The organism is Saccharopolyspora thermophila (assembly GCF_014646075.1).
Lineage (GTDB): Bacteria > Actinomycetota > Actinomycetes > Mycobacteriales > Pseudonocardiaceae > Saccharopolyspora > Saccharopolyspora thermophila.
Map to the genome: position 1 here is coordinate 109,703 of NZ_BMMT01000011.1, position 55,802 is coordinate 165,504.

General features: G+C 70.8%; 56 protein-coding genes and 4 tRNA genes (2 of these 60 running past the window's edge). 48 read left to right on the forward strand and 12 right to left on the reverse strand.

Features of this window, described 5'->3' with window-relative positions:
• A protein-coding gene (locus IEY17_RS16355) for a 1,4-dihydroxy-2-naphthoyl-CoA synthase (RefSeq protein ID WP_188988619.1) crosses the window boundary here: on the reverse strand, positions 1–612 show its 5' portion. The gene continues 312 nt to the left of window position 1, outside the view; only the first 612 of its 924 coding nucleotides appear in the window; its start codon is at positions 610–612; the stop codon falls past the left edge of the window.
• A 135-nt stretch (positions 613–747) separates the two neighbouring features.
• On the opposite strand from IEY17_RS16355, the gene menD reads away from it, so the two are divergent.
• Together menD and IEY17_RS16365 are read left to right on the forward strand one after the other, a co-directional pair.
• Positions 748–2,418 carry a 2-succinyl-5-enolpyruvyl-6-hydroxy-3-cyclohexene-1-carboxylic-acid synthase gene (gene menD, locus IEY17_RS16360; RefSeq protein ID WP_188988620.1) on the forward strand — a complete coding sequence of 557 codons (1,671 nt, stop codon included), beginning with the start codon at positions 748–750 and terminating at the stop codon, positions 2,416–2,418.
• Between the two features lie 162 nt (positions 2,419–2,580).
• On the forward strand, positions 2,581–4,083 hold the full coding sequence (locus IEY17_RS16365) for a M1 family metallopeptidase (RefSeq protein ID WP_188988622.1): 1,503 nt from the start codon (positions 2,581–2,583) through the stop codon (positions 4,081–4,083).
• 24 nt (positions 4,084–4,107) lie between these two features.
• On the opposite strand, the gene IEY17_RS16370 is transcribed toward IEY17_RS16365, so the two are convergent.
• A complete protein-coding gene (locus IEY17_RS16370; protein WP_188988765.1) occupies positions 4,108–5,397 on the reverse strand; it encodes an isochorismate synthase in 1,290 nt (429 codons plus the stop codon).
• Positions 5,398–5,491: 94 nt separating this feature from the next.
• Here IEY17_RS16370 and IEY17_RS16375 point away from each other — a divergent pair, with 94 nt between their 5' ends.
• The 3 genes from IEY17_RS16375 to IEY17_RS16385 all read left to right on the forward strand — a co-directional run bounded on the left by IEY17_RS16375 (position 5,492) and on the right by IEY17_RS16385 (position 7,714).
• A complete protein-coding gene (locus tag IEY17_RS16375; protein WP_229680224.1) occupies positions 5,492–5,983 on the forward strand; it encodes a DUF3592 domain-containing protein in 492 nt (163 codons plus the stop codon).
• A 122-nt stretch (positions 5,984–6,105) separates the two neighbouring features.
• Positions 6,106–6,975: a 1,2-phenylacetyl-CoA epoxidase subunit PaaC gene (gene paaC / locus IEY17_RS16380; protein WP_188988624.1), complete on the forward strand. Its 870-nt coding sequence runs from the start codon at positions 6,106–6,108 to the stop codon at positions 6,973–6,975.
• 166 nt (positions 6,976–7,141) lie between these two features.
• Positions 7,142–7,714: a hypothetical protein gene (locus IEY17_RS16385; RefSeq protein ID WP_188988626.1), complete on the forward strand. Its 573-nt coding sequence runs from the start codon at positions 7,142–7,144 to the stop codon at positions 7,712–7,714.
• On the opposite strand, the gene IEY17_RS16390 is transcribed toward IEY17_RS16385, so the two are convergent.
• Positions 7,711–8,568, reverse strand: coding sequence for an inositol monophosphatase family protein (locus IEY17_RS16390; protein ID WP_188988628.1), 858 nt, complete (start codon positions 8,566–8,568; stop codon positions 7,711–7,713). The two genes, IEY17_RS16385 and IEY17_RS16390, sit on opposite strands and share 4 nt — an antisense overlap.
• A 177-nt stretch (positions 8,569–8,745) precedes the next feature.
• Between IEY17_RS16390 and IEY17_RS16395 the strand changes: the two genes are divergently transcribed.
• From IEY17_RS16395 to IEY17_RS16485, 19 genes are all read left to right on the forward strand, one after another.
• Positions 8,746–9,867 carry a glycosyltransferase family 4 protein gene (locus IEY17_RS16395; RefSeq protein WP_229680225.1) on the forward strand — a complete coding sequence of 374 codons (1,122 nt, stop codon included), beginning with the start codon at positions 8,746–8,748 and terminating at the stop codon, positions 9,865–9,867.
• A gap of 80 nt (positions 9,868–9,947) precedes the next feature.
• Positions 9,948–10,637: a demethylmenaquinone methyltransferase gene (locus tag IEY17_RS16400; protein WP_188988632.1), complete on the forward strand. Its 690-nt coding sequence runs from the start codon at positions 9,948–9,950 to the stop codon at positions 10,635–10,637.
• A 454-nt stretch (positions 10,638–11,091) separates the two neighbouring features.
• Complete coding sequence (locus IEY17_RS16405) at positions 11,092–12,390, forward strand: geranylgeranyl reductase family protein (RefSeq protein ID WP_188988634.1); 1,299 nt, start codon at positions 11,092–11,094, stop codon at positions 12,388–12,390.
• A 158-nt stretch (positions 12,391–12,548) separates the two neighbouring features.
• On the forward strand, positions 12,549–12,914 hold the full coding sequence (locus tag IEY17_RS16410; protein ID WP_188988636.1) for an NADH-quinone oxidoreductase subunit A: 366 nt from the start codon (positions 12,549–12,551) through the stop codon (positions 12,912–12,914).
• Positions 12,915–12,954: 40 nt separating this feature from the next.
• Positions 12,955–13,629: a NuoB/complex I 20 kDa subunit family protein gene (locus IEY17_RS16415; protein WP_188988637.1), complete on the forward strand. Its 675-nt coding sequence runs from the start codon at positions 12,955–12,957 to the stop codon at positions 13,627–13,629.
• Between the two features lie 7 nt (positions 13,630–13,636).
• Positions 13,637–14,407 carry an NADH-quinone oxidoreductase subunit C gene (locus IEY17_RS16420; RefSeq protein ID WP_188988639.1) on the forward strand — a complete coding sequence of 257 codons (771 nt, stop codon included), beginning with the start codon at positions 13,637–13,639 and terminating at the stop codon, positions 14,405–14,407.
• Between the two features lie 22 nt (positions 14,408–14,429).
• On the forward strand, positions 14,430–15,764 hold the full coding sequence (locus IEY17_RS16425) for an NADH-quinone oxidoreductase subunit D (RefSeq protein WP_188988641.1): 1,335 nt from the start codon (positions 14,430–14,432) through the stop codon (positions 15,762–15,764).
• Positions 15,761–16,519 (forward strand): NADH-quinone oxidoreductase subunit NuoE, encoded by a 759-nt coding sequence (gene nuoE, locus IEY17_RS16430; RefSeq protein ID WP_188988643.1) that lies wholly within the window; start codon positions 15,761–15,763, stop codon positions 16,517–16,519. Before IEY17_RS16425 ends, nuoE begins: the two co-directional genes overlap by 4 nt.
• An 8-nt stretch (positions 16,520–16,527) precedes the next feature.
• Positions 16,528–17,850: an NADH-quinone oxidoreductase subunit NuoF gene (nuoF, locus tag IEY17_RS16435; RefSeq protein WP_188988644.1), complete on the forward strand. Its 1,323-nt coding sequence runs from the start codon at positions 16,528–16,530 to the stop codon at positions 17,848–17,850.
• Positions 17,847–20,384 carry an NADH-quinone oxidoreductase subunit G gene (locus IEY17_RS16440; RefSeq protein ID WP_188988646.1) on the forward strand — a complete coding sequence of 846 codons (2,538 nt, stop codon included), beginning with the start codon at positions 17,847–17,849 and terminating at the stop codon, positions 20,382–20,384. Before nuoF ends, IEY17_RS16440 begins: the two co-directional genes overlap by 4 nt.
• Complete coding sequence (gene nuoH / locus IEY17_RS16445) at positions 20,381–21,685, forward strand: NADH-quinone oxidoreductase subunit NuoH (protein ID WP_188988649.1); 1,305 nt, start codon at positions 20,381–20,383, stop codon at positions 21,683–21,685. The genes IEY17_RS16440 and nuoH overlap by 4 nt, the downstream gene beginning before the upstream one ends.
• Entirely contained in the window at positions 21,672–22,238 is a 567-nt protein-coding gene (gene nuoI / locus IEY17_RS16450; RefSeq protein ID WP_188988651.1) for an NADH-quinone oxidoreductase subunit NuoI, read from the forward strand. The genes nuoH and nuoI overlap by 14 nt, the downstream gene beginning before the upstream one ends.
• Positions 22,235–23,179, forward strand: a complete 945-nt coding sequence (locus IEY17_RS16455) for an NADH-quinone oxidoreductase subunit J (protein ID WP_188988653.1) — start codon at positions 22,235–22,237, stop codon at positions 23,177–23,179. The genes nuoI and IEY17_RS16455 overlap by 4 nt, the downstream gene beginning before the upstream one ends.
• The gene (gene nuoK, locus IEY17_RS16460; protein WP_093155324.1) at positions 23,176–23,475 is read left to right on the forward strand and encodes an NADH-quinone oxidoreductase subunit NuoK; all 300 of its coding nucleotides are present in this window, start codon (positions 23,176–23,178) and stop codon (positions 23,473–23,475) included. Before IEY17_RS16455 ends, nuoK begins: the two co-directional genes overlap by 4 nt.
• 20 nt (positions 23,476–23,495) lie before the next feature.
• Positions 23,496–25,499 carry an NADH-quinone oxidoreductase subunit L gene (gene nuoL, locus IEY17_RS16465; protein WP_229680226.1) on the forward strand — a complete coding sequence of 668 codons (2,004 nt, stop codon included), beginning with the start codon at positions 23,496–23,498 and terminating at the stop codon, positions 25,497–25,499.
• 85 nt (positions 25,500–25,584) lie between these two features.
• The gene (locus tag IEY17_RS16470) at positions 25,585–27,162 is read left to right on the forward strand and encodes an NADH-quinone oxidoreductase subunit M (RefSeq protein ID WP_188988655.1); all 1,578 of its coding nucleotides are present in this window, start codon (positions 25,585–25,587) and stop codon (positions 27,160–27,162) included.
• Between the two features lie 38 nt (positions 27,163–27,200).
• Complete coding sequence (gene nuoN, locus IEY17_RS16475; protein WP_188988771.1) at positions 27,201–28,742, forward strand: NADH-quinone oxidoreductase subunit NuoN; 1,542 nt, start codon at positions 27,201–27,203, stop codon at positions 28,740–28,742.
• Between the two features lie 46 nt (positions 28,743–28,788).
• On the forward strand, positions 28,789–29,817 hold the full coding sequence (locus tag IEY17_RS16480; RefSeq protein WP_308424001.1) for a polyprenyl synthetase family protein: 1,029 nt from the start codon (positions 28,789–28,791) through the stop codon (positions 29,815–29,817).
• Positions 29,818–30,055: 238 nt separating this feature from the next.
• Entirely contained in the window at positions 30,056–31,210 is a 1,155-nt protein-coding gene (locus IEY17_RS16485) for a sunset domain-containing protein (protein WP_188988660.1), read from the forward strand.
• Between the two features lie 70 nt (positions 31,211–31,280).
• Here IEY17_RS16485 and IEY17_RS16490 read toward each other — a convergent pair whose 3' ends face one another.
• Positions 31,281–31,721: an Lrp/AsnC family transcriptional regulator gene (locus tag IEY17_RS16490; RefSeq protein ID WP_188988662.1), complete on the reverse strand. Its 441-nt coding sequence runs from the start codon at positions 31,719–31,721 to the stop codon at positions 31,281–31,283.
• Positions 31,722–31,795: 74 nt separating this feature from the next.
• Here IEY17_RS16490 and ddaH point away from each other — a divergent pair, with 74 nt between their 5' ends.
• The gene (ddaH, locus tag IEY17_RS16495) at positions 31,796–32,650 is read left to right on the forward strand and encodes a dimethylargininase (RefSeq protein ID WP_346071923.1); all 855 of its coding nucleotides are present in this window, start codon (positions 31,796–31,798) and stop codon (positions 32,648–32,650) included.
• 220 nt (positions 32,651–32,870) lie between these two features.
• Positions 32,871–33,746, forward strand: a complete 876-nt coding sequence (gene htpX / locus IEY17_RS16500; protein WP_188988664.1) for a zinc metalloprotease HtpX — start codon at positions 32,871–32,873, stop codon at positions 33,744–33,746.
• A 4-nt stretch (positions 33,747–33,750) separates the two neighbouring features.
• Here htpX and rfbA read toward each other — a convergent pair whose 3' ends face one another.
• From rfbA to IEY17_RS16525, 5 genes are all read right to left on the reverse strand, one after another.
• A complete protein-coding gene (rfbA, locus tag IEY17_RS16505) occupies positions 33,751–34,632 on the reverse strand; it encodes a glucose-1-phosphate thymidylyltransferase RfbA (protein WP_188988666.1) in 882 nt (293 codons plus the stop codon).
• Positions 34,633–34,761: 129 nt separating this feature from the next.
• Positions 34,762–35,253: a YajQ family cyclic di-GMP-binding protein gene (locus IEY17_RS16510; protein WP_188988668.1), complete on the reverse strand. Its 492-nt coding sequence runs from the start codon at positions 35,251–35,253 to the stop codon at positions 34,762–34,764.
• A 47-nt stretch (positions 35,254–35,300) separates the two neighbouring features.
• Positions 35,301–35,468 carry a hypothetical protein gene (locus IEY17_RS16515; RefSeq protein WP_188988670.1) on the reverse strand — a complete coding sequence of 56 codons (168 nt, stop codon included), beginning with the start codon at positions 35,466–35,468 and terminating at the stop codon, positions 35,301–35,303.
• 67 nt (positions 35,469–35,535) lie between these two features.
• A tRNA-Tyr gene (locus tag IEY17_RS16520) sits at positions 35,536–35,617 on the reverse strand.
• 83 nt (positions 35,618–35,700) lie between these two features.
• Complete coding sequence (locus IEY17_RS16525) at positions 35,701–36,009, reverse strand: hypothetical protein (protein WP_229680227.1); 309 nt, start codon at positions 36,007–36,009, stop codon at positions 35,701–35,703.
• Positions 36,010–36,091: 82 nt separating this feature from the next.
• Here IEY17_RS16525 and IEY17_RS16530 point away from each other — a divergent pair, with 82 nt between their 5' ends.
• On the forward strand, positions 36,092–36,343 hold the full coding sequence (locus IEY17_RS16530; protein ID WP_188988672.1) for a hypothetical protein: 252 nt from the start codon (positions 36,092–36,094) through the stop codon (positions 36,341–36,343).
• 7 nt (positions 36,344–36,350) lie between these two features.
• Here the strand turns inward: IEY17_RS16530 and IEY17_RS16535 are convergent, their stop codons facing one another.
• Positions 36,351–36,767, reverse strand: a complete 417-nt coding sequence (locus tag IEY17_RS16535; protein WP_188988674.1) for a TIGR03668 family PPOX class F420-dependent oxidoreductase — start codon at positions 36,765–36,767, stop codon at positions 36,351–36,353.
• Positions 36,768–36,795: 28 nt separating this feature from the next.
• On the opposite strand from IEY17_RS16535, the gene IEY17_RS16540 reads away from it, so the two are divergent.
• From IEY17_RS16540 to IEY17_RS16570, 7 genes are all read left to right on the forward strand, one after another.
• Complete coding sequence (locus IEY17_RS16540; protein WP_229680228.1) at positions 36,796–37,779, forward strand: alpha/beta hydrolase; 984 nt, start codon at positions 36,796–36,798, stop codon at positions 37,777–37,779.
• 312 nt (positions 37,780–38,091) lie between these two features.
• The gene (locus IEY17_RS16545) at positions 38,092–40,722 is read left to right on the forward strand and encodes a putative bifunctional diguanylate cyclase/phosphodiesterase (RefSeq protein WP_188988678.1); all 2,631 of its coding nucleotides are present in this window, start codon (positions 38,092–38,094) and stop codon (positions 40,720–40,722) included.
• Between the two features lie 115 nt (positions 40,723–40,837).
• Positions 40,838–40,910, forward strand: a tRNA-Thr gene (locus IEY17_RS16550).
• A 105-nt stretch (positions 40,911–41,015) separates the two neighbouring features.
• Positions 41,016–41,091 (forward strand) — tRNA-Met (locus IEY17_RS16555).
• 67 nt (positions 41,092–41,158) lie between these two features.
• Positions 41,159–41,323 carry a 50S ribosomal protein L33 gene (gene rpmG / locus IEY17_RS16560; RefSeq protein WP_188988680.1) on the forward strand — a complete coding sequence of 55 codons (165 nt, stop codon included), beginning with the start codon at positions 41,159–41,161 and terminating at the stop codon, positions 41,321–41,323.
• A gap of 129 nt (positions 41,324–41,452) precedes the next feature.
• Positions 41,453–41,911: a MaoC family dehydratase N-terminal domain-containing protein gene (locus tag IEY17_RS16565; RefSeq protein WP_188988682.1), complete on the forward strand. Its 459-nt coding sequence runs from the start codon at positions 41,453–41,455 to the stop codon at positions 41,909–41,911.
• Between the two features lie 35 nt (positions 41,912–41,946).
• Positions 41,947–42,360: a MaoC family dehydratase gene (locus IEY17_RS16570; protein WP_188988778.1), complete on the forward strand. Its 414-nt coding sequence runs from the start codon at positions 41,947–41,949 to the stop codon at positions 42,358–42,360.
• Between the two features lie 97 nt (positions 42,361–42,457).
• Here the strand turns inward: IEY17_RS16570 and IEY17_RS16575 are convergent, their stop codons facing one another.
• Positions 42,458–43,687 (reverse strand): pyridoxal phosphate-dependent aminotransferase, encoded by a 1,230-nt coding sequence (locus tag IEY17_RS16575; RefSeq protein WP_188988684.1) that lies wholly within the window; start codon positions 43,685–43,687, stop codon positions 42,458–42,460.
• Positions 43,688–43,897: 210 nt separating this feature from the next.
• On the opposite strand from IEY17_RS16575, the gene IEY17_RS16580 reads away from it, so the two are divergent.
• The 5 genes from IEY17_RS16580 to rplA all read left to right on the forward strand — a co-directional run bounded on the left by IEY17_RS16580 (position 43,898) and on the right by rplA (position 46,697).
• Positions 43,898–43,970: transfer RNA gene (locus IEY17_RS16580), tRNA-Trp, on the forward strand.
• Between the two features lie 30 nt (positions 43,971–44,000).
• Positions 44,001–44,402 carry a preprotein translocase subunit SecE gene (gene secE, locus IEY17_RS16585; protein ID WP_188988686.1) on the forward strand — a complete coding sequence of 134 codons (402 nt, stop codon included), beginning with the start codon at positions 44,001–44,003 and terminating at the stop codon, positions 44,400–44,402.
• Between the two features lie 80 nt (positions 44,403–44,482).
• Positions 44,483–45,304 carry a transcription termination/antitermination protein NusG gene (gene nusG / locus IEY17_RS16590; RefSeq protein WP_188988688.1) on the forward strand — a complete coding sequence of 274 codons (822 nt, stop codon included), beginning with the start codon at positions 44,483–44,485 and terminating at the stop codon, positions 45,302–45,304.
• Positions 45,305–45,461: 157 nt separating this feature from the next.
• The gene (gene rplK, locus IEY17_RS16595; protein ID WP_188988690.1) at positions 45,462–45,896 is read left to right on the forward strand and encodes a 50S ribosomal protein L11; all 435 of its coding nucleotides are present in this window, start codon (positions 45,462–45,464) and stop codon (positions 45,894–45,896) included.
• 90 nt (positions 45,897–45,986) lie between these two features.
• A complete protein-coding gene (rplA, locus tag IEY17_RS16600) occupies positions 45,987–46,697 on the forward strand; it encodes a 50S ribosomal protein L1 (protein WP_188988692.1) in 711 nt (236 codons plus the stop codon).
• A gap of 154 nt (positions 46,698–46,851) precedes the next feature.
• Here the strand turns inward: rplA and IEY17_RS16605 are convergent, their stop codons facing one another.
• Positions 46,852–47,688 (reverse strand): hypothetical protein, encoded by an 837-nt coding sequence (locus tag IEY17_RS16605; protein WP_188988694.1) that lies wholly within the window; start codon positions 47,686–47,688, stop codon positions 46,852–46,854.
• 320 nt (positions 47,689–48,008) lie between these two features.
• Between IEY17_RS16605 and rplJ the strand changes: the two genes are divergently transcribed.
• From rplJ to IEY17_RS16650, 9 genes are all read left to right on the forward strand, one after another.
• Positions 48,009–48,536, forward strand: a complete 528-nt coding sequence (gene rplJ / locus IEY17_RS16610) for a 50S ribosomal protein L10 (RefSeq protein ID WP_188988696.1) — start codon at positions 48,009–48,011, stop codon at positions 48,534–48,536.
• A gap of 86 nt (positions 48,537–48,622) precedes the next feature.
• Positions 48,623–49,009, forward strand: a complete 387-nt coding sequence (gene rplL, locus IEY17_RS16615) for a 50S ribosomal protein L7/L12 (protein WP_188988698.1) — start codon at positions 48,623–48,625, stop codon at positions 49,007–49,009.
• A 257-nt stretch (positions 49,010–49,266) separates the two neighbouring features.
• Positions 49,267–50,427, forward strand: a complete 1,161-nt coding sequence (locus IEY17_RS16620; RefSeq protein ID WP_188988700.1) for an ABC transporter ATP-binding protein — start codon at positions 49,267–49,269, stop codon at positions 50,425–50,427.
• A complete protein-coding gene (locus IEY17_RS16625; RefSeq protein ID WP_188988703.1) occupies positions 50,424–51,215 on the forward strand; it encodes an MlaE family ABC transporter permease in 792 nt (263 codons plus the stop codon). Before IEY17_RS16620 ends, IEY17_RS16625 begins: the two co-directional genes overlap by 4 nt.
• 4 nt (positions 51,216–51,219) lie before the next feature.
• A complete protein-coding gene (locus IEY17_RS16630) occupies positions 51,220–52,062 on the forward strand; it encodes an MlaE family ABC transporter permease (protein ID WP_188988705.1) in 843 nt (280 codons plus the stop codon).
• Positions 52,063–52,174: 112 nt separating this feature from the next.
• Complete coding sequence (locus tag IEY17_RS16635) at positions 52,175–53,491, forward strand: MCE family protein (RefSeq protein ID WP_188988707.1); 1,317 nt, start codon at positions 52,175–52,177, stop codon at positions 53,489–53,491.
• Positions 53,488–54,513: an MCE family protein gene (locus IEY17_RS16640; protein ID WP_188988709.1), complete on the forward strand. Its 1,026-nt coding sequence runs from the start codon at positions 53,488–53,490 to the stop codon at positions 54,511–54,513. The genes IEY17_RS16635 and IEY17_RS16640 overlap by 4 nt, the downstream gene beginning before the upstream one ends.
• Positions 54,510–55,490, forward strand: coding sequence for an MCE family protein (locus tag IEY17_RS16645; protein ID WP_188988711.1), 981 nt, complete (start codon positions 54,510–54,512; stop codon positions 55,488–55,490). The genes IEY17_RS16640 and IEY17_RS16645 overlap by 4 nt, the downstream gene beginning before the upstream one ends.
• Positions 55,487–55,802: the beginning of an MCE family protein gene (locus IEY17_RS16650; RefSeq protein WP_188988713.1), read on the forward strand. 863 nt of this gene lie beyond the right edge of the window; only the first 316 of its 1,179 coding nucleotides appear in the window; it begins with the start codon at positions 55,487–55,489; its stop codon lies beyond the right edge, outside the window. The genes IEY17_RS16645 and IEY17_RS16650 overlap by 4 nt, the downstream gene beginning before the upstream one ends.

The following is a 55,802-nucleotide window of genomic DNA, read 5'->3' on the forward strand; positions in this document are numbered from 1 at the left end:
CTCGCGGGCGAACTTCTGGCCGACCTGACGGGCGAGGTAGGCCGAGCCGAACCCGCCGTCGAAGCTGCCCACGTCCGCGTCGGTCTGCTTGAAGCGCGCGTGCTCGGCGCTGGCCAGCGTGAGATCGCACACCACGTGCAGGCTGTGCCCGCCCCCGGCGGCCCAGCCCGGCACCACCGCGATGACGATCTTGGGCATGAACCGGATCAGCCGCTGGACCTCCAGGATGTGCAGGCGCCCGGCGCGCGCCGGGTCGACGGTCTCGGCGGTCTCGCCCTCGGCGTACCGGTAGCCGTCGCGACCGCGGATGCGCTGGTCACCGCCGGAGCAGAAGGCCCAGCCGCCGTCCTTGGGGGACGGGCCGTTGCCGGTGATCAGTACGCAGCCGACGTCGCTGCTCATCCGCGCGTGGTCCAGGGCGCGGTACAGCTCGTCGACGGTGTGCGGGCGGAACGCGTTGCGGACTTCCGGGCGGTCGAACGCGATGCGCACGGTGCCTTTCCCGGGGCCGTCCTCCACGCAGCGGTGGTAGGTGATGTCGGTGAACTCGAAGCCCGCCACGGGCTCCCACAAAGCAGGATCGAACAGCTCAGAGACACGGGGATTCTGCACACCTGGGACAATAGGCGCAGCAAGCGCTCGGTGCGGGGGCCTCCCCGCGGTCGCCGGGCGCCTGCGCGGCCGGCGGCACGGGGGACGATGCTCCCGGTGACCGGTGGTCGCCAAGCGATGTGCAGAGGTGATCGGTTGAATCCGTCCACGGCCCAGGCTGAGGTCATCGTCGACGAACTCGTCCGCAACGGGGTGCGGCAGGTGGTGCTCTCCCCGGGGTCGCGCAACGCACCTCTGTCTTACGCGCTGCACAGGGCCGCGCACGCAGAGCGTCTGCGGCTGCACGTCCGCATCGACGAGCGCAGCGCGGGGTTCCTCGCGCTGGGCCTGGCGGCGCGGTCGCGGACGCCGGTACCGGTGGTCTGCACGTCGGGCACCGCTGCGGCGAACCTGCACCCGGCGGTCAGTGAAGCCTTTCACTCCGGAGTGCCGTTGATCGTGCTGACCGCGGACCGGCCGCCGGAACTGCGCGCAGCCGGCGCGAACCAGACGATCGACCAGCAGCGGCTGTTCGGCACCGAGGTGCGGTTGTTCGACGAGCTGGCCGTCGCCGAGAACCGGCCCGGGCAGAACGCCTACTGGCGCAGCCAGGTCTGCCGAGCCTGGCATGCGGCGCTCGGCGGTTCCCGCGGTGGGCCGGTGCACCTCAACCTGCCGTTCCGCGAACCCCTGGTGCCGACCGGCGGCGGAGAGTGGTGCGAACCGCTGGACGGCCGTGCGGCCGGTGCGCGGTGGACGGAGGTGTCCGCGCGCGGGTGGGCACCCAGCGCACTGTCCCAAGTGCACGCTCGGCGGGGCCTCGTCCTGGTGGCCGACTGGGGTGCGGCGCGCGCCAGCGACTGGGGTGAGCGCTACGGCTGGCCGGTGCTGTCGGAATCCGGGGGTGTGGGCCTGTCCGGTTCGGCGGTCATCAGCACCGGGATGTGGCTGCTGAACCTGCCCGAGTTCATGCAGCGACACCGCCCTGAGCAGGTGCTGTGCGTGGGACGGCCGACGGTTTTCCGGCAGGTGCAGAAGCTCCTGGCGGACAGCCGGGTGGAGGTGCTGCTCGCGCACGGCGGTGTGCCGTGGCCCGCGCCGGCGCACAACCTGCGGGAGGTGGCCGAGACCTTCGGCGGCGAGCCGGGACCGGTGGACCCGGACTGGCTCACCGGCTGGCAGCAGGCCGACCAGAAGGCGTCCGCCGCGCTGCACGCGGCGCTGGACCTGGAGCGCTGGCCCAGCGGTCCCGCGGTGGCGCGCGAACTGGTGGACGCCCTGCCGGAACGGTCGCTGCTGGTGCTGGGGGCGTCGAATCCGACGCGGGACGTCGCACTGGCCGCCCGGCAGCGGTCCGATGTGGTCGTACACCGCAACCGCGGTGTCGCGGGCATCGACGGCATGGTGTCCACCGCGATCGGCGGGGCCCTGGCCCACGGCAGACCCGCCTACGCGCTGCTGGGCGACCTGACCTTCCTGCACGACAGCAACGGTTTGTTGCTGGGACCGCAGGAGCAGCGCCCGGACCTGACGATCGTCGTGCTCAACGACGACGGCGGCGGCATCTTCTCCCTGCTGGAGCAAGGCAGTCCCGAATACCGGGACTCGTTCGAGCGGGTCTTCGGCACGCCGCATGGGACCGACATCGGCAAGCTGTGCGCGGCGCACGGCGTTGAGCACGTGCTCGTCGAGCAGCGTTCGGACCTCACCGCGGCGCTGCGGTGGCAACCGGGACTGCGTGTCATCGAGGTGCGGACCGACCGCGACCAGCTGCGAGCGGTGCACCAGCGGCTCCAGACCGCCGTGCGCTCCGCTCTGCTCGGCTGACCGGGCGCGGACCGGCGCGCCCGGGCGCGGGCGTGCCCCGTCCGGGTGGCTTCGCGGTTTTTCCGCGCATACTGGGAAAATTCTCTTCGCCGAAAACATGCCCGGTGGAGTTGACTTTCCTTACCCTCCTACCGGACCACGAGTTCGAGGAGGGGTGGCTAGGTGTTTCGACGACACGGCCTGCGGGCGACAGCGGCGGCATGCTGCGCGGCGGCGCTGTTCGCCACACCGGCGATGGCCGGGAGCGACGGACCGGGGGCGCCGGGTGCGGGCGACGACTACTTCCCGGGGTATGGCAACGGCGGTTACGACGTCTCGCACTACGACATCCAGGTCCGCTACCAGCCGGCGGACGACCACCTGCAGGGCACCACGACGATCGTGGCCAGGCCCACGCAGAACCTGACGGCGTTCAACCTGGACTTCGCGCTGACGGCCAAGTCGGTGCGGGTCAACGGGGTCCCGGCGCAGTTCTCGCAGGACGGCACCGAGCTGACGGTGACACCGGCGCAGACGCTGCCCGAGGGCAGCCTGGCGACGTTCGTCGTGGAGTACGAGGGCGTTCCGTCCACCGTGGAGGTCGACGGTCTGAAGCCGTGGATCCGCACCTCGGACGGGGCGTTGGCGGTGGGCCAGCCGGAGATCTCCGCGTGGTGGTTCCCGGGCAACGACCACCCACGGGACAAGGCGACCTACGACATCGCCGTGACCGTGCCGGATGGCACCGAGGTGCTGTCGAACGGGGTGAACACCCGGAACTCCAGCCTGGCCGGGTGGACGACGTGGAAGTGGCGGACCACCAAGCCGGCCGCCACCTACCTGGCGTTCATTGGTGTCGGGCAGTACGAGATCAACAGCAGGACCGGCGCGTTCGGGCAGCCGTTCGTGACCGCCTACTCCGAGAAGCTCGGTGAGTACGAGGGCGCGGCGAAGGCCAGCGTCGAACGCACTCCGGAGATCGTGGAGTTCCTCACCGGCCTGCTCGGCGAGTACCCGTTCGAGGCGCAGGGCGGCCTGGTGTCCTCGGAGGGCATGAACTTCGCGCTGGAGAACCAGACCCGGCCCACCTACAGCCACCTGTTCTTCCGGGACGGGGCGAACACCTCGGTGGTGGTGCACGAGAACGCCCACCAGTGGTTTGGCGACTCGGTCTCGGTGGACACCTGGCGCAACATCTGGCTCAACGAGGGCTTCGCGTCGTACGCCGAGTGGCTGTGGTCGGAGCACCAGGGCACCGGCACCGCGCAGGAGCTGTTCGACCACTACTACGCGCAGCACCCGGCGGACGACCCGTTCTGGCAGGTGCTGCCGGGCGACCCGGGTGCGCAGAACGTCTTCCACGACGCGGTCTACGACCGGGGGGCGATGACGCTGCACGCGCTGCGCAACGTCGTCGGTGACGAGACGCTGCTGGACATCGTGCGGACCTGGGTGTCGGAGAAGCGCTACTCCACCGGCACAATCGAGGAGTTCATCGCCCTGGCCGAGCAGAAGTCGGGCAAGCAGCTCGACGAGCTGTTCAACGCGTGGCTGTTCACCAAGGGACGGCCGCCGGTCGGCGAGGCGACCGGGGTCAAGGAGAGCGCCCTGCGCGTCGCGGCAGCCCCGCCGAAGGCGGTCGCGGAAATCGACCGGACACACGCACTCCTGCACAACCACGACTGAGCATGACCGGTCGCGGGGGCGGGTTCAGCGGACGCCTTCGAGGGCTTCGCGAACAGCAAGCAGCTTCGCTTCCGCCTCCGCGACCTCCAGGTCGGGGTCCGAATCGGCGACCACCCCGCACCCGGCGAACAGCCGGACCCGACTGCCGCCGCGCTCGTGTGCGCCCTCGAGCGCGGCGGCCTCGACCTGCGCGCACCGCAGCGCCACGCCGAACTCGCCGTTGCCGCTGCCGTCCAGCCAGCCGACCGGGCCCGCGTAGCGGCCCCGGTCCATGCCTTCCAGCTGCCCGATCATGCGCACCGCGTCGTCCGTGGGGGTCCCGCCGACCGCCGCGGTGGGGTGCACGGCGTCGACCATGCGCAGCAGCGAAGTGGCGCCGGTGGCGGCGTCGTCCTCGCGCAGCTTGCCCTCCACGTTGGTGGCCAGGTGTAACACGTTGCGCAACCGGATGATCTCGGGCTCGTTCGGCACCACCAGGTCGCTGCAGAACGGCTGGAGTTGCACGGCCAGCGACTCCGTGGCGTAGGCGTGTTCGCTGCGGTTCTTCGCCGACGCCATCAGCTCGGCCGCCAACTGGTCCGGGGTGTGCCCGTCACGCGGCCAGATCGTGCCGGCGAGCACCCGGGAGCGCACCTCGTACCCCACGCGTTCCAGCAGCAGCTCCGGGGTGGCACCGATCAGCCCGTCCACCGCGAACGTCCAGCAGGTCGGGTAGCGGGCGGCCAGGTTGTGCAGCAGGAACCGGGTGTCCAGCGGCTCCGAGGTGGTGGCGAGCAGGTCGTGGGCGAGCACGATCTTGTGCAGGTCGTCGGACTGCTGCATCAGGCGCACGGCCTCGGCGACGGCCTGGCGGTAGCCGGTGGTGGACAGCTGCCCGTCGCTGTAGGACACGGTGCCGGGCGGGCGCACGGGCTGCGGCTGCGGTGGCTCGGCTGAGGCGTCGCCGATCGTGGTGATCCAGCGCACCCCGTCGCGCTCACCGATGACCACCTCCGGCACCACCAGCACCGACTGCCCGGGATCGTCGGCGAACGCCATGCTGGCGAAGGCAACCGGGCCGCAGCCGGGCAACCCGACCGCGTCGACCACCTCGAACCGCTGGCACTGGTGCTGCCACCAGGCGTCGGCGTGGGTGAAGCGGTCCGGGCCGGACACGTCGAGGCGGGCCGCGGTGCCCCAGCCGACCAGCCCGGCGCCGTCGCGAACCCAGCTCAGCACCCCCTCCGCGGGCAGCAGGTCGAGGAGAGGGAGGTCACATCGGGGGTCGCCTGGTTCGAGCCTGCGGGTACGCGCAGTCAGCAGCCGGGGTGTCATCGCCACTCCTGGAGGGTATGCGGCTTTCGCCGAGCGGTGGACGGCACCGAAGGGCTGCGGGGTCGCGATGGCCCGATGCCTACAATCGGTCACCGTGGCGAGCGACGCGGTTCGGGACGACGCGGCCGACTCGGTGACCAAATCCGACACGGAAGGTGACCGGCCGGTTGCCCTACCGTCCCGTGGTCGAGTGCGCGCCGCCCGCGCGGTGCTGGCGCTGGGCGTGCTGGTGACCGTGATGGGCCTGTCCATCGTGCTGGCCTGCTTCATCGACGACCGGACGATCGAGGAGTCCCGGGGTCGGGCGGTGGCCGAGGTGGTCGACACCTCGCTGATCCGCACGGTGGTGCGCTTCAACACCGACGAGGGCCGCGTGTACATCCCGCCGAACGGCATCCTGTACCCGGCCGACCTGCAGCCCGGCCAGCTGGTTCGGGTGGAGTACGACTCGCGGAACCCGGACCTGGTGCGGGTGGCCGGACGCACCGCGGTGCTCTCGCTACTGCCGGTGGCCAGCCTGCTGGCCGTGGTGTGGGCCGTGCTGCTGCCGGTGTACTACTTTCTGCGCCGGCCTCGCGCCCACTGAAGTCCGACTTCCCTTCCGCTGCCGGATGGTGTGACACTGGAAACCCCGCCGAGGGGCGGCGGTCCCAGTCGCACGGCTGACGTGGCCGACCCTGGCCGCCCGCCCCGGTCTGCGAGGTCGCCATGAACCTCCCGGAAGCGCGCTCCAGCGCAGCGGATGCGCAGCAGTGGGTGCTCGGCGCCCCCTTGGCGTCTACTGTGGATCGCTCGGTGCCGGCCGGGGTGACCACTTCGGACCTCGCGCAGTACTGCCTGATGCTGGGCGACGACGCGCTGCTCCTCGCGCACCGGCTGACCGAGTGGGGTCTGCGGACGCCGGAGCTGGAGGAGTCCGCCGCGCTCGGCGGCATCGCACTGGACCTGCTGGCGCAGGCGCGGACCCTGCTGCACCGGGCCGGTGAGGTCGAGGGCGCGGGCCGCGACGAGGACCGGCTGGCCTACTTCCGCAACGCCGAGGAGTTCCGCAACGTGCGGCTCGTGGAGATCGACTGCGGGCCGGGGCCAGGCGGTGACTTCCCGGCCACCATCGCGCGCCTGCTGCTGTTCAGCACCTGGCGCCGGGCGGTGTTCGAGCGCCTGGTCCACAGCCGGGATGCGGTGCTGGCGACGCTGGCGGCGCGGTCGCTGCCGTCCCTGGCTGCGCACCGTGACCACGCCGCCCAGTGGGTCATCCGTTTCGGCGACCCGGCCGGCGGCACGGCTCCCCGGATGACCGCCGGACTGCAGCGGGTGTGGCCGTTGACCGGCGAGCTGTTCGTGCCGCACCCGGTCGAGGCCAGGCTGGCCGACGCGGGCTGCGGGGTGGATCCCGCGGTGGTGCGCGACGAGGTCAGCGCCGCGCTGGACGAGGTGTTCTCGGTGGCGCGGTTGCCGCGCCCGAACCCCGCGGAGTTCGCCGACTTCGCCCGGCCGGGCGGCCGCGACGGTGCGCACACCGGCGGGCTGGTCTTCGTCCTCGCCGACCTGCAGCACCTGGTCCGGGCCGGTGCCTGATCGCAAATAAGTACTTTCCCCCAAGACCTGCGCCCGTCGGCAGGCGCAGAGTGATCTGGAGGACGCGCGGAACTCCGGTCCGGCCGAGGTCGTCGGATCGGTGCCCACCGGCGCTGCAGCGGGCTCGGGCGGCCACCTCGGCCGAGTTGGAAGGACACAACCGGACATGGACGGAATCTGGGTGCACGTGCTGGTGGCCTTCGTGGCGGGCGCCAGCGGAGCGGGGGTCATGTCGGCCGTCATCAGCACCAGGAGTCGACGAACCGCACCCCCATCGCCGGCTGCCCAGCCCGTTCCGGCGCAGGTGCCCGACCAGTGGTGGCACGACGTCCAGCGCTGCGAGCAGGCCGTGTACCGGGCGGCGCGGGCGGTCGAGGCGGTGTCCTCCGAGCAGGCCAGGCACGGGTTGCAGACGGTCGTGCGGCGCATGGACGCGGAGTTGCCGAACGTTCGGGCGCTGGCCGAGGTGGGCCGGGGCGTGGCCGTCGGGAGTTCCCGGGACGAGGCCGTCCTGCGGCGGCTACAGGGCCAGTTGGACGACGCCGCTGCCCGGTTCGGCATGGTGACCGACCACGTGCTCGAGGTGGTCGTGCAGTTGGTCGCCGACCCGGACCTGAGCAGGGTGCACGAGCAGGTGACCGTGCTGCGGGAGCAGTTCCCGCTGTTGCGCCCGATGTCGGCGGTCTTCGGCCCGGAACCGGGCTCGGCACCGGCCCGCGCCCTGCAACGCGCGGCCTAGCACCCGGTGGTGGCCTGACGCCACCAGTCGTGCACCTCGGTGGCGGCGCCGGGGGCGGCGACCAGCAGTCCGTCCGGCGGCAGGGCGGCGGGCCGACCGCAGCGGTCCAACACGGTCGCCCCCGACTCGGTCGCCAGCAACAGCGCCCCGGCCACGTCCCACTCCTGGTAGGAGTCCAGCACCGCGGCCACCGCGTGCCCGAGCGCGACCTGCGTGATGGCCAGCGCGGGCGACCCGAGCAGCCGGACACCCACCTGGGCGCTCGCCGCGTTGCTGATGAACCGGTCCATGCCCCGCCACGGGCCGTTCTTGGTCAGCTCGGTGCACACGATCCCCGCTCGGGTCTCGCGCTGCTCGGACAGCCGCACGGGCCGCCCGTTGGCGCGCATGCCGCGGCCGCGCGCGGCGGCGTGGATCTGCGCGCGGTACGGGTCGGCCACCACGCCGACGACCGGCCCGTGCTCGTCGAGCATGGCCAGGCTGTAGGCGCACCACGGCAGTCCGGCGGCGTAGTTGGCGGTGCCGTCCACCGGGTCGACCGACCAGCGGAACCGCGCCGAGCCCGGCGTGGCCGCCCGGTGCTCGGCGCCCGTGGCCGGCGCGGCGTCGAACTCCTCGCCGAACACCGGGATCCCCGGGAACTCGTCGGCGAGCACCCGCCGGGTGTGGCGTTCCAGGGTGCGGCCGGTGTCGGTGACCCAGTCGAAGGGCGATTCGGTGGGCTCGGGGTGCGCCCCTCTGCCCGCGGTCGCGATGATCACGTCGGCGGCGTCGTTGGCAAGTCGACCGGCGACCTCGAACGCCCGCGACACCAGGGCGGGGTCGAAGGCGGGCGGGGAAGGCAGGATCGTCATGCCGCCCCAGTGTCCGTGCGCAGGGTGACCGGTGCGCAACGGTGAGGTGACCGCCGGTGGAGGGCTGGACCACGAATTCGCGCCGCCGGGTGAATTGGCGCGGTTGTCGGCCGTCGTTGGCGGGGGCGTCATTTCCCGGACGGTTGTTCGCCGGTCCGGGCCGCCACGGTGTTGCGCGTGCGCATCGCGATCGTGACCGAGAGCTTCCTGCCGCAGATCAACGGGGTCACCAATTCGGTGCTGCGGGTGCTGGAGCACCTGCGTCGCCGCGGGGACCAGGCACTGGTGATCGCCCCGGGCGCGGGGCCCGGAGTGTGCGAGGGCTTCCCGGTGGTGCGGCTGCCCGCGGTGGAGCTTCCGGTGGTGTCGTCGCTGCCGATCGGGTTCCCGACGCGCCGCCTGCTGCGCAGCCTGCAGGAGTTCCGCCCGGACGTGGTGCACCTGGCGTCTCCGTTCGTCGTGGGTGCGCGCGGCCTGGCCGCAGCGCGGCGGCTCGGCGTGCCGACGGTCGCCGTGTACCAGACCGATGTCGCCGGTTTCGCCGCGTCGTACGGGCTGGGCCTGACCGCGCGGGCGGCGTGGCGGTGGATCCGCCGCCTGCACGGTGCCGCGGACCGGACGCTGGCGCCGTCGACGTGGGCGGTGGAGACGCTGCGTGAGCACGGGATTCCGCGGGTGCACCGGTGGGGCCGCGGGGTGGACACGGCGCGGTTCTCGCCCCGCCACCGTGACCGGGAGCTGCGCCGCGCGCTCGCGCCGAACGGCGAGTTGCTGGTGGGGTACGTGGGGCGGCTGGCCCCGGAGAAGCGCATCGAGCGGTTGGCCGCGCTGGCGGCCGCGCCGGACGTGCGCCTGATCGTCGTCGGCGACGGCCCGGAACGGGCGAGCCTGGAGCAGGCGTTGCCCGGTGCGGTGTTCCTCGGGCAGCGCACGGGCGGCGAGCTGGCGCGGATCTACGCAAGCCTGGACGTGTTCGTGCACACGGGCCCGCACGAGACGTTCTGTCAGGCGGTGCAGGAGGCGATGGCCTCGGGTCTCCCGGTGATCGCCCCGGACGCGGGCGGTCCCCGCGACCTCGTCGCCCACGGCCTTACGGGCTTTCTCCTCCCGGCACAGGACGACGATGAGCACGCGAGCGCCTTGCGGGAGGCGGTGGACCAGCTGCGCGACCCGCACGCCCGGGCCCGCTTCGGCGCCGCAGCGCGCACCTCGGTGGCGCGCAGGACCTGGCCGGCCCTCTGCGAACAGCTCATGGCCCACTACGCAGCAGTCACCACCCCCGAGACGCTGGCGGCCTGAGCGTCCGTGCGCCGGTGCCGGATCGCGGAGGTGGCAGGCTTGGTGGCGGGTGCGCCTGGCACGCCACGTACGCTTCGGGTGTGTCTCGGGCCGGTTTGGACAAGAAGCCCCGCGAGGTCGCGTCGATGTTCGACGGCGTCGCCCGTCGCTACGACCTGACCAACACCGTGCTGTCCTTCGGGCAGGACCGGAGGTGGCGGGAGGTGACCCGGCGGGCGCTGGCGCCCAGGCGGGGTGAGCGCGTGCTCGACCTGGCCGCGGGCAGCGGTGTCTCGACCGAGGAGTTCGCGCGTTCCGGCGCGTTCTGCGTGGCGGCGGACTTCTCGCTGGGCATGTTGCGGGTCGGCCGCCACCGCGGGGTGCCGATGGTCGGCGCGGACGCGTTGCGGTTGCCGTTCGCCGACGAGGCGTTCGACGCGGCGACGATCTCGTTCGGGTTGCGTAACCTGGTCGACCCGGCGGCGGGGCTGCGGGAGATGCTGCGCGTCGTCCGGCCCGGCGGGCGGTTGGTGGTGTGTGAGTTCTCCACGCCGACGTGGCAGCCGTTTCGCACCGTCTACCTGAACTACCTGATGCGGGCGCTGCCGGCGATCGCCCGCGCGGTGTCGTCGAACCCGGACGCCTATGTCTACCTGGCGGAGTCCATCCGGGAGTGGCCGGACCAGCGGGCGCTGGCCGAGCTGATCGCCGAGTCGGGCTGGACCGACGTGGCGTGGCGCAACCTCACCAGCGGTGTCGTCGCCCTGCACCGGGCGGTCAAACCCTCCTGACACGGCGCGGCCCGCGTCACCCGGGTGTCCACTGAGGATGCCGCGGGCTCGCCTCGCGGATGTCCACTGAGGTCGCACAGGCTCGGCGGCGGGGGGACGACGTCTGCGGCCCTCGACACCACGGCAAGATCCCGAAGCTCCCGCCTGCTCTCCCTGCCGATCCTGCGGGTGCCCGGCGCCTGGGTGCCGGCGCCCCTCATCGGAGTGATCCACCCGGTTCGGACGCCGGTCGGGGGCGGTCCGCGCGGGGTGGCGGCGCGGGCCGGGGTTCGCCCGGTCGGCGGCGGGTGGCCCGCCACCTGGGGTGACGGTCACTCGGGTGGCGGAGTTCGAGGGGTCGATCGAGCGGTGGGTGCGGCCTAGACTCGGAGCTAGTGAACTAGTTCACAAGCGGGCCCGGGGCGGTTCTCCGGGCCGGGTCCGCTTCGCGCAGTGCACGAGCTCGAGGAGTGTCATGACCAGCGCCACCAGCCGCCGCCGACCGGACGACGACGCGGACGTCATCGTCGTCGGAGCCGGGCCGGCCGGATCGACGGCTGCGACGTACCTGGCCCGGGCGGGCCTGGACGTCCTGCTTCTGGAGAAGAGCACCTTCCCGCGGGAGAAGGTCTGCGGCGACGGCATCACCCCCAGGGGCGTCAAGCAGCTCATCGACCTGGGCATCGACACCCGCGAGGAGGCGGGCTGGCTGCACAACCGGGGCCTGCGGGTCGTCGGCGGCGGGGTGCGCATCGAACTGGACTGGCCCAGCCTCGCCGACTTCCCGCCCTACGGCGTGGTCCGCCCCCGTAACGACTTCGACGACCTGCTGGCCCGCACCGCCGAGCGCGCCGGGGCCCGGCTGGTGGAGCGGACCACCGTCACCAGCGCCCTCGTCGACGACCGCACCGGCCGCATCACCGGGGTGCAGGCCAAGGCAGGGCCGGAGCGGACCCCGGTGACCTACCGGGCGCCGCTGGTGCTGGCCTGCGACGGGGTCTCGGCCCGGCTGGCGTTGTCGGTGGGCATCGAGAAGCGCGACGACCGGCCGATGGGGGTGGCCGTGCGCCGGTACTACACGAGCCCCCGCACCAAGGACGAGTACCTGGAGTCGCACCTGGAGCTGTGGGACCGGTCGGACCCGGCCGGGCCCAGGCTGCTGCCCGGCTACGGCTGGATCTTCGGCATGGGCGACGGCACCGTCAACGTCGGCCTCGGCATCCTGTCCACCTCCCGGGCCTACGGCCGGACCGACTACCGCCAGCTGCTGCGCTCGTGGCTGGACGGCACCCCGGAGGAATGGGGGTTCCGCGAGGACAACGCCACCGGCCGGATCGGCGGGGCGGCGCTGCCGATGGGCTTCAACCGGGTGCCGCACTACCGCAACGGTCTGCTGCTGGTCGGTGACGCGGGCGGCATGGTCAACCCGTTCAACGGCGAGGGCATCGCCTACGCCATGGAGTCGGCCAAGCTCGCCGCGGACTGCGTGGTGCACGCGCTGGCCCGGCCGACCGGCCTGTCCCGTGAGCAGGCGCTGCGCCGGTACCCGACGGCGGTGCAGCAGGCGCTCGGCGGCTACTTCCGGCTGGGCAACATCTTCAGCAAGTTGATTGGCAATCCCACCGTGATGCGGGTGGCCACGAGGCACGGTCTACCGAGGACGACCCTGATGCGATTCGTGTTGAAACTGTTGGCAAATCTCTACGACGCGAAAGGTGGTGACGCAATGGACCGTGTGATCAGCGCCACTACACGCCTGACCCCTAGCGCCTGACGGCACATATCTGGTCAGATGTCCCGGGCAATGTGTGAGAAGTCATAAAGTTAGGTTCGCCTCACTACGGAGACGATAGGCTCGACCGCATAGAGTGCGCACTGACGCCGCAGACGTGAGCTTCGTCTCGGCGGGGGCCGTCGAAGGAGGGCAGCGCAGTGCTCGATCCGTACATCCCGCTGGTGCTGATGTTCGCCTTGGCGCTGGCGTTCGCGGTCTTCTCGGTCGCGATCGCCCCCCTCGTCGGCCCCCGCCGGTACAACAAGGCCAAGCTCGACGCCTACGAGTGCGGCATCGAGCCGTCGCCCCAGCCGGTCATCGGCGGCGGCCGGATGCCGGTCGCCTACTACCTGACCGCGATGTTGTTCATCCTGTTCGACATCGAAATGGTCTTCCTCTACCCGTTCGCGGTCTCCGCGGACGTCCTCGGCCTGTTCGGCGTGGTCGAGGTCGTGCTCTTCATCGCCACCGTCGGCTTCGCCTACCTCTACGTGTGGCGCCGCGGCGGCCTGGACTGGAACTAGGGAACAACTGGACCGCAGCGACGCGGAAGGAGTGCCGGAGATGGGGCTCGAGGAGCAGCTGCCGAACGGCATCCTGTTGGCCAACGTGGAGAAGCTCGTCAACTGGACCCGGAAGACGTCGATGTGGCCGGCGACGTTCGGGCTGGCCTGCTGCGCGATCGAGATGATGACCGTCGGCGGCTCCCGCTACGACATCGCCCGGTTCGGCATGGAGCGGTTCTCCGCCACGCCCCGGCAGGCCGACCTGATGATCGTGGCCGGCCGGGTGACCAACAAGATGGCGCCGGTGCTGCGGCAGATCTACGACCAGATGCCCGAGCCGCGCTGGGTGCTGGCGATGGGCGTCTGCGCCTCCAGCGGCGGCATGTTCAACAACTACGCCGTGGTGCAGGGCGTGGACCACGTGGTGCCGGTGGACATGTACCTGCCGGGGTGCCCGCCGCGCCCGGAGATGCTGCTGGACGCGATCCTCAAGCTGCACGCCAAGATCATGGACGAGCCGATCAACGCCAAGCGCGCCCGGCTGAAGCTGGAGAGCGGCGAGCGGACGCCGATGATCCCGTCCTCGCAGCGGTACGCGCCCAGGAACCGGATGCAGCGGCACCGGGCCGAGAAGCAGCAGGCCGCGCAGCGTCGCGAAATGGGCTCCGATCCGGCGTTGGGGGCGCTGCAGAGCACGCCGGAACGCCCCCGGGAACTCAAGGCGGGTAGGTGAGTTGGCGTTGGCAGACAAGGATTCCGCGCAGCGCCCGGTGACCGGTGCACCGGGCTCCAGCGCCGAGCGGCCCGGCGGCGGCCTCGAGCCGGCCACCCCGGGTGGCGCGGCGCACCGCGCGCCGGTCTCCGGCCGCGCGCGCAAGGGCATGTTCGGGGTGCGCGGCACGGGCGACACCTCCGGCTACGGCGGCCTGCGGCTGCCCGCCTACGTGCCGACGGCGGCCGAGCGGCCCTACGGCGGGTGGTTCGACGAGGTCGCCGACAACCTCTTCGCCGCGCTGCACGACCGGGGCCTGCCGGCGGACACCGTGCAGCAGGTGACCGTCGACCGCGGCGAGATCACCTTCTACGTCCGCCGCGAACACCTGGTGGAGATCTGCCGGGCGCTGCGTGACGACCCGGCGCTGCGCTTCGAGCTGTGCAGCTCGGTCTCCGGCGTGGACTACGGGCCGGAGGTGCCGCAGCGGCTGCACTCGGTCTACCACCTGACGTCGATGACGTACCGGAGACGCATCCGCCTGGAGGTCGCGGTCGACGTCGACGATCCCCATGTGCCCTCCGTGGTGTCGGTGTACCCGACCGCGGACTTCCAGGAGCGCGAGGCGTGGGACATGTTCGGCATCGTCTACGACGGCCACCCCGCGCTCACCCGAATCCTGATGCCCGACGACTGGGACGGGCACCCGCAGCGCAAGGACTACCCGCTGGGTGGCATCCCGGTCGAGTACAAGGGCGCCGAGATCCCGCCGCCGGACCAGCGCAGGGCGTACTCGTGAGGACCGCGGAGAGGTGCTGGAGATGACCACGGAAACACCCACGGGCTTCGGCAACCCGTATGCCGAGTCCCGGGAGACCACCGAGGGCACGGTCTACACCGTCACCGGCGGCGACTGGGACCAGTTCATCGACGAGACCGCCGGCGAGGAACGGGTCGTCATCAACCTCGGCCCGCAGCACCCGTCCACGCACGGCGTACTCCGCCTGGTGCTGGAGCTGGAGGGCGAGACCGTCACCAAGGCCCGCTCGGTGATCGGCTACCTGCACACCGGCATCGAGAAGAACACCGAGTACCGAACCTGGACCCAGGGCGTCACGTTCGTGACGCGGATGGACTACCTGGCCCCGCTGTACAACGAGGCCGCCTACTGCCTGGCGGTGGAGAAGCTGCTGGGCATCGAGGCGCCGAAGCGGGCCCAGACGTTCCGGGTGATGCTGATGGAGCTCAACCGGATCTCCTCGCACCTGGTGTTCCTGGCCACCGGCGCGATGGAGCTGGGCGCCACCACCGGCATGACCTACGGCTTCCGCGAGCGCGAGGAGGTTCTGCACCTGCTCGAATACCTGACCGGGCTGCGGATGAACCACGCGTTCATCCGGCCCGGCGGGGTCGCGCAGGACCTGCCCGAGGACTGGCGGCAGAAGGTGCTCAACTTCATCCAGGTGATGGACAAGCGGCTGCCGGACTACGACAAGCTGTTCACCGGGCAGCCGATCTGGAAGCAGCGCCTCAAGGACGTCGGCTACCTCCCGCTGGACGGCTGCCTGCAGCTCGGCGTCACCGGGCCGCTCCTGCGCGCCACCGGCCTGCCCTGGGACCTGCGCAAGATCCAGCCGTACTGCGGCTACGAGGAGTTCGAGTTCGAGGTGCCCACCAGCACCGACGCCGACTGCTACGCCCGGTACCTGCTGCGGCTGGAGGAGATCCACCAGTCGCTGAAGATCATCCGGCAGTGCGTGGACAAGATGGAGCCCGGGCCGCACATGGTGGCGGACGCCAAGATCGCCTGGCCCGCGAAGCTCAGTATCGGCCCGGATGGCATGGGCAACTCCCTGGAGCACGTCCGCCGGATCATGGGCCAGTCGATGGAGTCCCTGATCCACCACTTCAAGCTGGTGACCGAGGGCTTCGACGTGCCGCCCGGCCAGGTGTACGTGCCGGTCGAGTCGCCGCGCGGCGAGCTCGGCTACCACGTGGTCTCCGACGGCGGCACCCGGCCGATGCGGGTGCACGTGCGGGAACCCAGCTTCGTGAACCTGCAGGCGCTGCCCGCGATGTGCGAGGGCGGGCTGGTGGCCGACGTGATCGCGTCCGTGGCCTCCATCGACCCGGTGATGGGCGGGGTGGATCGATGACCGAGCAGTTCGAGTTCACCACGAATGAGCACAACGTGCACGACACCGCGGATACCTCCGTGTTCGGTGAGGACGTGCGCTCCGACGCCAGGCAGATCATCGCGCGCTACCCGGAGCCGCGGTCGGCGCTGCTGCCGATGCTGCACCTGGTGCAGTCGGTGCAGGGGTACGTCAGCCCGGCGGGAATCCGGTTCTGCGCCGAGCAGCTGGCGCTGTCCACCGCGGAGGTCAGCGCGGTCGCGACCTTCTACACGATGTACAAGCGCAAGCCGTGCGGTCAGCACCTGGTGAGCGTGTGCACCAACACCCTGTGCGCGGCGCTGGGCGGCGACGCGATCTACCGCAGGCTCAGCGAGCACCTGGGTGTCGGGCACGACGAGACCGCCGGCACTCCCGGCGAGGAGGGCTCGATCACGCTGGAGCACGCCGAGTGCCTGGCGGCCTGCGACCTCGCCCCGGTGCTGCAGGTCAACTACGAGTACTTCGACAACCAGACGCCCGAGTCGGCGCTGGACCTGGTGAAGGCGTTGCAGCGCGGGGAGAAACCGGCACCGACCCGAGGCCCCGCGCTCACCGACTTCCGCGGCGCCGAGCGCCAGCTGGCCGGGTTCTTCGACGACCTGGAGTCCACCGTGGCCGGTCCGTCGGCGGCGCCCGAGACGGTGCGCGGTGCGCAGTTGGCCCACGAGCGCGGCTGGACCGCGCCGAGCATGCCCGACGACGCGGAACTGCCGCCGCTGCCGGAGAAGAGGTGAGGGTGGCCATGACCCAGACGAACCGGTCCAGCACCAGCCCGCTGACCCCGGTGCTGACCAAGCGGTGGCTGTCGCCGAAGTCCTGGACGCTGCGCACCTACGAGCAGCTGGAGGGCTACACCGCGGTGCGCAAGGCCCTCGCGGCGCACCCGGACCAGCTGATCGAGCTGGTCAAGGCCGCCGGGCTGCGCGGCCGCGGCGGCGCCGGGTTCCCGTCCGGCGTGAAGTGGAGCTTCATGCCCAAGGAACCGGTCAAGCCACACTACCTGGTCATCAACGCCGACGAGGGCGAGCCGGGCACCTGCAAGGACATCCCGCTGATGATGGCCGACCCGCACTCGCTGATCGAGGGCTGCATCATCGCCAGCTACGCGATGCGCGCCAACCACTGCATGATCTACGTGCGCGGCGAGGCGCTGCACCCGATCCGCCGGTTGAACAACGCGGTCCGCGAGGCATACCAGGCCGGGTACCTGGGCAAGAACATCCTCAACTCGGGTTTCGACCTGGACATCGTGGTGCACGCCGGCGCGGGTGCCTACATCTGTGGTGAGGAGACCGCACTGCTCGACTCGCTGGAGGGCAAGCGCGGGCAGCCACGGCTCAAGCCGCCGTTCCCGGCCGCCGCCGGTCTCTACGCGTGCCCGACCACGGTCAACAACGTGGAGACCATCGCCTCCGTGCCCTACATCGTCAACGGTGGTGCCGACTGGTTCCGCACGATGGGCACCGAGAAGTCGCCGGGCCCGAAGATCTACTCCATCTCCGGGCACGTCGAGCGGCCCGGCCAGTACGAGGCGCCGCTGGGCACCACGCTGCGCCAGCTGCTGGAGCTGGCCGGCGGCATGAAGGACGGCATCCCGCTGAAGTTCTGGACGCCGGGCGGCTCGTCGACGCCGCTGTTCACCGCCGAGCACCTGGACGTGCCACTGGACTTCGAGGGCGCCGCCGAGGCCGGGTCGATGCTGGGCACCACCGCGGTGATGGTGTTCAACGAGACCGTGTCGGTGCCGTGGGCCGTGATGAAGTGGACCAAGTTCTACGCGCACGAGTCCTGCGGCAAGTGCACCCCCTGCCGCGAGGGCACCTACTGGCTGGCCCAGGTGCTGGAGCGGATGGTCGAGGGGCGCGGCACCGAGGAGGACATCGAGACCCTCCTGGACGTCTGCGACAACATTTTCGGCCGGTCGTTCTGCGCCCTGGGCGACGGCGCGGTCAGCTCGATCACCAGCGGCATCAAGTACTTCCGCGAGGAGTTCCTGGCGTTGTGCCGGAAGAACGCGGGCGAGCAGGACAAGCCGGAATCCGCACTGGTAGGAGCGGCCCGATGACGGTGGCACCCGAATCAGAAACCCGTCCGGTGCCGGAGGGCTACGTCCGGCTGACCATTGACGGCATCGAGGTCGAGGCGCCGAAGGGCGAGCTGCTGATCCGCACCGCCGAGCGGATGGGCATCACCATCCCGCGCTTCTGCGACCACCCGCTGCTGGACCCGGCCGGGGCCTGTCGGCAGTGCCTGGTCGAGGTGGAGATGGGCGGGCGGCCGATGCCCAAGCCGCAGGCGTCGTGCACGATGACCGTCGCCGACGGCATGGTCGTCAGGACACAGCGGACCTCGCCGGTGGCGGACAAGGCGCAGCAGGGCGTGATGGAGCTGCTGCTGATCAACCACCCGCTGGACTGCCCGATCTGCGACAAGGGCGGCGAGTGCCCGCTGCAGAACCAGGCGTTGAAGCACGGGCGCGCGGAGTCGCGGTTCCACGACACCAAGCGCACCTTCCCGAAGCCGATCCCGATCTCCTCGCAGGTGCTGCTGGACCGGGAGCGTTGCGTGCTGTGCCAGCGCTGCACCCGGTTCTCCAAGCAGATCGCCGGCGACCCGTTCATCGAACTGCTGGAGCGCGGGGCGCTGCAGCAGATCGGCATCGGCGAGCAGCAGCCGTTCCAGTCGTACTTCTCCGGTAACACCATCCAGATCTGCCCGGTCGGGGCGTTGACCAGCGCCCAGTACCGGTTCCGGGCGCGGCCGTTCGACCTGGTGTCCACCCGCGGCCAGTGCGAGCACTGCGCCTCGGGCTGCGAGATCCGCAACGACTGGCGGCGCGGCAAGGTGATGCGGCGGCTGGCCGGGGACGATCCCGAGGTCAACGAGGAGTGGATCTGCGACAAGGGCCGGTTCGCGTTCCGCTACGCCACCGCCGCGGACCGCATCACCCGGCCGCTGGTGCGCGGCGGGGACGGCCAGCTGCGCCCGGCGTCGTGGACCGAGGCGCTGCGGGTGGCCGCGGACGGCCTGGCCGCGGCGCGCGACGCGCGGGGCGTGGGCGTGCTGCCGGGCGGTCGGCTGACCGTCGAGGACGCCTACGCCTACTCGAAGTTCGCGCGGATCGCCCTGCGGTGCAACGACATCGACTTCCGCGCCCGGCCGCACAGCGCCGAGGAACTGCGCTTCCTCGAATCCACTGTGGTCGGTGTGACGCCGGAAACCGGGGTGACCTACCGGGACCTCGAAGTCGCGCCCGCGGTGCTGTGCGTGGCGTTCGAGCCCGAGGAGGAGTCGCCGATCGTCTTCCTCCGGCTGCGCAAGGCCGCACGCAAGAACAGGACGAAGGTGTTCCACCTCGCGTCCTGGGCGTCCCCGGGGGTGGCGAAAACCACGACCATCGTCTACGACGGCGGTCCGGCCCAGATCGGGTCGCTGGTGCCCTGCGCGCCGGGCGGTGAAGCGGCGGCGCTGGGCGCGCTGCCGTCCGAAGTGGACGAGGCGCTGCGGCAGCCCGGTGCGGTGCTGGTCGTCGGCGAACGGGCCGCGGAGGTCCCGGGGCTGTACTCGGAGGTCCTGCGCACCGCCCGGCGCACCGGTGCCCGCGTGGCGTGGATCCCGCGCCGCGCCGGGGAACGCGGCGCGATCGAGGCCGGAGCGCTGCCCACGCTGCTGCCCGGCGGTCGCCCGGTCGTCGACCCGGCCGCCCGCGGCGAACTCGAACACGCCTGGGGCCTGCCGCCCGGCGCGCTGCCCGCCGCACCCGGCCGCGACGCCGCGGGCATCATCGCCGCGGCCGCCGCCGGGGAGCTGTCCGGGCTGCTCGTCGGCGGCGTGGACCCGGACGACCTGCCCGACCCGGCGCTGGCCGAACGCGCGCTGCGCACCGCCGACTTCGTGGTCAGCCTCGAACTGCGGCCCAGCGCGGTGACCGAGCACGCCGACGTGGTGCTGCCCGTCGCGCCCAGCGTCGAGAAGTCCGGCACCTACCTGAACTGGGAAGGCCGCCGCCGCGAGTTCGGCACCACCATCGAGGGCACCGGCGCGCTGCCGGACTGCCGGGTGCTCGACACCCTCGCCGTGGAGCTGGACGCCGACCTGTTCACCCAGATCCCGGCGGCCGCGGCCGGCGAACTTGACCGCATCGGCCCGCACCGCGGCCAACGGCGGCCCGCCCCGGACGAACCGGTGGCGGCCGCACCCGCGCCCGGCCCGGGCCAGGCGGTGCTGGCCACCTGGCGGCAGCTGCTCGACAACGGCGCGATGCAGGTCGAGGAACCGAACCTGGCCGGCACCGCGCGCCGGGCCGTCGCGGTGCTCTCACCGCGCACCGCGCAGCGCATCGGGCTCGGCCCCGGGCAGCGCGTCGAGGTCCGCACCGCCCGGGGCGCCATCGTGTTGCCGGCGGAGCTGGCCGAGATGCCCGACGACGTGGTGTGGCTGCCCGCCGACTCCGGGGCCTCCCGGGTCCGCCGGACCCTCGGCGCCGGGCACGGCGCGGTCGTCGACATCACCGCGACCACTCCGCTGCCCACGGCAGCCGGTAACGGCCACGCCGGCAACAACGGCGCGGCGACCCACCTGGACGGGGGGAGAGCATGACCACAACCGCGGAACTGCTCGCCGACGATCCGCTCTGGCTGATCCTGCTGAAGGTCCTGGCGATCTTCGTCTTCCTGGTCGTCATGACCCTACTGACGATCTGGGCGGAACGCCGCGTCATCGGCCGGATGCAGCACCGGCCCGGCCCGAACCGAGCGGGCCCGTTCGGGTTGCTGCAGTCGCTGGCCGACGGCCTGAAGCTGGCGTTCAAGGAGGACATCCGGCCGGTGCTGGCCGACAAGTGGGTGTACTTCCTGGCCCCGGCGATCTCCGCGACGCCCGCGATGGTGTCGTTCTCGGTGATCCCGATCGGCCCCGAGGTCACCATCTTCGGCGAGCGCACCGCGCTGCAGCTGGTGGAGCTGCCGGTCGGTCTGCTCGTGGTGCTGGCCTGCGCCTCGATCGGCGTCTACGGCATCGTGCTCGCCGGGTGGGCCTCCGGGTCGCCGTACCCGCTGCTGGGCTCACTGCGGTCGGCCGCGCAGGTCATCTCCTACGAGATCGCGATGGGCCTGTCGTTCGTCGCGGTGATCATGTACGCCGGGACGCTGTCCACCTCGGGCATCGTCGAGGCGCAGGCCAGCGGCTGGTTCTTCGCGCTGCTGCCGTTCAGCTTCGCGGTGTACGTGGTGTCCATGGTCGGCGAGACCAACCGGGCCCCGTTCGACCTGCCGGAGGCCGAGTCGGAGCTGGTCGGTGGTTTCCACACCGAGTACTCGTCGCTGAAGTTCGCGCTGTTCTTCCTCGCCGAGTACATCAACATGGTCACCGTCTCGGCGCTGGCGACCACCCTGTTCCTGGGCGGCTGGCACGCGCCGTGGCCGCTGTCGCTGATCGGCGACGGCGTACTCAACACCGGGTGGTGGCCGGTGCTGTGGTTCATGGGCAAGACGCTGGCGTTCCTGTTCTTCTTCGTCTGGCTGCGCGGCACCCTGCCCCGGCTCCGCTACGACCAGTTCATGAGCCTGGGCTGGAAGATCCTGGTCCCGCTGAGCCTGGTGTGGATCATCGCGGTGACCGTGATCCGCGCGCTGCGCAACTCCGAGGCGGTCACCTCGCAACAGTTCCTCATCGGCGGCGGCATCGTGATCGCGGTCCTGCTGGTGGCCACCTTCCTCATCCCGGACCGCAAACCTGCCAAGGACACCGACGAGGTGCCGCTGGCCGGCAGCGACTATCCGGTTCCGCCGCTGGACCTGCACGTTCCCGAGACCCCGCCGCGGCGCACCCCGGTGCACAGCGCAGCCACCCCGGCGGTCGAGGGCCCGCAAGGCGAGGAGGCGCCCCGTGGGAATGTTTGATCCGATCAAGGGCTTCGGCGTCACCTTCTCGACGATGTTCAAGAAGGTCGTCACCGAGGAGTACCCGGAGGTCAAGAAGATTCCGGCGCCCCGGTTCCACGGCCGCCACCAGCTCAACCGGCACCCGGACGGGCTGGAGAAGTGCGTGGGTTGCGAGTTGTGCGCCTGGGCGTGCCCGGCCGACGCGATCTTCGTCGAGGGCGGCGACAACACCGAGGACGCGCGCTACTCACCCGGTGAGCGCTACGGCCGGAACTACCAGATCAACTACCTGCGCTGCATCGGCTGCGGGTTGTGCATCGAGGCGTGCCCGACGCGGGCGCTGACGATGACCAACGAGTACGAGACGGCCGACGACAACCGGCAGGACCTGATCTACACCAAGGAGGATCTGCTGGCGCCGCTGCTGCCCGGCATGGAGCAGCCGCCGCACCCGATGCGGCTGGGCGACGACGAGCAGGACTACTACGTGCGCGGTCCTGAACTCGCCCGGCAGCGTGGGATCCCGCCGGATCAGACGGTCGAGTCGGGGCACGAGGAGGCCGCGAGATGACCATCGAACACGCGCAGTTCCTCGCGCAGGCGCAGAGCGCCGTGGGCACCGGTGAGGCGGTCGCGTTCTGGGTGCTCGGGCCGCTGGCGCTGGTCGGCGCCCTGGGCATGGTCTTCGCCCGCAACGCGGTGCACTCCGCGCTGTGGCTGGTGCTCACCATGCTGTGCCTGGGCGTGCTCTACATGGCGCAGAACGCGCCGTTCCTCGGGTTCACCCAGATCATCGTCTACACCGGCGCGATCATGATGCTGTTCCTGTTCGTGCTGATGATGGTCGGGCGGGACTCGTCGGACTCGGTGGTGGAGGTGCTGCGCGGCCAGCGGCTGTGGGCCGGGCTCGGCGGCATCGGCCTGGCCGCGCTGCTGGTCGCCGGGCTCGCCCGCGCGCTGACCTCGGTGGAGGTGGCCGCGCCGCTGAACCCGTGGGCCCCCGCCGGTGGCGGCGCGGGCGGTCTCGGGCGGCTGATCTTCACCGACTACCTGTTCCCGTTCGAACTCACCTCGGCGCTGCTGATCACCGCCGCGGTCGGCGCGATGGTGCTGGCCTACGGCGGCAAGGGCCGCGGCCCGCGGGTCAGCCAGCGGGAGCGGGCCAACGCCCGGTTCCGCAGCGCCCGGCCGACGCCGCTGCCCGGTCCCGGCGTCTACGCCACGGCCAACTCGGTGGCCGTCCCCGCGCTGCTGCCGGACGGCTCGGTCGCGCCGGAATCACTGTCCGAACTGCTCGAGAACCTGCCGGTCGACGAGCTCAGCGGGGAGCGCCGCGCGGTCGCCGGCGCGGTGCCCGAGCCCGATCCGCACGCGCTGACCGGGGGCCGCGCGGAGCCGTCGCCGCCGGTCGGCGAGCAGCAGGATGCGGGCCCGCCGCCGACCAACGGTGCCGCGCCGCGGCACGACGGTCAGGAACCCCGGCACGTCTCCCCGGAGGAGGTCCGGCAGTGACCCCCACCTACTACCTGCTGCTCTCGGCGCTGCTGTTCACCATCGGCGCCGTCGGCGTCCTGGTGCGGCGCAACGCGATCGTGGTGTTCATGTGCATCGAGCTCATGCTCAACGCGGTCAACCTGACGCTGGTGACCTTCGCCCGCATCGAGGGCTCGGTGCACGGGCAGGTCATGGCCTTCTTCGTGATGGTGGTCGCGGCGGCCGAGGTGGTGGTCGGCCTGGCCATCATCATGTCGATCTTCCGGACGCGTCGCTCGGCCTCGGTCGATGACGCCAACCTGCTGAAGTACTGAGAGGGCGCGTGGTGACGGCAATGATGACTACCGGGGCCTTCCTGGCCGGGGAAAACCCGGACGTGCTCGGCGCGACCGGCGCGGCGCAGGAGAACGCCTGGCTGCTGGTCGCTTTTCCCGCGCTGGGCGCGCTGATCCTGTTGGTCGCCGGCCGCCGGGCCAACGGCTGGGGCCACCTCCTCGGCTGCGCCACCGTGATCGCGTCCTTCCTCTACGGCGTCTGGCTGTTCACCTCCATCGCCGGGATGCCCGACGGCGAGCAGGTGCGCGAGTTGCACCTGTTCTCCTGGATCCCGGTCAACGCGCTGCAGGTCGACTTCGGGCTCCGGCTGGACCCGCTGTCGATGGTGTTCGTGCTGTTGATCACCGGGGTCGGAGCTCTGATCCACATCTACTCGATCGGCTACATGGCGCACGACCAGGAGGGCCGCACCGGGCGGGACAACACCGAGCGCCGCCGGTTCTTCGGCTACCTCAACCTGTTCGTCGCGGCGATGCTGGTCCTGGTGCTGGGCAACGGCTTCGTGACCCTGTACTTGGGCTGGGAGGGTGTCGGCCTGGCGTCGTACCTGCTGATCGGCTTCTGGCAGGGCCGCCCGTCGGCGGCCGCGGCGGCGACCAAGGCGTTCGTGATGAACCGGGTCGGCGACGTGGGCCTGGCGCTGGCGATCTTCCTGCTGTTCGCGAACCTGGGCACCACCCAGTACACCGAGGTCTTTGCCCGCGCCGGGGAGCTGTCGCCGGGCGTGTTGCTGGCCATCACGCTGCTGCTGTTGCTGGGTGCGTGCGGCAAGTCGGGCCAGGTGCCGCTGCAGGCGTGGTTGCCGGACGCGATGGAGGGCCCGACCCCGGTGTCAGCGCTCATCCACGCCGCGACCATGGTCACCGCGGGCGTGTACCTCATCGCCCGCGCCAACCCGCTGTTCTCGCTCTCCCCGGGCGGGCAGCTGGCGGTCACCATCGTCGGTGCGGTGACGCTGCTGGTCGGGTGCGTCATCGGCTGCGCCTACGACGACATCAAGAAGGTCCTGGCGTACTCCACCGTCAGCCAGATCGGCTACATGATGCTGGCCGTCGGGCTCGGCCCGGCCGGGTACGCGCTCGGCATCATGCACCTGCTCACCCACGGCTTCTTCAAGGCCGGGCTGTTCCTCGGCGCCGGGTCGGTGATGCACGGCATGCACGACGAGGTCGACATGCGCAAGTTCGGCGGCCTCTACCGGTACATGCCCATCACCTTCGTCACCTTCGGGCTGGGCTACCTGGCGCTGATCGGGTTCCCGTTCCTGTCCGGCTACTACTCCAAGGACGCCATCATCGAGGCGGCGTTCGGCCAGGAGGGCTGGCGCGGTTGGGTGTTCGGCGGCGCGGCGCTGCTGGGCGCGGGCATCACCGCGTTCTACATGACCCGACTGGTGCTGATGACGTTCTTCGGCGAGAAGCGGTGGGAGAACCTCAAGGCCAGCAACGGCAAGGACTTCCACCCGCACGAGTCCCCGGCGGTGATGACCGCGCCGATGGTGGTGCTGGCCATCGGTTCGGTGGCGGCGGGCATGTTCTTCGCCGGCGGCGACCGGCTGGTCGAGTTCCTGTCCCCGTCGCTGGGCACGTTGCAGGAGGCCGAGCACACCGCGATCCCGCACGCGATGATCCCGGTGCTGACCGTGGCGCTGTCCGCGCTCGGCGCGCTCATCGCGTGGCTGGTGGTCGGGCGGAAACCGGTCCCGGTGCGGCGCCCGGAGCGGGTGTCGCCGATCGTCCGCGCGGCGCGGGCGGACCTGGGCGGCAACGCGCTGAACGACCTGGTGGCGGTGCGGCCCGCGTTCGCCCTGACCCGCGCACTGGTCACTGTGGACCGCAAGGGCGTGGACGGTGCGGTCAACGGCATCGCGGGCCTGCTGGGCTTCAGCTCCGGCCGGTTGCGCCGCCTGCAGACCGGTTTCGTCCGCTCCTACGCCCTGAGCATGCTCTTCGGCGGCATCGTGGTGATCGCCGCCCTGATGGCGGTGGGGATTCCGACATGACCACTTCGCTGCGCGCCCCCCGGCGATGCCCGCTGACCTCGCCCATCCGCTGTGCACCCGGTAGGCCGATCCGGGAGGAGATCCGATGACCCTGCTCCTCGCATTGATCCTGCTGCCGATCGCCGGGTCGGTGGTGGTGGCGCTGCTGCGCGGCAACGCCGCGGCGGCCAAGTGGACCGCACTCGGGTTCTCCCTGGTGGAGCTGGTCGTCGCAGCCGCCGCGTGGGCGGCCTACGACCCCGCCGGGCCGCGGCTGCAGCTCACCAGCTCGGTGGCGTGGATCCCGGCCTTCGACATCCGGCTGTCGTTCGGCGTGGACGGCATTGCGCTGGTGATGATCGCGGTGATCGCCCTGCTCACCCCGCTGGTGCTCGGCTACAGCTGGGGCGAGCGGCTGCCGCAGGGCCGCACGCACGCCGGATTCTTCTCGCTGCTGCTGCTGGAACAGGCGCTGACGGTCGCGGTGTTCGCGGCCACCGACGTGTTCCTGTTCTACGTGCTGTTCGAGATCATGCTGATCCCGATGTACTTCCTGATCGGCGGCTACGGCGGGGAGAACCGCACCTACGCGGCGGTGAAGTTCTTCCTGTACTCGTTCCTCGGCGGCCTGATCATGCTGGCCTCGGCGATCGGCGCGTACGTCTACAGCGCGCAGGTCACCGGCCGCGGCACCTTCGACTGGGCCGCGCTGGTGCGGGTGCTCTCCGACGCGCCGACCAGCGTGCAGGTGTGGCTGTTCCTCGGGTTCTTCACCGCCTTCGCGATCAAGGCCCCGCTGATCCCGTTCCACACCTGGCTGCCGGACGCCGCGCAGCAGGCGCCGATCGGTGTCGCGGTGATCGTGGTCGGCGTGCTGGACAAGGTCGGCACCTTCGGGTTCCTGCGCTACAGCCTGCCGCTGACCCCGGAGGCGTCCCGGCAGCTGGCGCCGCTGGTACTGGCGCTGGCGGTGCTCGGCGTGCTCTACGGCTCGCTGCAGGCGTTCGGGCAGACCGACTTCAAGCGGTTCATCGCCTACGTCTCGATCGCCCACTTCGGGTTCATCGCGCTGGGCATCTTCGCGTTCACCTCGCAGGCGCAGGCCGGTTCGGTGTCCTACATGGTCAACCACAGCATCGCGACCGGCATGCTGATCCTGGTGATCGGTATGGTGATCGCCCGCGGCGGCTCCACCCGCATCGCCGACTACGGCGGCATGGCGAAGGTGGCTCCACTGCTGGCCGGGACGCTGCTGATCGCCGGGCTGAGCACCCTGTCGCTGCCCGGCACGAACTCGTTCATCAGCGAGTTCCTGGTGCTCGTCGGCTCCTTCGAGACCCGCCCGGTGCACACCGTGCTGGCCACCGTCGGCATGGTGCTGGCCGCCGTCTACGTGCTGTGGCTGTACCAGCGGACGATGCAGGGCCCGGTGCGCGGTGACGCGCTGCTGGGCACCGCTGCCGGGCCCGGCGCGGTGGCGGACCCGAACAAGCCGGGCGCGCACCGGCTGCGGGTCGCCGACCTGGGCGCCCGGGAGATCGCGGTGCTGACCCCGCTGATCGTGCTGGTGGTCGGGCTCGGCCTCTACCCGAAGCCGGTGCTGGACGTGATCAACCCGTCGGTCGCGGCAACCATGAGCGAGGTCGGCGTCACCGACCCCGCGGCCTCGCAGGGAGGTAACTGACAGTGGGTGTTCTGACGCAGGGACCGGCGGTGTCGCAGCTGCCGTCCGTCGAGATCCCGCCGATCGACTACGCGGCCATCGCCCCGGTCCTGGTGATCCTCGGCGCGGCGTGCCTGGCGATCCTGGTGGAGGCGTTCCTGCCCCGGCACCAGCGCTGGTCGGTGCAGGTCGGGTTGAGCCTGGTGGCGATCGTGGCCGCCGGGGTGGCGCTGGCGGTGTACGCCAGGCAGGGCGGCACCGGGGTGACGACGCTGTCGGACACGCTGGCCATCGACCCGCCGACGCTGTTCCTGTGGGGCACGCTGCTGGCGTTGGGCCTGGCCGCGATCCTGCTGATCGCCGACCGGTCGGTGGAGCCCGGCGGGGCGTTCGTCGCCGAGTCCCGCGCCACCGACGGCCCCGGCGCGATGAGCCGCGCGACCGCCGCGGTGGCCGGGATGCGCACCGAGGTCTTCCCACTCGCCCTGTTCTCCCTGGGCGGGATGATGGTGTTCATCGCGGCCAACGACCTGCTGACGATGTTCATCGCGCTGGAGGTGCTGAGCCTGCCGCTGTACCTGATGTGCGGTTTGGCCAAGCGGCGTCGGCTGCTGTCGCAGGAGTCGGCGGTGAAGTACTTCCTGCTGGGCGCGTTCGCCTCGGCGTTCTTCCTCTACGGCCTGGCCCTGCTGTACGGCTACGCCGGCTCGGTGAAGCTGCAGGCCATCGCCGACGCCACGGCCGGCTCGGACCGCTCGGACACGCTGCTGTTCGCCGGGCTCGGCCTGCTGCTGGTGGGGCTGCTGTTCAAGGCGTCGGTCGGCCCGTTCCACACCTGGACCCCGGACGTCTACCAGGGCGCTCCGACCGCGGTCACCGGCTTCATGGCGGCCTGCACCAAGGTCGCCGCGTTCGGCGCGATCCTGCGGGTGCTCCAGGTGGCGTTCCAGGCGTCCAGCTGGGAGTGGCACGGTGTGCTGTGGGTCATCGCGGTGGTGTCGATGGTCATCGGCGTGGTGCTGGGCCTCACCCAGCGCGACATCAAGCGGATGATCGCCTACTCCTCCGTCGCGCACGCCGGGTTCATGCTGGTCGGGGCGCTGGCGCTGACCGAGCGTGGCCTCGCGAGCACCCTGTTCTACCTGCTGGCCTACGGGTTCACCACGATCGCGGTGTTCGGCGTGATCAGCCTGGTGCGCCGGGCCGACGGTGAGGCAACTCACCTTTCCGACTGGGCGGGCCTGGCGAAGCGTTCGCCGCTGGTTGCCGCGGTGTTCACCTTCCTGATGTTCGCCCTCGCTGGCATCCCGCTGACAAGCGGTTTCGTCGGCAAGTTCGTGGTTTTCGAGGCGGCGCTGGCCGACGGGATGGCCCCGCTGGTCGTGGTGGCCCTGGTGGCCAGTGCGGTTGCGGCGTTCTTCTACCTTCGTGTCATCGTGCTGATGTACTTCAGCGAACCGGCCGCGGACGGCCCCACCGTCAGCGTGCCGGGTGCGTTCACGACAGCGGCGATCACGCTCGGGGTGGTTGTCACGTTGTTGCTGGGCGTGCTGCCGACGTTGGCGTTGGACTGGGCGAACGTCGGCGGCTTCGTGTCGTAGAGTGCTCGCCCGTAGGGCGATGTGGGGGAGCGAAGGCGACGGTGACGTGAGCAGGCCAGCGGGTGACCCGGTCAGTGAGCTGACCACGGGCGATTCGGTCGGGATCGACTTCGCCGACGAGGCGTTGGCCGACTCGGTTCGGCGGGGCATGGCCCGGGTGGAGCAGCTGCTGCACGAGTCGGTGCAGAGCGACTTCGAGTTCGCCACCCACACCTCCCTGCACCTGGTGGAGGCCGGCGGCAAGCGGTTCCGTCCCCTGTTCACGTTACTTGCGGCGGAGTTCGGTGACCCGTCCGCGGATGCGGTGATCACCTCCGCAGCCGTGGTGGAGATGATCCACCTGGCCACGCTGTACCACGACGACGTGATGGACGAGGCCACCATGCGGCGCGGCGCGACCAGCGCGAACGCCCGCTGGGACAACTCGGTGGCCATCCTGACCGGCGACTTCTTGTTCGCCCGGGCGTCCCAGCTGATCGCCGGCCTCGGCGTGGAGGCGGTCCGCCGCATGTCGGCGACGTTCGAGGCGTTGGTCACCGGCCAGATGCGGGAGACCGTGGGGGCCGGTGCGGAGGAGGACGCCGTCGAGTTCTACCTGCAGGTGATCTACGAGAAGACCGGCTCGCTGATCGCCACCGCGGGCCGCTTCGGCGCCTGGTTCGCGGGTGCCGACGAGGCGCACGTCGACTCGCTGGAGCGGATCGGCCGGATTCTGGGCACCGGGTTCCAGATCTCCGACGACATCATTGACATCGCGTCGCCGGCCGCCGAGTCGGGCAAGACGCCGGGCACCGATCTGCGGGAGGGGGTCCGGACGCTGCCGATGCTGTACGCGCTGGCGGACCCCGGTACCGATCCGCGGCTGCGCGACCTGCTGTCCCGGCCGCTGACCGAGGACGCCGAGGTGGAGGAGGCGCTGGCGCTGCTGCGCGGCTCCGCGGGGCTGGCCCGCACCCGCGCCGCGCTGGAGGAGTACGCGGACGACGCCCGCAAGGAACTCGCGGCCCTGCCGGACGTCCCGGCCCGCGACGCCCTGTCGGCCCTGGTCGACTACGTGGTGGCCCGCACTGGCTGACCGGCAGCCGCATTCGGAATGCGCGGCCTCGGTCCAGGCGCCCGATTCGTGCTCGGCGCGTGCTGGATGGCTGGCCTGACGATGGGTCGACCGGGTGATGGTGCCCTGTCGGTGTGTGCGCCCGGTCATCGCGTGCTGGGTCACGAGCCGGTCAAGGTCGGCCCGGATGCCGGTTCCGGCGTGGTAGGTATCCGAGAACGATGGCGGTGTCGCCGGAGCCATGAGGAGGACATCACTCGTGATCACCTGGCTGTTCACCCAGGTGTGGCTGTGGAGCCTCGCCGCCTTCGCCCTGGGTGCGCTGATCACCTGGTTGCTCTTCGCCCGGCCGCTCAGACGCCGCCTGGCCGAGGCCGACCAGCCCCCGGCCGACCACGACTATGACTACGACGCCCCCGCGGACCACCCGTCCGTCGCCGACGCGCCGTTGGATCTGCTGGAACCCCCGCCGCCGCGCTGGGACAACGAGCCGACCATCGGCGACTGGGAACGCCGGCCCCGCGCCTGGGTCGCCCCCGAGCAGCACGAACCCGACAGCAACACCTGGTTCCGCAGGAAGGACGAGGAAACCGCCCAGCACGCTCCGGAGCCGGACACCGCCGTGACCGCGGTCCAGCCGCGGGTGCGTGTCGACGACCCGGACACGGCGGCGCCGCGATGGCCGGAGGCCGAGCCCGCACCGAAAACGCCGCCGGCCGGGGAGCAGAAACCGGCGGTCGCGCACCAGCAGGCTGCCGGACCGAAGGTGACGGGAGCGACGGAGGCTGCCGAGCCGCTGGGCCGGCCACAAGTCGAGCCGCAGCAGCAGGCGACGGCACAGGTCGGGCAGCAGACCGCGGGGCCGCGCAAGCAGACCGATCCGAAGGTGCGGGCCGCGGAGTTGCGCACGCTGGCGGGGCTGGTGAGGCAGCAGGAGCGGACGGCGCCGGCCGCATCGGAGCAAAAGGCGACACCGACCGCGGGAGCTCCGGAGCAGGCGAATCCGACGAGCGAGTCGCGGATCACCGGGATGCTGGACGCCGAGTCCGCCGAGCCGGCCCAGTCGCGGCTGTCGGGGGAGCCGCGGTCGCTGTTCGAGCCCGCCGAGGACGGGCGGCCGGCAACGCCGAACGTGCCATCGGCCGCGGATGACGCCACGCAGGTCCTCCCGAAGATCGACGACGATGCGGCGGAGTCGGCGCCGTTGCCACGGCGCACCCCGGGGGCGGGGCCGCGGCCGGGCCGCGAGAAGGGCGGCTCCGGGCCGATGATCAAGGGCCACTCGGCGTCGCGGCAGTACCACAGCCCGGAGTCGCCGCAGTACGACCAGATCGTCGCCGACGTGTGGTTCCGCACCCCGGCCGACGCGGAGATCGCCGGTTTCGCACCCTGGAACGGTCAGCGCGCCACCTGAGCACCTGTCATCGACCGTCACCTGGCGCGGACGGCCCCGACGCCCCGGGGCCTGCGCAGGCGCAGTCCCGTCAGCCCTGCGGCGGGCGTTCCAGCAGCCGTGACAGCACCACCGTGGACACCGTGCGGCTGACGAACTCGACCGAGCGCAGCCGTTCCATGGCCTCTTCCAGGTGGTGGATGTTCGCCGCGCGCAGGTGCACGATCGCGTCGGCCTGCCCGGACACGGTGTAGGCCGCGACGACCTCCGGCAGCGGTTCCAGGCCGGCGCGGATGCGGTGCGCCGGGACGTTGCCGTTGCAGTGCACCTCCACGAACGCCTCGGTGCCCCAGCCCAGCGCCTCCGGGTCCACGACGGCGGTGAAGCCCTGCAGCACCCCGAGGTCGAGCAGCTTGTCGACCCGCCGCTTCACCGCCGGTGCGGACAGCCCCACCTCCGCGCCGATTTCGGCGTAGCTGGCCCGAGCGTCCGCCACGAGGTGCGAAATGATTCGTTGATCCAAGGCGTCCATGCGCAACATTCTGCCGCAAAGAAGGAATGGAGCGTTATTGATGGCCGGTCCCACCGCATCTTAGATTTCGATTTATGACGGCAACAACCCTCCCGGAAGCGACCACGGTTCCGACGCCGCAGGCGACCCCGCGGCACTACCTGATGTGCCCGCCGAAGTACTTCACCGTCGAGTACTCGATCAACCCGTGGATGGACCCGGGCACGCCGGTGGACGTGGACCGGGCGATGGCCCAGTGGACGGAGCTGAAGAACACCTACGAGCGGCTCGGCCACACCGTCGAGGTCATCGAACCGCAGCCGGGCCTGCCGGACATGGTGTTCGCCGCCAACTCCGCGACGGTGATCGACGGCCGCGTGCTCGGCGCCCGGTTCCGGGCACCGCAGCGGGCCGCCGAGGCCGAGCACTTCCGCCGCTGGTTCGTCACCCGCGGCTACCGCGACCTGGTCATGCCGTCGCGGATCAACGAGGCCGAGGGCGACTTCGCCTGGACCGGCCGCGTGCTGCTGGCGGGCAGCGGCTTCCGCACCGACCCGGAGGCGCACGCCGAGGCGCAGGAGGTCCTCGGCGTGCCCGTGGTGTCGCTGCGGCTGGTCGACCCGCGCTACTACCACCTGGACACCGCGCTGTTCGTGCTGCGGACCGGCGACGACGCGCAGATCGCCTACTACCCGGAGGCGTTCTCCGCCGGGTCCCGCCGGGTTCTGCAGCGGATGTTCCCGGAGGCGGTCCTCGCCGACGCGGCGGACGCCGCGTGCCTGGGCCTCAACGGCGTGTCGGACGGCCGCCACGTGGTGCTGCCGCTGGAGGCGACCGGGCTCGCCGAGCGGCTGGCCGCGCTGGGCTACGAGCCGATTCTGGTGGACGTCTCGGAGCTGCGGAAGTCCGGCGGCGGTCCGAAGTGCTGCACGTTGGAGCTGCACGCCTGAGGGGCGGGACGAGGAGCGGAGGGCGCCGCGGACCTGCGGCGCTCTCCCGCGTCACGTTGCCTTCAGCACATCCGCCCAGCGGAACTCCGGCTCGCGCCCGCACGTTCTCTCGGTGACCTTCGAGATGCGTGGAAAGGTGGCACGGGAGTCCTCTTCGGGTGCGACCGGCGATCAGCGCTTCGCGATCCGATCAGGTCCCCATTGGGCGGAGGCAGGCACAGTGCACAGTCACTTCAACGGTGTGAAGACCGCGCTGCTGTTGGGCGGCATGAGCGCGCTGGTGCTGCTGATCGGCTCGCTGTTCGGCCGCGCCGGCCTCGTCATCGCGTTCGTCGTCGCGCTCGCCCTGAACGGCTACGCGTACTTCAACTCGGCCAAGCTGGCGCTGCGCGCGATGCACGCCCGGCCGGTGTCGGAGGCCGAGCAGCCCGCGATGTACCGGATCGTGCGGGAGCTGGCGACCTCCGCGCGGCAACCGATGCCCGCGCTCTACATCAGCCCGACCCGCGCCCCCAACGCCTTCGCGACCGGCCGCAACCCGCGCAACGCCGCGGTGTGCTGCACGGCGGGCATCCTCGAACTGCTCGACGAGCGTGAACTGCGCGCGGTGCTCGGACACGAGCTCTCGCACGTCTACAACCGCGACATCCTGATTTCCAGCGTGGCCGGGGCGCTGGCCAGCGTGGTGACGTTCCTGGCCAACTTCGGGATGCTCTTCGGCATGTTCGGCAGCGAGGACGAGGAACGGCCCAACCTGTTCGCGATGCTGCTGGTGGCGCTGCTCGGGCCGATCGCCGCCGCGGTGGTGCAGATGGCGGTCAGCCGGTCCCGCGAGTACCAGGCCGACGCTTCCGGGGCGCAGCTGACCGGCGACCCGCTGGCGCTGGCGTCGGCGCTGCGCAAGCTGGAGCGCGGCACGCAGCTGGCGCCCCTGGCGCCGGAACCGCAGCTGGTCTCGCAGTCCCACCTGATGATCGCCAACCCGTTCCGCCCCGGTGAGCGGCTGACCAGGCTGTTCTCCACGCACCCGCCGATCGCCGACCGCGTCCGCCGTCTGGAGGGCATGGCGGGCCGGCAGCTGCCCCCGGCCTGGTGACCGGTCAGCCCGTGGCGCCCGCGCGGCGGGCGACCTCCATCACGTACTGCCCGTAGCCCGACTTGGCCAGCGCGCGGCCCAGCTCCAGGCACTCGTCCGCCGAGATGTAGCCCATCCGCACGGCGATCTCCTCCAGGCACGCGATCCGCACGCCCTGCCGGTGCTCCAGCACCTGCACGAACTGCCCCGCCTCCACCAGCGAGTCGTGCGTTCCGGTGTCCAGCCAGGCGAAACCGCGGCCGAGCTGGGTCAGCCGCGCCTTGCCCCGCCGCAGGTAGGCCAGGTTGACGTCGGTGATCTCCAACTCGCCGCGGTCCGACGGGGTCAGGCCCTTGGCGATGTCCACCACGTCGTTGTCGTAGAAGTACAGGCCGGTGATGGCCATGTTGGACTTCGGCTGGGCGGGCTTCTCCACGATGGACACCAGGCGGCCGTCGCCGTCGACCTCGCCGACGCCGTAGCGCTCGGGGTCGCGTACCGGGTAGCCGAACAGCATGCAGCCGTCCAGGTCGCGCACGCAGTCCCGCAGGAGTCGGGAGAAGCCCTGGCCGTAGAAGATGTTGTCGCCCAGCACCAGCGCCACCGAGTCGTCACCGACGAAGTCGGCGCCGATCACGAACGCTTCGGCGAGCCCGTTGGGCTCCGGCTGCTCGGCGTAGGAGATGCGGATGCCGAACTGCGAGCCGTCGCCGAGCAGCCGCTGGAACAGCGGCACGTCGATCGGGGTCGAGATGATCAGCACGTCCCTGATCCCGGCCAGCATCAGCACCGACAACGGGTAGTAGATCATCGGCTTGTCGTAGACCGGTAACAGCTGTTTCGACACGGCCTGCGTCAGCGGATGCAGTCGCGTCCCGCTGCCACCGGCCAGCACGATCCCCTTCACACCCGTCCCTTTCGTGCGGTGTCCGTCTTCCGGCCGTTCGCGTGCGCGCTGCGGCCCCCGCCGGGGGCGGCGCGGCGCAGGTGTTCGGCGCGCGCGGCGGCGGCCACCGCCGCGCGGGACCGATCGGACTTACCGGTAGTTCTCGAACTGCAGGGCCACGTCGAAGTCCGCGGACTTCAGCAGCTGGATGACGGCCTGCAGGTCATCCTTCTTCTTGCCCGAGACGCGCAGCTGATCGCCCTGGATCTGGGCCTGCACGCCCTTGGGGCCCTCGTCGCGGATCTTCTTGGCGATCTTCTTCGCGACGTCCTGCGAGATGCCCTGCACGATCTTGCCGGTGGCTCGGTACACCTGCCCGGAGCTGGTGGGGTCCGCGATGTCCAGCGCCTTCAGCGAGACGCCCCGCTTGATCAGCTTCTCCTTGAACACCTCGATGGCGGCCTTGCAGCGCTCCTCGGTCTCCGACTCGAGCACCACGGCGTCCGCCCCGGACCACTGGATCCTGGATCCGGTGCCGCGGAAGTCGAACCGGTTGGCCAGTTCCTTGGCCGTCTGGTTCAGCGCGTTGTCCACCTCTTGGCGGTCCACCTTGCTCACCACGTCGAAGGACGGGTTAGCCACCTGTCTACCTCCCGTTGAGAGCGCCAGCAGCGACTGATGCGGACACGCTACCGGCCACGGCTCGCCCCCGGGCGGATTACCACCACCGAGCGCGGTCCGGACTCGCCGAGCAGCGGCTTCTCGCCGCCGTCACCGCCGCGCCGCTTCTTCGTGCTGAGCAGCACACAGCAGAAGATCACCAGGTCGAGGGCTGAGCCCGCGCGGCCGTTGGCCACGGAGGACCGCGCACAGCAGAACGCCCCGGTGACCGTCTGTGCTGGTCACCGGGGCGTCCGGCGTGGGTGCCGGGTGAAGGATTCGAACCTCCGAAGGCAGTGCCGGCTGATTTACAGTCAGCTCCCTTTGGCCACTCGGGCAACCCGGCGTGCACGCCAGCATCGCTGGCTTGCGTGACAAAGGATACCCAATGCCCTCCACCCGGTTTCCAAGGGGGTTGCCTGCGCCGGATCAGCGCTGGTCGGCGCCGAAAACCAGGGCGTCCGCGCGGGACATGCCCGCGGCGAACTCCGCGGCCGCCGGCGCCGGGAGGTGCGCGCGGAAGTCCGGTCCGGCGGCCTTGGCCAGCACCATGAGCTTCTTGGCGATGCCCCGGGCCTGGGTGAGCCGGATCCGCGGGGTCGCCAGCAACCGCTGTGAGTCGGTGATCAGCTTGCGGTAGCGGTGGTTGAGGTCCGCGTGCGCGGCCACGACCGCCAGCGCCCCGGCCAGTTCCTGCAGCTCCGCGGTCGCGATCTGGGTCCGGTACGGGTCCTCCACGCCCAGCAGCCTAGTCCGGCCGGCCTGGCGCGTTCTCGCCTGAGCTTGGTGGCTGCCGGTGCGAGCGGGCTAGCCTGGCTCCATGGCCATCGATCGGGCTGCCCGCGCGAAGCGGCGCCAGGAGCAGCGGGCGGCGCAGGAGGCCGCCGCGCAGCGCGAGACGCGCTCCACCGCTTCGGTCGCGCTCGGTGTGGAGGGTCTGTTCAGCGCCGGGGCCCGCCACCAGCTCGACCAGCTGGCCTGGGTGCAGGTGCACAAGGAGGACGACCGCGAGGCCGGCGGTCCGCTCGACCTGGACTCCGACGTCGTCCACCTGGAGCGCAAGCGGCCCTGACCCGTGCTCACCCCGCGCCGGACCAGCCGCTCCAGCGCGAGACGCGGATCACGACGAGCGGTCCGGTCGGCGGTTCCTCGTGGTACTGCGGGTACTTCGCCACGAGCGCGGCGAGCAGCTCGGGGTGCGTCTCGGCCTCGGCGAGCTCCGCCTCGCCGTCGGCGCGTACCCACCACAGCCGGGACCAGTCGTCCTCGTAGTGGTCGACCAGCACCGCGACCCGGGGGTTCTCGGCGATGTTGCGCAGCCGCCGCAGCTGTCGGCTCCGCTTCGGCTTCCGGTCCACCGCAGTGACGATCACCTCACCCCGCACCGCGAAGACCACCGGCACCAGGTGCGGTCGTCCTGCCCCATTCGCGCTGGCCAGGTGGCCCACCCGCGCCTGCGCGAACCACGTGCGTGCCTGCTCTCGGCTGATGCGCATCGTCCGGTCCGGTCCGTATGTTCGGTGTGTGCCCTCGAGCGCCCCATCCACCCCAGGGTCCGCCACCGCCGCCGGCCCCGGCTACCGCGACCAGCTGTACTGGCTGCGTTACCAGGACTTCTTCCCCGGCGCCCTGCGCGTGACCGCAGACAACGCACCCGCCGAGCAGTGGTGGCCGTGGCGCGGCACCACCGTGCACCTGGACCGCGTCGAGCGGGAGCACGCGTCGACCAAGCTGATCGTGTTGCACGGCGTCGGCACGTACGGCCGGATGCTCGCGCCCTTCGGGCGGCTGCCGTCGATGGCGGACCTGGAATACCTCGCCCCCGACCTGCCCGGCTTCGGCCGCACCGGCACCGGTCGGCGCGCCGCCACCTACCGGGACTGGGTGGACTGCGTGCTGGACCTTGTCCGGTGGGAGAAAACCCGCGACGACCGGCCCATCGTGCTGCTGGGCCTGAGCACCGGCGGTCGGCTGGCCTACGACGTCGCCGCCCGCGCCGACGGGGCCGTCGCCGGGGTGATCGCCACCTGCCTGGCCGACCCGCAGCGCGGCGACGTCCGCCGCCGGCTGGCCGCGCGCCCGGAGATGGCCAAGTGGGCCGGGCTGCTCGGGCTGATCCCCAAACCCTTGGGGGTGACCCGGGTTCCGGTGCACTGGCTGGCCAACATCGCGGCGGTGTCCAACCACGCCCAGTTCGCGAACCTGGTGTGGGCGGACCCGCTGGGCGGCGGCAGCTGGCTGCCGCTGAACTTCGTGCGCAGCTGCCTGGCCGCGCCGCCCGCGGTGGCACCGGAACACTACACCGGCCCGCCGCTGCTGTTGGCGCACCCGGCGGAGGACCGCTGGACGCCGCAGCTGCTGTCGCAGCGGTTCTTCGAGCGCATCGCCGCGCCCGCCCGGTTCGCCTCGCTCACCGGCGCCGGGCACCTGCCGGTGGAGGAGTCGGGGCTGGCCGACCTGGACCGCGCGGTGCGGGACTTCCTGGACGAGTTCGGTCTCCAGTCGTGACGATGCGTTTCCGCAGGTTGCGTACCGTGTCCGCGGGTGTCGGTTGCTGCGGTGATGGTCACAAGATCTGCGGGCAAGCCGGGCCGAGCGCAAGCGACCGTGGTGCTCGCCGCGAGCTGTGGAATATGCCCTGGTCAACTCCCGGCGGCGGGTGACCGCCGCGGGACCCGCGCCGCGCGGTGGCGCGCCAGTACCGCGTGCGGCCTGCGCGACGGGAGCCATTCGCCCCTGGCCAACTGTGCTTTCGTGCGTCACGATCGGCGACGGCATACGTGTGGGACGCCCGTGCCGACCGGGTGGGGAGGAGCGTGGATGATCGAGCGTCACCGCTCCCTCGGCCAGCATTCCGGCCTGGAGCCCGCGCGGCCGCCGGTGCGGGCCGAGGTCGATCCCCGCCGGCGGCGGATGTTCGCCGGATTCTCGTTCGTGGTGCTGGCGGCCGGGGTGCTCACCTCGGTGGCGACGGCGGCCTGGCTGCCGTTCCAGTACAGCCCGGACCTGCTGTTCATCGGTCCGCTGCTGGCCATGGGCTTCCTGCTGGCCGAGCAGTTGACCATCGACGTGGACGTCAAGCGCGTCGGCTGGACGATCTCCTTCACCGAGATCCCGCTGATCCTCGGGCTGCTCACGGCCCCGTTCGAGGTGGTGCTCGCGGCGAACCTGCTGGCCGGGCTGGGCGCGCAGGTCGGACGGCGGGCGGCCACCCACGTCGTCTACAACGCCGGTGTCCTGTGCCTGGAGATCGCGGTGCCGTTCGCGGTGGCCAACGTGGTCAACCAGGCGCTGGTCGGGGTGGCCCCGGTCTGGTTCGGCCCGGTCGTCGGCACCCTCACGTCCCCGCTGATCAGCTGCGCCTTCGCGCTGGCCGCACTGCTCGTGCTGGGCGGCGCGATGCGGGTGTCGGCGGGCGCGCAGCTGGCGGTGCGCACCTTGGCCGTGGGCCTGCTCAACACCTCGGTCGGCCTGGTCAGCTACGAGGTCTCGCTGAGCACGCCGTGGGGCTGGCTGCTGGTCGCGCTGGTGGCGGTGGCCGTGATCGCCCTGTACCGGGCCTACTCAGGGCTGCTGCGCGAGCAGCGCGACCTGGAGGCCCTCAGCGACGTGAGCCTCAGCGTGGCCCGCTCCGGGCAGTCCGCCGGAGGCCCGTCCGACATGGCTGGCGGCGCGTCGGCGGCCTCGGTCGACGAGTGGGAGCCGGTCGCCGAGCGGATCCGCGAGCAGCTCAACGCGACCCGCGTGGTGCTGCGCCTGCGGCTGGACCCCAGCGGCGAGGTGAGCACGCTGGTGGCCGGTGAGCCGCTGCCCGACCTCGCCGTGCAGGCCGCGCCGTCGGCCCTGCGCGACGACCCGCTGCTGCAACTGCCCGGTAGCCACGTCCGCTCCTTCCGAACCCTGGAGGCCCCGGAGGAGGTCCGGCGCGCGTTGCGGCAACGCGGCGCGTACGAGGCGCTGGTCGTGCCGCTGCGCGGGGCGAGCCAACTGCTCGGCGCCGTGGAGGTGCACGACCGGGTCAGCCGCTGGCGCGGTTTCGGCCGTGCGGACGTGCGGCTGCTGCACACTCTGGCCAGCCACCTGGCGACCGCGATGGACAACCGCAGGCTGCTGGCCCGGCTCCGGCACGACGCCTACCACGACCCGCTGACCGGGCTGCTCAACCGCACCGGCTTCCGCGAGCGGGCCGCCGACGAGCTGCGCAACGGCCGCACCGCCGTGGTGCTGCGCATCGACCTGGACGTGCTCACCACCGTCAGCGAGGCGCTCGGCTACACCTGGGGCGACCGGATGGTCGTCGCCGCCGGGCAGCGGATGCGCGAGGAGCTGGGCGAGGTGCCGCTGGCGCGGCTGGAGGCCAACTCCTTCGCCGTGTTGCTGCTGGACCACACCGAGGCCCAGGCGCACGAGGTCGCCCAACACCTGCGCGAGGTGATCGGCGAGCCGTACCCGCTGGACCGGATCGTGGTCGAGGCCACCGGTGTGGCGGGGTACGCGTCGTCGGCACCGGCCGACGGCGAGTACGAGACCGACATCGACACCCTGCTGCAACACGCCGACGTCGCGGTGCGGGCGGCGCGCAACGGCGAGGACGGGGTGCGCTGCTACGCCCCCGCGATGGGGCAGGTCTTCCTGCGCCGCTTCCAGCTGGTCACCCAGTTCCGGCAGGCGCTGGACACCGGGCAGGTCGAGGTGCACTACCAGCCCAAGGTGGCCCTGCCGGAGCGGCAGGTGGTCGGCGCGGAGGCGCTGGTGCGCTGGTCGCACCCCGAATACGGGCGGCTCGACCCGGATGAGTTCGTACCGGTGGTCGAGGCCACCGGGCTGGTGGACGCGCTCACCTCGTTCGTCATTGAGCGCGCGCTGACCAAGATCCGGCAGTGGCTGGACCGCGGGCTGCGGATGTCGGTGGCGGTGAACCTGTCGGTGCGCAACCTGGCCGACGAGACGTTCCCGGACCGGGTCGCCGAGGCGCTGCTGCGCCACGACATCCCGCCGGAGCTGCTCACCTTCGAGCTGACCGAGTCCAGTGTGATGGCCGACCCGGAGCGGGCCCTGCCGGTGCTGCGGCGGCTGCACGCGATGGGTGTGGTGCTGGCCGTGGACGACTTCGGCACCGGGTACTCGTCGCTGGCCTACCTACGGCAGCTGCCGGTGGACGAGGTCAAGATCGACAAGAGCTTCGTGCTCGGCATGGGCACCGACCTGGGCGACATGGCGGTGGTCCGCTCCATCGTCGAGCTCGGGCACTCCCTGTCGCTCGTGGTGGTCGCCGAGGGCATCGAGGATGACGCCGCGCGGGACCTGCTGGTGGAGATGGGCTGCGACGTCGCGCAGGGCTACCTGATCTCCCGGCCGCTGTCCGAGGAGCGGTTCGAGGCATGGTTGCAGGCCCGCACCAAGCGGGGCCGCGGGGCCCGCTCCGAGACGGTGCTCACACTGCTGCACTGACCTGGTGTCCCCGGAGTCCGAAAAGCCGTGTTGACCAGGCTTTCTGCGTTAAGGGACCCCCCCTTATGCGCCGCCGCGGACGTTGTGTAGAGTTCTAATCGCTCCGCAAGGGCACGCCCCAATAGCTCAGTCGGCAGAGCGTCTCCATGGTAAGGAGAAGGTCTACGGTTCGATTCCGTATTGGGGCTCGAAAGACAGCCGCGGTGCTCGGTAAACTGGGTGCTGTGGCTGTTTTGCGTGGGATATCCTGCGTCCGCTGAGACGTACGGTGTTCGCGCCGATGGTCCCAGCATGGCGGTGTAGCTCAGTCGGTAGAGCAAGCGGCTCATAATCGCTGTGTCGCCGGTTCAAGTCCGGCCACCGCTACCAGTCACGGGTTCGCGCGGAAGCTCCAGCGAACCGTACCGGAGTACGACCGAGAGAGAAAGGCACCCCCGTGGCCGCCACCGACGTCCGACCCAAGATCACGCTGGCGTGCGAGGAGTGCAAGCACCGCAACTACATCACCAACAAGAACCGGCGCAACAACCCGGACCGGTTGGAGATGAAGAAGTTCTGCCCGAACTGCGGTACGCACAAGATGCACAAGGAAACCCGCTGATCCGGAGATTCCATCCAGCTTTCGCGAGAGCCCGTCCCTCGGCACCGGGGACGGGCTCTCGCTGTTGTGCGTGCGGGCTTGATCACTTCGGTTGACGAGGGCCCGCGACCCGTCGGGTAACCTGCCTGCGTGCCGCTCGACCAGTCATTCATCGGACGTGAGTACCCGCCCACCGCGCCCTACGAGGTGGGCCGGGAGAAGATCCGCGAGTTCGCCGACGCGATCGGGAGCACCTCCCCGCTGCACCGCGACGCCGAGGCCGCTCGTGCCGCCGGGTACCCGGACGTGATCGCCCCGCCGACGTTCGCGGTGATCCTGTCCATGGGCGCGCACGACGTGCTCGTCAACGACCCGCAGCTCGGCCTGGACTACAGCCGCGTGGTGCACGGCCAGCAGGAGTTCACCCACCACCGACCGATCCGGGCCGGGGACCGGCTGGTCACCGCGGTGCACGTGGACGACGTCAAGTCCCGCGCGGGCAACGACTTCCTGACGGTGCGTGCGGAGATCAGCACCGTCGACGGGGAACCGGTGTGCACGGCGAAGTCGACGCTGGTCGCCCGCGGCACGGCCGAGGAGGCGTCGTGAGCGGGGATCTGAAAGGGGCAGGCGTGAGCGTGCGGATGTCCGAAGTCGCCGTCGGCGACCAGCTGCCGGAGCTGGCGGTGCCCGTCACCCGGGCCGACCTGGTCCGCTACGCGGGCGCCTCGGGCGACTTCAACCCCATTCACTGGAACGAGCGGTTCGCGACGCAGGTCGGGCTGCCCGGCGTGATCGCGCACGGCATGTTCACCATGGCCCTGGCGGGGCGCCTGGTGAGCGAGTGGACCGGCGACCCGGGCGCGATCGTGCACTTCGGCGTCAGGTTCACCCGGCCGGTCGTGGTGCCGGACGACGACGAGGGCGCCGTGGTGGAGCTCTCCGGCAAGGTCGCGGCGAAGAACGACGACGGCACCGTGAAGGTCAGCATCACGGCCCGCAGCGCGGGCCAGGGGGTCCTCGGCGGAGCGTCCGCCACGGTCCGCCTCCCCGAGTAGACGCCGGGCTCCGGGCGCCTTCGACCGGGCGGTCAGGGCGCCCGGAAACGGAAAGCGGCCCGCCCCGGCGGGGGCAGGCCGCCGCCAGGTCGGTGGTTTACCTCGCCTCGCTGAGGAGTTCGCCCATCCGGGTCACGCCGGTGACCAGGTCCTCGTCGCCGAGGGCGTAGGACAGGCGGAAGTAGCCCGGGGTGCCGAACGCCTCGCCCGGCACGACCGCGACCTCCGCGTGCTCCAGCACGAGCTCGGCCAGCTCCACGCTGGTCTGCGGCCGCACCCCGCGGATCTCCTTGCCGAGCAGCTCCTTCACCGACGGGTAGGCGTAGAAGGCGCCCTGCGGTTCCGGGCAGCTGACGCCCGGGATCGCCGAGAGCAGCTCGACGATCTTGCGGCGGCGCCGGTCGAAGGCGGTGCGCATCTCCACCACCGCGTCCAGGGAGCCGCTGACGGCCTCCAGCGCGGCCCGCTGCGAGACGTTCGCCACGTTGGACGACAGGTGCGACTGGAGGTTCGTGGCCGCCTTGATCACGTCGGCCGGGCCGATCATCCAGCCGACCCGCCACCCGGTCATCGCGTAGGTCTTGGCCACCCCGTTGAGCACCACGCACGTGTCGGCCAGCTCCGGCACCACGGCGGGCATCGAGACGTGCTGCGCGTCGCCGTAGACCAGGTGCTCGTAGATCTCGTCGGTGATCACCCAGATGCCGTGCTCGACCGCCCACCGGCCGATCGCCTCGACCTGCTCCGGCGGATAGATCGCGCCGGTCGGATTGGACGGCGAGTTGAACAGCAGCACCTTGGTGCGCGGCGTCCGCGCGGCCTCCAGCTGCTCGACGGACACCAGGTACCCGGTCGACTCGTCGGCCGGCACCACCACCGGAACACCACCCGGGAGGGTGATCGCCTCCGGGTAGGTGGTCCAGTACGGCGCGGGCAGCAGGACCTCGTCGCCCGGGTCGATCAGGGTCTGGAACGCCTGGTAGACGGCCTGCTTGCCGCCGTTGGTGACCAGCACCTGGCTGGGCTGGACGGTGTAGGCGGAGTCGCGGAGCGTCTTCGCGGCGATGGCCTCGCGCAGCTCCGGCAGGCCCGCCGCCGGGCTGTAGCGGTGGTTCTTCGGGTCGGCGCAGGCGGCAACGGCGGCGTCCACGATGGGCTGCGGCGTCGGGAAGTCCGGCTCGCCGGCGCCGAAGCCGATCACCGGCCGCCCGGCGGCCTTGAGCGCCTTCGCCTTGGCGTCGACGGCGAGCGTGGCGGATTCGCTGATCCCGCCGATCCGCGCGGACACCCGCGCCCTGGTCTGCTGGTCTGTCTCAGGTGCGGCCATGTAGTGCATCCTGGCAGATGCAGCGTGTCCTCGAACACGCTCCCCACCTGCGGTGGAGTTGTTCATGACCGAGACACGGGGGGTGCGGTGCGAGCCCGCGCGGCGACGTGCCGTACACTTTCGGACCTGGGATGCCCGAACACCGTGGAACCCCGGTTCCATGGCGGGTTCGCGGTGTCCCGAAACTGCGGTCGGGCTCCAGGGCCGCGAAGGGGTGTAGCTCAACTGGCAGAGCAGCGGTCTCCAAAACCGCAGGTTGCAGGTTCAAGTCCTGTCACCCCTGCGTCGATGCGACGGTGAGCGGAGGATGGGCGTGAGCGAGGACCGCGAGCAGGAGCAGGACGGAGCGCGCGACAACGCCGCTCGTCCGTCCCGCGCTGCAGCGCGGCGCGAGCACCGTGCCTCCGCCCGTCCGACCGGCCGCAGGGGCCGGTCCGGCGAGTCGGGTTCCGGCTCGGCGCGCACAACTGAGTCGAAGGGTCGGCCGACTCCATCGCGGGACGGTCGGCAGGGTCGGGTATCGCTGTTCCGGAAGATCGGACGCTTCCTGCGCGAGGTCGTTGCCGAACTGCGCAAGGTCATCTGGCCGACGCGCAGGTCGCTGGCGACCTACACGCTCGTGGTGCTGGTGTTCGTCAGCGTCATGGTGGCGTTCGTGGCCGGCGTGGACGTGCTCTTCGCCAAGGGTGTGGGCTGGCTGTTCGGCTCCGGCTGAACATCCGCGGCCCCGCACCAGGTGTGCCGGCGGCGGAGCAGACGACCCGGCACAACGCACGAGAGGAAGCGAGACCGACTGTGACCTCCCACGAGGGTCAGGAATCCACCGGCCTCACCGACGAGCAGGTGCAGCCCGAGACCGAGCAGGCCGAGGCGACCGCGGGTTCGGTCGACGCAGTCGATTCCGCGGACGGCGCCGACTCCGGCGAGGACACCGGTACGACCGACCAGAACGAGGCGGCCGAAGCCGCCGACACCGACAACGAGCAGGCCGAGGCGGAGGACGCCGAGCCGGACCCGGTCGAGGAGCTGCGTGCCGCGCTGCTCCGGGCGCCCGGTGAGTGGTACGTCGTCCACTCCTACGCGGGCTACGAGAACAAGGTCAAGACCAATCTCGAGACGCGTGCCCAGACCCTCGACGTCGAGGACTACATCTTCCAGGTCGAGGTGCCGACCGAAGAGGTCACCGAGATCAAGAACGGCCAGCGCAAGCTGGTGCAGCGCAAGGTGCTGCCCGGCTACATCCTGGTCCGGATGGAGCTCAACGACGCCTCCTGGAGCGCGGTGCGCAACACGCCGGGCGTCACCGGCTTCGTCGGCGCCACCTCCAAGCCGTCGCCGCTGAGCATCGACGAGGTGCTGAAGTTCCTGGCGCCGCAGGTGCAGGAGAAGAAGGCCGAGGCGGGCAAGAAGGCCGCCAGCTCGGCCGCCGCGAAGCCTGCGGTGGAGGTCGACTTCGAGGTGGGCGAGTCCGTCACCGTCATGGACGGGCCGTTCGCGACGCTGCCCGCGACCATCAGCGAGGTCAACCCGGACGCCCAGAAGCTCAAGGTGCTGGTGTCGATCTTCGGCCGCGAAACGCCGGTTGAGCTGTCGTTCAACCAGGTTTCCAAGATCTGACCGCCCTCCCGCCTCGGGAGCGCGTCGGCTGCGCGCGGATCTGGCAGGAGCCGCGCGCAGGAGCGGGCGATGCCACCGTTTGTCGTGGTCTCGCCAGATTCGGTCCCGCCAGCAGGCGGGGCCGGGCAACCGGATAGCGAAGACACAGGAAGCAAACATGCCGCCCAAGAAGAAGAAGCTGGCAGCGATCATCAAGCTGCAGATCCAGGCGGGCCAGGCCAACCCGGCTCCGCCGGTCGGTCCGGCGCTGGGTCAGCACGGCGTCAACATCATGGAGTTCTGCAAGGCATACAACGCCGCCACGGAGAGCCAGCGCGGCAACGTGGTGCCGGTCGAGATCTCCGTGTACGAGGACCGCTCCTTCGACTTCAAGTTGAAGACCCCGCCGGCCGCGAAGCTGCTGCTCAAGGCCGCCGGTGTGCAGAAGGGCAGCGGCGAGCCGCACAAGACCAAGGTCGGCAAGGTCTCCATGGACCAGGTCCGCGAGATCGCGCAGACCAAGATGGCCGACCTCAACGCCAACGACATCGACCAGGCCGCCAAGATCATCGCCGGTACCGCCCGGTCGATGGGCCTGACCGTCGAGGGCTGACCGCGCGCGGCCGAGCCGCGACGCACCGTGGGAGGGCTCCAGCGCAGCCCGACCAACCACAACTGATCCACCTGACGAACAGGGACAGACATGGCAAAGCGCAGCAAGGCATACCAGCAGGCGGCCGAGCTGATCGACCGGACGCGGCTGTACGCGCCGGCGGAAGCCGCCGAGCTGGCCAAGAAGACCGCCAAGGTCAAGATGGACGCCACCGTCGAGGTGGCCATGCGGTTGGGCGTCGACCCCCGCAAGGCAGACCAGATGGTCCGCGGCACCGTGAACCTGCCGCACGGCACTGGTAAGACTGCCCGCGTCATCGTGTTCGCCGTCGGCGACAAGGCCAGCGAGGCCGAGGCCGCCGGAGCGGACGCGGTGGGTTCCGAGGACCTGATCGAGCGCATTCAGGGCGGCTGGCTCGATTTCGACGCGGCGATCGCCACCCCGGACCAGATGGCCAAGGTCGGCAAGATCGCGCGGATCCTCGGTCCGCGCGGCCTGATGCCGAACCCGAAGACCGGCACCGTCACCCCGAACGTCGCCAAGGCGGTCGCGGACATCAAGGGCGGTAAGATCAACTTCAAGATCGACAAGCAGGCCAACCTGCACATCGTCATCGGCAAGGTGTCGTTCGACACCGACAAGCTGGTGGAGAACTACGCGGCGGCCCTGGACGAGATCCTGCGTGCCAAGCCGGCGGCGTCGAAGGGCAAGTACCTGAAGAAGGTCACCTTCACCACCACGATGGGCCCGGGCATCCCGGTGGACCCGAACATCACCAGCGGGCTGCGGGCCTCCGCCTGACGGGGCTTTCACCACTCGCCACGAGGGCGGGCCGACCCCAGTGGTCGGGCCCGCCCTTCGTGCGTTCTGCGGCACCAGCCGTCAGCGCGAACCCCCACCAAGAAACGAGCGCCCAGGTTTAAAGCATCGAACCTGGAAACCTGCGTCGGTCGGGTCAGCTGCAGCTGGAGGTGCGGAAGCCGTAGCCGGTGATGGCCCAGCCGCCGTCGGGTTGGCGGGTGAGCTTGAAGGTGCCCAGCTGCGGGCCGCCCGCGACCTGCACCCGGCAGTGCAGCACCAGGACCTGGGGTTGGCTCAGGTCGCCGTACACCGCGTTCTCGCCCAACCTCGGGTTCGCGTAGGCGTTGCGATCGGTGATCCGGGCGTGCAGCTGCTGGGCGGCGGTGGCGCAGTCCGGGGCCTGGTGCGCGGCCGCGAAGTAGCTGCGGCCGGCGGTGTCGAAGTAGGCGCACGCGGCTGCCGGATCGTCCCCGCGGAGCAGGTTGTAGACGTCGAGTACCGCGTCCTGCGGAGTCGTCGCCTTCATCGGCGTCGCGTCGAGGGCACCCGTGCCGGTGCCGGTGCCGCCGGAGCCGCCGCTGCCGCCGAAGAAGCTGTTGACCAGGGCGTTGAACAGGTACATCGCCAGCAGGACGGCGAACAGGAGGTAGATGAGGCGACGGACCAGCTTGTAGCGCAGCAGGCCGAGAGCTCGTTTCCAGGCCGGCTTCTTCGGGGCCGGGGCCGGTGGGGCCGGGGCCGGTGGGGGAGAGGCCGCGACGTTGCCGCCGCCCTGCGCCCGCTGCCATTCCTTGAACCGCTGGAACTCCAGGAACTGCTGGTACTGGCGGTACTCCTCGTCGTCAGCGGTCGGCCGGGGGGCCGCCGCGGTCACCTCGCTGCTGACCACCTCGGCGTCGACGACGTCTCGGTTCGCGGGCAGGTTCGGTTCGGCCTCCGCGTCGCGGCGGCGCTGCCCGCCGTGCTCGGGCGACTCCTCATGATCGGCCACGTCCCACATGATGCCCGCCCGTACCAGCGGGGTCACGAGGGATGATCCGGCCGGAATCCGGGGGGCGCTGGAACGCGCTGGACGGCGTCGCGTACGCTGAATGAGGTTCCACCCAAGACCGCTGGTCTTCTCCGCGTCCGCGAGGGCCCGGAGAACTAAGGTCCCGTGAGATGCGGGCGGCCCGCGCAGGAGGGACGAGGCAGTTCGTGCGTGCTCAGCGCGCCCATGATCTTCACGCCCCGTGCTTGCTGCGCCGGGGCGTTTTGTCGTCTCAGGACCGACTGGATGCGGCTCTCAGTCGGAGATAGAGAGGAGGCGACATGGCGAAGCCCGACAAGGTCGATGCGGTCACCGAGCTCGCGGATCGGTTCAGCACCGCGACCGCTGCGGTCGTGACCGAGTACCGCGGGCTGTCCATGGCGCAGCTGTCCGAGCTGCGCCGTGCCCTCGGTGCGGGCACCACGTACCGTGTCGCGAAGAACACGCTGGTCAAGCGTGCTGCCGAGCAGTCGGGAGTCGAAGGGCTTGACGATCTGTTCGTCGGCCCGACCGCGATCGCCTTCGTTGAGGGCGAGCCCGTTGACGCGGCCAAGGCCCTGCGTGAGTTCGCCAAGGACAACAAGGCCCTGGTGATCAAGGGCGGGTACATGGACGGCCGTCCGCTGTCCGTGTCCGAGGTCGAGGCCATCGCCGACCTCGACTCGCGCGAGGTCACCCTCGGCAAGCTGGCCGGGGCCATGAAGGCCAAGCTGAGCCAGGCCGCCGCGCTGTTCCAGGCGCCGGCGTCCCAGGTGGCTCGACTGGCTGCTGCCCTCCAGGAGAAGAAGGGCAGCGAATCCGAGTCCTGAGTCCGCGCGGATTCGGAATTCGGTCGCAGGAACTCCCCTCCCGGACGCCTGCCGGGTCCGGGTACTGAACGGAAAGGAACGCCGCCGTGGCGAAGCTGAGCAACGAAGAGCTGCTGGAAGTCTTCAAGGAGATGACCCTCCTGGAGCTGTCGGAGTTCGTGAAGCAGTTCGAGGAGACCTTCGACGTCACCGCCGCCGCCCCGGTTGCCGCCGTGGCCGCCCCGGCTGCCGGTGCCGCCGCCCCGGCCGCCGAGGAGCAGGACGAGTTCGACGTCGTCCTGGACAGCGCCGGTGACAAGAAGATCCAGGTCATCAAGGTCGTCCGCGAGCTGGTCTCCGGGCTGGGCCTGAAGGAGGCCAAGGAGCTGGTCGAGGGCGCTCCGAAGGTCGTCCTGGAGAAGGTCGACAAGGAGAAGGCCAACGAGGCCAAGGGCAAGCTGGAGGACGCCGGCGCCAAGGTCACCCTCAAGTGAGCTCCTGACTCACCGTCACAGGGCGGGCACCCGCGGTCGCGGGAGCCCGCCCTTTGTGTTGCGCGGAAAAGGGAAATGCTTCTTCCGGACAAATCTGGTGGCCCCGAAATCCCCAGTGAACTGGTGAGTAACCGCGACGCGACGGGCTCGTTGCACAGGTGTGACGCCGCTGACCTTCGTTAGGCGCGTCACATGTGCCAGAGTGCCTTCCCGGGGTGCGCCCCCGGCAGGTGAGACCCACGAACGCGGAGGTTCGGATGGGCGTCGAGGTGGTCGTCGACGGGCTGTCGAAGTCCTTCGGCGCGCAGACCATCTGGCGGGATGTCACCCTGACGCTTCCGCCCGGCGAGATCAGCGTGCTGCTGGGACCGTCGGGCACCGGCAAGTCGGTGTTCCTCAAGTCGCTGGTGGGGCTGCTCAAGCCCGAGCAGGGCAGGGTCGTGATCAACGGCGTGGACATCTGCACCTGTTCGGAGCGCCAGCTCTACGAGATCCGCAAGCTGTTCGGCGTGCTGTTCCAGGACGGCGCGCTGTTCGGTTCGATGAATCTCTTTGACAACATCGCGTTCCCGCTTCGCGAGCACACCCGCAAGAGCGAGTCGCAGATCCGCGAGATTGTGCTCGAGAAGATGGAGATGGTCGGTCTCCTCGGCGCGGAGGAGAAACTGCCCGGTGAGATTTCCGGCGGTATGCGCAAGCGGGCCGGACTGGCCCGCGCGCTGGTGCTGGACCCCGAGATCATTCTGTTCGACGAACCGGATTCCGGTCTCGATCCGGTGCGCACGGCGTATCTGAACCAGTTGATCGTCGATCTCAATGCGCAGATCGACGCGACTTTCCTGATCGTCACGCACGACATCAACACGGCGCGGACGGTGCCGGACAACATCGGCATGCTGTTCCGCCGCAACCTGGTGATGTTCGGGCCGCGGGAGGTGCTGCTGACCTCGACCGAGCCGGTGGTGGAGCAGTTCCTCAACGGCCGCCGCCAGGGGCCGATCGGCATGAGCGAGGAGAAGGACGCCGCGCAGGCCGCCGCCGAGCTCGCGCAGCTGCGCGACCACGAGGTGGGCGTGCCGCAGATCGTGCCGCAGCTGGACGTGTCACCGGGGTTGCCGGAGCGGGCCGCGGTGCGGCGGCGCAAGGACCGCGTGCTGCGCTCGCTGCGGAACCTGGCCCCGGCCGCGCAGCGGGAGATCCTCAAGACGCTGACGCCCGACGAGCTGGCGTTGTACGGCTTCGCCGCCCCGGCCACCGGGGCGTGGCCCACCGAGCCGGTGCCCCAGCGGGTTCCCGTGGCCGAGGTGCCGCCGCAGATGCGCCCGACACCGCGGCCACGTCAACCCGACCCGATCGTCGAGGAGCCCGCCGAGACGTCCCGTCGGCGGTGGTTCGGTCGCAAGCGGGGTGCGCGGTGAGCGCTCCGTCCCAGGTGCGGTTCCCGGGCGCGGCCGGGCTACGCGAGACCGGCCGCCTGTTCGCGCTGGCGCTGGACGTGGTGCGTGCGATGCCCAGCCGTCCGTTCCAGGTCCGCGAGTTCATCCAGCAGTGCTGGTTCGTCGCCAGCGTGACGATCCTGCCGACGGCGCTGGTGTCGATCCCGTTCGGCGCGGTCATCGCGTTGCAGCTGGGGTCGCTGACCCGGCAGATCGGTGCGCAGTCGTTCACCGGCGCGGCCAGCGTGCTGGCGATCATCCAGCAGGCCAGCCCCATCGTCACCGCGCTGCTGATCGCCGGGGCCGGTGGTTCGGCGATCTGCGCCGACCTGGGCTCCCGCAAGATCCGCGACGAGATCGACGCGATGGAGGTGCTGGGCGTCTCGCCGATCCAGCGGCTGGTGGTACCGCGGGTGCTGGCCGCGATGCTGGTGGCGTTGCTGCTCAACGGCATGGTCAGCGTGGTCGGCGTGATGGGCGGCTACACCTTCAACGTGATCATGCAGGGCGGGACGCCCGGGGCCTACATGGCGAGCTTCAACGCCCTGGCGCAGCTGCCGGATTTGTGGATCAGCGAGCTGAAGGCGCTGATCTTCGGCTTCCTGGCCGGGGTCGTCGCCGCCTACCGCGGGTTGAACCCGCCGCCGGGGCCAAAGGGCGTCGGGGACGCGGTGAACCAGTCGGTGGTGATCACCTTCCTGCTGCTGTTCGCGGCGAACTTCATCCTGACCACGCTGTACCTGCAGCTCGTGCCGCCGAAGGGGATGTGACGACATGCCGGTTGCCCTCTCGGAGCGTGCCAGGCGCGCGGCCAGGCGGCCGCTGCAGCTGCTGGACGACCTCGGCGACCAGATGTCGTTCTACCTGCGGTCGCTGGCGTGGATCCCGAAGGCCGTCACCCGCTACGCCAAGGAGACGCTGCGGCTGCTGGCCGAGGTCAGCTTCGGCAGCGGGGCGCTGGCGGTGATCGGCGGCACGGTCGGCGTGATGATCGGCCTGACCCTGTTCACCGGCACCGTCGTCGGGTTGCAGGGCTACGCCGCGCTCGACCAGCTGGGCACCTCGGCGTTCGCCGGCTTCGTCTCGGCCTACTTCAACACCCGCGAGATCGCCCCGCTGGTGGCCGGGTTGGCGCTGTCGGCGACGGTCGGGTCGGGTTTCACCGCGCAGCTCGGCGCGATGCGGATCTCCGATGAGATCGACGCCCTGGAGGTCATGGGCGTGCCGAGCCTGCCGTACCTGGTGACCACCCGGGTGGTGGCCGGGTTCATTGCGGTGATCCCGCTGTACGTGCTGGGGCTGCTGACCTCCTACATCGCCGCCCGCGCGGTCACGATCTACGTCTACGGCCAGTCGGCGGGCACCTACGACCACTACTTCACCCTGTTCCTGCCGCCCGAGGACGTGCTGTGGTCCTTCGGGAAGGTGCTGGTGTTCAGCGTGGTGGTGATCATGACGCACTGCTACTACGGCTACCGCGCCAGCGGCGGTCCGGCCGGGGTCGGCGTCGCGGTGGGCCGCGCGGTGCGGACCGCGATCGTGACCACGGCGCTGCTCGACTTCTTCCTCAGCCTCGCGATCTGGGGCACCACGACGACGGTTCGGATCACCGGATGAGTACCCGGAGTTCGTTGACAGCGTCCGTGCGGGACACCCGCACCCGAGCGTCCGTGCGGGACACCCGCACCCGGTCGGCTTTTCTGCGCGGGAGGTGTGGACATTGCCGCTCATGACGCCTCAGGTCCTGCGGCGTCGGGCGCTGGGCCTGGCGTTCCTGCTGTGCATGGCGCTGTTCGTCAGCCTGACGGTGGCGGTCTACCAGAAGAAGTTCACCCCCAGCGTGGACGTGGTGCTCCGGGCCGCGTCCACCGGCAACCAGCTGCTGCCGGAGTCGGACGTGAAGGTCCGGGGCATGGTCGTCGGCCGCGTGGTGAGCGTGAAGTCCACAGGGGACGGTGCGGAGCTGTACCTGGCGCTGGACCCGGAGCGCGCGAAGGAGCTGCCGTCGAACGTCTCGGCGCGGCTGCTGCCGCGGACGCTGTTCGGTGAACGCTACGTGTCGCTGGAGCTGCCCGAGCAGGCCGCGGCCGACACGTTGACCTCCGGCGCGGTCATCGAGCAGGACCGTACCCGCGCGGGCATCGAGCTGGAGCAGGTGCTGGCCGACACGATGCCGGTGCTGCAGGCCGTGCACCCCGACGACCTGGCGGTCACGCTCAACGCGCTGGACCAGGCGCTGGCCGGGCGCGGCAAGCCGCTGGGCGAGACGCTGTCGCAGCTCAACACCTACCTGGACGGCATCAACCCGTCCGTGCCGGACCTGCGGGAGAACCTGCGGGAGCTGGTCGGCGTCGCGCAGACCTACGAGCAGGCCGCGCCGGACGTGATCGAGGCGCTGGACAACCTCAGCACCACCGCCCGCACCCTCGTCGAGCAGCGGCAGAACCTGACCGCCCTCACCGGGCAGCTGACCACCACATCTGGTGACCTCACCATGTTCCTGCAGAACAACCGGCAGAACATCATCCAGCTCGGCGAGGCGCAGCGGCCGACGCTGGACGTGCTGGCCAAGTACGCGCCCGAGTACCCGTGCTTCCTGCGGGAGATGGCCGAGTTCGTGCCCCGCATCCGCAGGGCGTTCGGCGAGGGCACGCCCGAACCGGGGCTGCACATCACCCTGGAGATCACCCCGCACCGCGGCAGGTACGTGCCGGGCCAGGACGAGCCGGAGTTCGCCGACAAGCGCGGGCCTCGCTGCTACGACGTCGACCCGCTGCCCGACCCGGTGCCGGAGTACCCGCCGGACGGGCCGTTCAAGGACGGCTCGGTGCCGCCTCCCGCGTCCCGCCCGGCCGGCGGCCTGACCCCGCCCGCGAGCACCGCGCCGCAGTCGGTGTCGGCCACCTGGGCGAACTCCCCGGCGGAACGGGACCTGGTGTCGGTGCTGCTGGCTCCAGCGCTGGGCCGGTCGGCCGGTGACGTGCCGGACTGGGGTTCGCTGCTGGTCGGGCCCGTGCTGCGCGGAGCGGAGGTGAGCTATCGGTGAACGGACGCAGCATCACCGGACCGCTGGTCAAGTTCCTGATCTTCGTGGTGGTCACGGTGCTGGCCACCGGGCTGCTGGCGATGACCATCGCCAACCGGGACCTGCGCGCGGCGGAGTCCTACACCGCGCGCTTCACCGACGTCACCAACCTCAACGTGGGCGACGAGGTGCGGATCGCCGGGGTGAAGGTCGGCGAGGTGGAGAGCATCGAGGTGGTCGACCGGCGCATCGCCGAGGTGCGGTTCAACGTCGCCGACCGGCGGCTGCCCGCCACCGTGACCGCCACGATCAGGTACCGCAACCTGGTCGGCCAGCGCTACATCGCGCTGGAGCAGGGTCCTGGTGACGCCGGTGGCGAGCTGCCGCCAGGCGGGCTGATCCCGCTGGAGCGCACCCGTCCGGCGCTGGATCTCACCGTGCTGCTCGGCGGGTTCAAGCCGTTGTTCCAGGCGCTGTCGCCGGAGGACGTCAACAAGCTGTCCTACGAGATCATCCAGGTGCTGCAGGGCGAGGGCGGCACGGTGGAGAGCCTGCTGGCCCACACCGCGTCGCTGACCTCCACCATCGCCTCGCGGGACGAGGTGATCGGGCAGGTCATCGACAACCTCAACGGTGTGCTGGGCACGGTCAACGCCCGCGACCAGCAGCTGTCCGAGCTGATCGGCCAGCTGCAGCAGGTGGTGTCCGGGCTGGCCGCGGACCGGGACGCGATCGGCGACGCGCTCACCGCGATGGACGGGCTGACCACCACCACCGCGGGCCTGCTCACCGAGGCGCGGCCGGGGTTGCGGCAGGACATCGCCGCGCTGGGGGCGCTGTCGCAGAACCTCAACGGCCACGAGGCGCTCACCGAGCAGGTGCTGCGCACCATGCCCGGCAAGCTCGAGACGATCGGCCGCACCGCGAGCCACGGCTCGTGGTTCAACTTCTACCTGTGCAAGGCGTCCGGCACGGTCGGCGTCGGCACCATCAGCCTGCCGCTGCCGCTGCAGCCGGTGACCCAGCCGAGGTGCCAGCGATGACCCCATTCTCGCAGCGCGACCCGCTCCGGATCGGCATCGTCGGCCTGCTGGCGCTGGTGCTGGTCCTCCTGCTCGCGCTGAACATCGAGCGCCTGCCGCTGATCGGCGGCACCACCTACACGGCGCACTTCACCGAGGCGGCCGGGCTGCGGCCGGACAACGAGGTGCGCATCGCCGGGGTGAAGGTCGGCACCGTCACCGACGTGGAGCTGGTCGGCGACCACGTGGAGGTCAGCTTCCGCGTCGGCGACGCGTGGCTCGGCGACCGCACCACCGCCGCGATCAAGATCAAGACGCTGCTCGGGCAGAAGTACCTGGCGCTGGACCCGCAGGGCAGCCGGGAGCTGTCGCCGTCCGAGCCGATCCCGGTGCAGCGCACCATGTCGCCCTACGACGTGATCGAGGCGTTCAGCGACCTGTCGACCACGGTGGACAGGATCGACACGCGGCAGCTGGCGCAGAGCTTCCGCACCCTGTCGGACACCTTCGGCGCAACCTCCGACGAGGTCAGCGGGGCCCTCGACGGCCTGTCCCGGTTGTCGCAGACGATCTCCGCCCGCGACGAGCAGCTGGAGCAGCTGCTGGACAACACCGCGCGGGTGTCCAGAACCGTCGCGGACCGCAACGCCGAGTTCGAGAAGCTGCTGGCCGACGGCAACCTGCTGCTGCAGGAGATCCGCGCCCGCCGCGACTCGATCAGCGCGTTGCTGGACGGCACCCGCGAGCTGTCCGCGCAGCTGTCCGGCCTGGTCGACGACAACGCCGCGCAGATCGGGCCGACGCTGCAGCAGCTGGACCGGGTCACCAAGATGCTGCAGCGCAACCAGGACAACCTGAACCGCAGCCTGGAGATGTTCGCCCCGTTCACCCGGCTGTTCGCCAACGTGCTGGGCAACGGCCGCTGGTTCGACACCTACATCTGCGGCCTGCTGCCGCCCGCCATCGGACCGATCAACCAGAAGGGCTGCCAGCCATGACCAGCGCGAAACCCGTGCGTGCGCTGTCGGTCGCGGTGGTGCTCGTGCTCGTCGCCACCGTGGCGGTGTGGTGGTCGTTCTTCGGCGCCACCGAGCGGCGGATCACCGCCTACTTCACCGCCGCCGTGGGCATCTATCCCGGCGGGGACGTCCGGATCCTCGGCGTCCCGGTCGGCACCGTCGACGCGGTGGTGCCGCAGGGCACGCTGGTGCGGGTCGAGATGAGCCTGGACCGGGACGTCCAGGTGCCCGCCGACGCGGGCGCGGTGGCCGTCGCGCCCAGCGTGGTCAGCGATCGGTACGTGCAGCTCA

Excerpts from the sequence above, each read along its gene's own strand:
- IEY17_RS16630 (WP_188988705.1), top strand. The coding sequence starts at position 51,220 with ATGCCGGTTGCCCTCTCGGAGCGTGCCAGGCGCGCGGCCAGGCGGCCG.
- paaC (WP_188988624.1), top strand. The coding sequence starts at position 6,106 with ATGAACCTCCCGGAAGCGCGCTCCAGCGCAGCGGATGCGCAGCAGTGG.
- IEY17_RS16645 (WP_188988711.1), top strand. The coding sequence starts at position 54,510 with ATGACCCCATTCTCGCAGCGCGACCCGCTCCGGATCGGCATCGTCGGC.
- rplJ (WP_188988696.1), top strand. The coding sequence starts at position 48,009 with ATGGCGAAGCCCGACAAGGTCGATGCGGTCACCGAGCTCGCGGATCGG.
- IEY17_RS16385 (WP_188988626.1), top strand. The coding sequence starts at position 7,142 with ATGGACGGAATCTGGGTGCACGTGCTGGTGGCCTTCGTGGCGGGCGCC.
- IEY17_RS16575 (WP_188988684.1), bottom strand. The coding sequence starts at position 43,687 with ATGGCCGCACCTGAGACAGACCAGCAGACCAGGGCGCGGGTGTCCGCG.
- IEY17_RS16415 (WP_188988637.1), top strand. The coding sequence starts at position 12,955 with ATGGGGCTCGAGGAGCAGCTGCCGAACGGCATCCTGTTGGCCAACGTG.
- IEY17_RS16390 (WP_188988628.1), bottom strand. The coding sequence starts at position 8,568 with ATGACGATCCTGCCTTCCCCGCCCGCCTTCGACCCCGCCCTGGTGTCG.
- IEY17_RS16425 (WP_188988641.1), top strand. The coding sequence starts at position 14,430 with ATGACCACGGAAACACCCACGGGCTTCGGCAACCCGTATGCCGAGTCC.
- nuoE (WP_188988643.1), top strand. The coding sequence starts at position 15,761 with ATGACCGAGCAGTTCGAGTTCACCACGAATGAGCACAACGTGCACGAC.
- IEY17_RS16455 (WP_188988653.1), top strand. The coding sequence starts at position 22,235 with ATGACCATCGAACACGCGCAGTTCCTCGCGCAGGCGCAGAGCGCCGTG.
- IEY17_RS16545 (WP_188988678.1), top strand. The coding sequence starts at position 38,092 with ATGATCGAGCGTCACCGCTCCCTCGGCCAGCATTCCGGCCTGGAGCCC.
- IEY17_RS16535 (WP_188988674.1), bottom strand. The coding sequence starts at position 36,767 with ATGCGCATCAGCCGAGAGCAGGCACGCACGTGGTTCGCGCAGGCGCGG.
- IEY17_RS16635 (WP_188988707.1), top strand. The coding sequence starts at position 52,175 with ATGACGCCTCAGGTCCTGCGGCGTCGGGCGCTGGGCCTGGCGTTCCTG.
- nuoF (WP_188988644.1), top strand. The coding sequence starts at position 16,528 with ATGACCCAGACGAACCGGTCCAGCACCAGCCCGCTGACCCCGGTGCTG.
- IEY17_RS16405 (WP_188988634.1), top strand. The coding sequence starts at position 11,092 with ATGACCAGCGCCACCAGCCGCCGCCGACCGGACGACGACGCGGACGTC.
- IEY17_RS16620 (WP_188988700.1), top strand. The coding sequence starts at position 49,267 with ATGGGCGTCGAGGTGGTCGTCGACGGGCTGTCGAAGTCCTTCGGCGCG.
- IEY17_RS16490 (WP_188988662.1), bottom strand. The coding sequence starts at position 31,721 with ATGGACGCCTTGGATCAACGAATCATTTCGCACCTCGTGGCGGACGCT.
- nuoL (WP_229680226.1), top strand. The coding sequence starts at position 23,496 with ATGATGACTACCGGGGCCTTCCTGGCCGGGGAAAACCCGGACGTGCTC.
- rplA (WP_188988692.1), top strand. The coding sequence starts at position 45,987 with ATGGCAAAGCGCAGCAAGGCATACCAGCAGGCGGCCGAGCTGATCGAC.
- IEY17_RS16440 (WP_188988646.1), top strand. The coding sequence starts at position 17,847 with ATGACGGTGGCACCCGAATCAGAAACCCGTCCGGTGCCGGAGGGCTAC.
- ddaH (WP_346071923.1), top strand. The coding sequence starts at position 31,796 with ATGACGGCAACAACCCTCCCGGAAGCGACCACGGTTCCGACGCCGCAG.
- IEY17_RS16470 (WP_188988655.1), top strand. The coding sequence starts at position 25,585 with ATGACCCTGCTCCTCGCATTGATCCTGCTGCCGATCGCCGGGTCGGTG.
- nuoH (WP_188988649.1), top strand. The coding sequence starts at position 20,381 with ATGACCACAACCGCGGAACTGCTCGCCGACGATCCGCTCTGGCTGATC.
- rplK (WP_188988690.1), top strand. The coding sequence starts at position 45,462 with ATGCCGCCCAAGAAGAAGAAGCTGGCAGCGATCATCAAGCTGCAGATC.
- IEY17_RS16530 (WP_188988672.1), top strand. The coding sequence starts at position 36,092 with ATGGCCATCGATCGGGCTGCCCGCGCGAAGCGGCGCCAGGAGCAGCGG.
- IEY17_RS16570 (WP_188988778.1), top strand. The coding sequence starts at position 41,947 with ATGTCCGAAGTCGCCGTCGGCGACCAGCTGCCGGAGCTGGCGGTGCCC.
- IEY17_RS16370 (WP_188988765.1), bottom strand. The coding sequence starts at position 5,397 with ATGACACCCCGGCTGCTGACTGCGCGTACCCGCAGGCTCGAACCAGGC.